This window comes from Streptomyces sp. NPDC014734 (assembly GCF_043083325.1).
Classification (GTDB): Bacteria; Actinomycetota; Actinomycetes; order Streptomycetales; family Streptomycetaceae; genus Streptomyces.
Genome location: NZ_JBIBYN010000015.1, coordinates 1 through 57,276 on the forward strand (window position 1 = coordinate 1; position 57,276 = coordinate 57,276).

The 57,276-nt window shown below is 72.7% G+C and carries 49 protein-coding genes (1 of these 49 only partly in view); 24 read left to right on the forward strand and 25 right to left on the reverse strand.

Going from position 1 to position 57,276, the window contains the following annotated elements:
- Positions 1-162: 162 nt before the first annotated feature.
- A complete protein-coding gene (locus ACF1CT_RS22810; RefSeq protein ID WP_391785754.1) occupies positions 163-1,635 on the reverse strand; it encodes an aminopeptidase P family protein in 1,473 nt (490 codons plus the stop codon).
- Between the two features lie 353 nt (positions 1,636-1,988).
- On the opposite strand from ACF1CT_RS22810, the gene ACF1CT_RS22815 reads away from it, so the two are divergent.
- Positions 1,989-4,385, forward strand: a complete 2,397-nt coding sequence (locus ACF1CT_RS22815; RefSeq protein ID WP_391785755.1) for a collagenase — start codon at positions 1,989-1,991, stop codon at positions 4,383-4,385.
- A gap of 107 nt (positions 4,386-4,492) precedes the next feature.
- Here ACF1CT_RS22815 and ACF1CT_RS22820 read toward each other — a convergent pair whose 3' ends face one another.
- Both ACF1CT_RS22820 and ACF1CT_RS22825 read right to left on the reverse strand, forming a co-directional pair.
- Positions 4,493-4,882 (reverse strand): barstar family protein, encoded by a 390-nt coding sequence (locus ACF1CT_RS22820; protein ID WP_391785756.1) that lies wholly within the window; start codon positions 4,880-4,882, stop codon positions 4,493-4,495.
- A gap of 127 nt (positions 4,883-5,009) precedes the next feature.
- A complete protein-coding gene (locus ACF1CT_RS22825) occupies positions 5,010-5,405 on the reverse strand; it encodes a ribonuclease domain-containing protein (protein ID WP_391785757.1) in 396 nt (131 codons plus the stop codon).
- A gap of 354 nt (positions 5,406-5,759) precedes the next feature.
- On the opposite strand from ACF1CT_RS22825, the gene ACF1CT_RS22830 reads away from it, so the two are divergent.
- Positions 5,760-6,122, forward strand: coding sequence for an ATP-binding protein (locus tag ACF1CT_RS22830; RefSeq protein ID WP_391785910.1), 363 nt, complete (start codon positions 5,760-5,762; stop codon positions 6,120-6,122).
- 42 nt (positions 6,123-6,164) lie between these two features.
- Here ACF1CT_RS22830 and ACF1CT_RS22835 read toward each other — a convergent pair whose 3' ends face one another.
- Complete coding sequence (locus ACF1CT_RS22835) at positions 6,165-7,244, reverse strand: DUF2637 domain-containing protein (protein ID WP_391785758.1); 1,080 nt, start codon at positions 7,242-7,244, stop codon at positions 6,165-6,167.
- 191 nt (positions 7,245-7,435) lie between these two features.
- Positions 7,436-8,284, reverse strand: coding sequence for a (2Fe-2S)-binding protein (locus tag ACF1CT_RS22840; RefSeq protein ID WP_391785759.1), 849 nt, complete (start codon positions 8,282-8,284; stop codon positions 7,436-7,438).
- A 147-nt stretch (positions 8,285-8,431) separates the two neighbouring features.
- Here ACF1CT_RS22840 and ACF1CT_RS22845 point away from each other — a divergent pair, with 147 nt between their 5' ends.
- A complete protein-coding gene (locus ACF1CT_RS22845; RefSeq protein WP_391785760.1) occupies positions 8,432-9,205 on the forward strand; it encodes a GntR family transcriptional regulator in 774 nt (257 codons plus the stop codon).
- A gap of 174 nt (positions 9,206-9,379) precedes the next feature.
- Here the strand turns inward: ACF1CT_RS22845 and ACF1CT_RS22850 are convergent, their stop codons facing one another.
- Positions 9,380-10,165 (reverse strand): hypothetical protein, encoded by a 786-nt coding sequence (locus ACF1CT_RS22850; RefSeq protein WP_391785761.1) that lies wholly within the window; start codon positions 10,163-10,165, stop codon positions 9,380-9,382.
- 201 nt (positions 10,166-10,366) lie between these two features.
- Entirely contained in the window at positions 10,367-12,070 is a 1,704-nt protein-coding gene (locus tag ACF1CT_RS22855) for a PucR family transcriptional regulator (protein ID WP_391785911.1), read from the reverse strand.
- A 252-nt stretch (positions 12,071-12,322) separates the two neighbouring features.
- On the opposite strand from ACF1CT_RS22855, the gene ACF1CT_RS22860 reads away from it, so the two are divergent.
- From ACF1CT_RS22860 to ACF1CT_RS22915, 12 genes are all read left to right on the forward strand, one after another.
- Entirely contained in the window at positions 12,323-13,213 is an 891-nt protein-coding gene (locus ACF1CT_RS22860; protein ID WP_391785762.1) for an FAD binding domain-containing protein, read from the forward strand.
- Positions 13,214-13,215: 2 nt separating this feature from the next.
- Positions 13,216-13,809: a (2Fe-2S)-binding protein gene (locus ACF1CT_RS22865; protein ID WP_391785763.1), complete on the forward strand. Its 594-nt coding sequence runs from the start codon at positions 13,216-13,218 to the stop codon at positions 13,807-13,809.
- 2 nt (positions 13,810-13,811) lie between these two features.
- Positions 13,812-16,196: a xanthine dehydrogenase subunit D gene (gene pucD, locus ACF1CT_RS22870; protein ID WP_391785764.1), complete on the forward strand. Its 2,385-nt coding sequence runs from the start codon at positions 13,812-13,814 to the stop codon at positions 16,194-16,196.
- 449 nt (positions 16,197-16,645) lie between these two features.
- Positions 16,646-18,097 carry an NCS2 family permease gene (locus tag ACF1CT_RS22875; RefSeq protein ID WP_391785765.1) on the forward strand — a complete coding sequence of 484 codons (1,452 nt, stop codon included), beginning with the start codon at positions 16,646-16,648 and terminating at the stop codon, positions 18,095-18,097.
- A gap of 108 nt (positions 18,098-18,205) precedes the next feature.
- On the forward strand, positions 18,206-19,357 hold the full coding sequence (locus ACF1CT_RS22880) for an XdhC family protein (RefSeq protein WP_391785766.1): 1,152 nt from the start codon (positions 18,206-18,208) through the stop codon (positions 19,355-19,357).
- A gap of 106 nt (positions 19,358-19,463) precedes the next feature.
- Positions 19,464-23,231, forward strand: coding sequence for a S8 family serine peptidase (locus ACF1CT_RS22885; RefSeq protein ID WP_391785767.1), 3,768 nt, complete (start codon positions 19,464-19,466; stop codon positions 23,229-23,231).
- A gap of 266 nt (positions 23,232-23,497) precedes the next feature.
- Positions 23,498-23,800, forward strand: a complete 303-nt coding sequence (locus tag ACF1CT_RS22890; protein WP_391785768.1) for an urease subunit gamma — start codon at positions 23,498-23,500, stop codon at positions 23,798-23,800.
- Positions 23,797-24,117: an urease subunit beta gene (gene ureB / locus ACF1CT_RS22895; RefSeq protein WP_391785769.1), complete on the forward strand. Its 321-nt coding sequence runs from the start codon at positions 23,797-23,799 to the stop codon at positions 24,115-24,117. Before ACF1CT_RS22890 ends, ureB begins: the two co-directional genes overlap by 4 nt.
- 1 nt (position 24,118) lies before the next feature.
- Positions 24,119-25,822, forward strand: coding sequence for an urease subunit alpha (locus ACF1CT_RS22900; RefSeq protein ID WP_391785770.1), 1,704 nt, complete (start codon positions 24,119-24,121; stop codon positions 25,820-25,822).
- The gene (locus tag ACF1CT_RS22905) at positions 25,822-26,487 is read left to right on the forward strand and encodes an urease accessory protein UreF (RefSeq protein WP_391785771.1); all 666 of its coding nucleotides are present in this window, start codon (positions 25,822-25,824) and stop codon (positions 26,485-26,487) included. Before ACF1CT_RS22900 ends, ACF1CT_RS22905 begins: the two co-directional genes overlap by 1 nt.
- On the forward strand, positions 26,480-27,223 hold the full coding sequence (gene ureG, locus ACF1CT_RS22910; RefSeq protein ID WP_391785772.1) for an urease accessory protein UreG: 744 nt from the start codon (positions 26,480-26,482) through the stop codon (positions 27,221-27,223). Before ACF1CT_RS22905 ends, ureG begins: the two co-directional genes overlap by 8 nt.
- Positions 27,220-27,966, forward strand: coding sequence for an urease accessory protein UreD (locus tag ACF1CT_RS22915; protein ID WP_391785773.1), 747 nt, complete (start codon positions 27,220-27,222; stop codon positions 27,964-27,966). Before ureG ends, ACF1CT_RS22915 begins: the two co-directional genes overlap by 4 nt.
- 185 nt (positions 27,967-28,151) lie before the next feature.
- Here ACF1CT_RS22915 and ACF1CT_RS22920 read toward each other — a convergent pair whose 3' ends face one another.
- A complete protein-coding gene (locus ACF1CT_RS22920) occupies positions 28,152-29,378 on the reverse strand; it encodes an MFS transporter (protein WP_391785774.1) in 1,227 nt (408 codons plus the stop codon).
- 221 nt (positions 29,379-29,599) lie between these two features.
- On the opposite strand from ACF1CT_RS22920, the gene ACF1CT_RS22925 reads away from it, so the two are divergent.
- Together ACF1CT_RS22925 and ACF1CT_RS22930 are read left to right on the forward strand one after the other, a co-directional pair.
- Entirely contained in the window at positions 29,600-30,313 is a 714-nt protein-coding gene (locus ACF1CT_RS22925) for a class I SAM-dependent methyltransferase (RefSeq protein WP_391785775.1), read from the forward strand.
- 158 nt (positions 30,314-30,471) lie between these two features.
- Entirely contained in the window at positions 30,472-30,888 is a 417-nt protein-coding gene (locus ACF1CT_RS22930; RefSeq protein WP_391785776.1) for a nuclear transport factor 2 family protein, read from the forward strand.
- A 69-nt stretch (positions 30,889-30,957) separates the two neighbouring features.
- Here ACF1CT_RS22930 and ACF1CT_RS22935 read toward each other — a convergent pair whose 3' ends face one another.
- The 9 genes from ACF1CT_RS22935 to ACF1CT_RS22975 all read right to left on the reverse strand — a co-directional run bounded on the left by ACF1CT_RS22935 (position 30,958) and on the right by ACF1CT_RS22975 (position 42,432).
- A complete protein-coding gene (locus ACF1CT_RS22935; RefSeq protein ID WP_391785777.1) occupies positions 30,958-32,097 on the reverse strand; it encodes a zinc-binding dehydrogenase in 1,140 nt (379 codons plus the stop codon).
- Positions 32,094-32,396, reverse strand: coding sequence for a putative quinol monooxygenase (locus ACF1CT_RS22940; protein WP_391785778.1), 303 nt, complete (start codon positions 32,394-32,396; stop codon positions 32,094-32,096). The genes ACF1CT_RS22935 and ACF1CT_RS22940 overlap by 4 nt, the downstream gene beginning before the upstream one ends.
- Before the next feature lie 6 nt (positions 32,397-32,402).
- Positions 32,403-33,065: a glycerol-3-phosphate responsive antiterminator gene (locus ACF1CT_RS22945; RefSeq protein ID WP_391785779.1), complete on the reverse strand. Its 663-nt coding sequence runs from the start codon at positions 33,063-33,065 to the stop codon at positions 32,403-32,405.
- Between the two features lie 47 nt (positions 33,066-33,112).
- Positions 33,113-34,666, reverse strand: coding sequence for an FAD-binding oxidoreductase (locus ACF1CT_RS22950; RefSeq protein ID WP_391785780.1), 1,554 nt, complete (start codon positions 34,664-34,666; stop codon positions 33,113-33,115).
- Entirely contained in the window at positions 34,663-36,336 is a 1,674-nt protein-coding gene (locus tag ACF1CT_RS22955) for an FAD-dependent oxidoreductase (protein WP_391785781.1), read from the reverse strand. The genes ACF1CT_RS22950 and ACF1CT_RS22955 overlap by 4 nt, the downstream gene beginning before the upstream one ends.
- Before the next feature lie 73 nt (positions 36,337-36,409).
- Positions 36,410-37,987: an FGGY family carbohydrate kinase gene (locus tag ACF1CT_RS22960; protein WP_391785782.1), complete on the reverse strand. Its 1,578-nt coding sequence runs from the start codon at positions 37,985-37,987 to the stop codon at positions 36,410-36,412.
- 84 nt (positions 37,988-38,071) lie between these two features.
- Positions 38,072-39,508 (reverse strand): MFS transporter, encoded by a 1,437-nt coding sequence (locus ACF1CT_RS22965; protein WP_391785783.1) that lies wholly within the window; start codon positions 39,506-39,508, stop codon positions 38,072-38,074.
- 359 nt (positions 39,509-39,867) lie between these two features.
- Complete coding sequence (locus ACF1CT_RS22970; RefSeq protein ID WP_391785784.1) at positions 39,868-41,421, reverse strand: peptidoglycan-binding protein; 1,554 nt, start codon at positions 41,419-41,421, stop codon at positions 39,868-39,870.
- Between the two features lie 282 nt (positions 41,422-41,703).
- Entirely contained in the window at positions 41,704-42,432 is a 729-nt protein-coding gene (locus ACF1CT_RS22975) for a nitroreductase family protein (RefSeq protein WP_391785785.1), read from the reverse strand.
- Between the two features lie 331 nt (positions 42,433-42,763).
- Between ACF1CT_RS22975 and ACF1CT_RS22980 the strand changes: the two genes are divergently transcribed.
- The 3 genes from ACF1CT_RS22980 to ACF1CT_RS22990 are packed head-to-tail and all read left to right on the forward strand — an operon-like array spanning position 42,764 to position 45,167.
- Positions 42,764-42,997, forward strand: a complete 234-nt coding sequence (locus tag ACF1CT_RS22980) for a phosphopantetheine-binding protein (protein ID WP_391785786.1) — start codon at positions 42,764-42,766, stop codon at positions 42,995-42,997.
- Positions 42,994-44,244: a beta-ketoacyl-[acyl-carrier-protein] synthase family protein gene (locus tag ACF1CT_RS22985; RefSeq protein WP_391785787.1), complete on the forward strand. Its 1,251-nt coding sequence runs from the start codon at positions 42,994-42,996 to the stop codon at positions 44,242-44,244. The genes ACF1CT_RS22980 and ACF1CT_RS22985 overlap by 4 nt, the downstream gene beginning before the upstream one ends.
- A 20-nt stretch (positions 44,245-44,264) precedes the next feature.
- Positions 44,265-45,167, forward strand: a complete 903-nt coding sequence (locus ACF1CT_RS22990) for an alpha/beta fold hydrolase (RefSeq protein ID WP_391785788.1) — start codon at positions 44,265-44,267, stop codon at positions 45,165-45,167.
- Positions 45,168-45,246: 79 nt separating this feature from the next.
- On the opposite strand, the gene ACF1CT_RS22995 is transcribed toward ACF1CT_RS22990, so the two are convergent.
- From ACF1CT_RS22995 to ACF1CT_RS23005, 3 genes are all read right to left on the reverse strand, one after another.
- Entirely contained in the window at positions 45,247-47,691 is a 2,445-nt protein-coding gene (locus tag ACF1CT_RS22995; protein WP_391785789.1) for an endonuclease/exonuclease/phosphatase family protein, read from the reverse strand.
- Positions 47,692-47,945: 254 nt separating this feature from the next.
- Positions 47,946-48,308 carry a nuclear transport factor 2 family protein gene (locus ACF1CT_RS23000; RefSeq protein ID WP_391785790.1) on the reverse strand — a complete coding sequence of 121 codons (363 nt, stop codon included), beginning with the start codon at positions 48,306-48,308 and terminating at the stop codon, positions 47,946-47,948.
- A gap of 243 nt (positions 48,309-48,551) precedes the next feature.
- Positions 48,552-49,004, reverse strand: a complete 453-nt coding sequence (locus tag ACF1CT_RS23005) for a DUF5709 domain-containing protein (RefSeq protein ID WP_391785791.1) — start codon at positions 49,002-49,004, stop codon at positions 48,552-48,554.
- Positions 49,005-49,270: 266 nt separating this feature from the next.
- Here ACF1CT_RS23005 and ACF1CT_RS23010 point away from each other — a divergent pair, with 266 nt between their 5' ends.
- Positions 49,271-49,501, forward strand: coding sequence for a DUF6296 family protein (locus tag ACF1CT_RS23010; RefSeq protein ID WP_376242373.1), 231 nt, complete (start codon positions 49,271-49,273; stop codon positions 49,499-49,501).
- A gap of 55 nt (positions 49,502-49,556) precedes the next feature.
- Here ACF1CT_RS23010 and ACF1CT_RS23015 read toward each other — a convergent pair whose 3' ends face one another.
- A complete protein-coding gene (locus ACF1CT_RS23015; protein WP_391785912.1) occupies positions 49,557-49,982 on the reverse strand; it encodes a cold-shock protein in 426 nt (141 codons plus the stop codon).
- A gap of 116 nt (positions 49,983-50,098) precedes the next feature.
- The gene (locus ACF1CT_RS23020) at positions 50,099-50,974 is read right to left on the reverse strand and encodes a DMT family transporter (protein WP_391785792.1); all 876 of its coding nucleotides are present in this window, start codon (positions 50,972-50,974) and stop codon (positions 50,099-50,101) included.
- Between the two features lie 257 nt (positions 50,975-51,231).
- Here ACF1CT_RS23020 and ACF1CT_RS23025 point away from each other — a divergent pair, with 257 nt between their 5' ends.
- Complete coding sequence (locus ACF1CT_RS23025) at positions 51,232-52,404, forward strand: winged helix DNA-binding domain-containing protein (RefSeq protein ID WP_391785793.1); 1,173 nt, start codon at positions 51,232-51,234, stop codon at positions 52,402-52,404.
- 51 nt (positions 52,405-52,455) lie between these two features.
- On the opposite strand, the gene ACF1CT_RS23030 is transcribed toward ACF1CT_RS23025, so the two are convergent.
- Positions 52,456-53,301 carry a response regulator transcription factor gene (locus ACF1CT_RS23030; RefSeq protein ID WP_391785794.1) on the reverse strand — a complete coding sequence of 282 codons (846 nt, stop codon included), beginning with the start codon at positions 53,299-53,301 and terminating at the stop codon, positions 52,456-52,458.
- A 132-nt stretch (positions 53,302-53,433) separates the two neighbouring features.
- Here ACF1CT_RS23030 and ACF1CT_RS23035 point away from each other — a divergent pair, with 132 nt between their 5' ends.
- Both ACF1CT_RS23035 and ACF1CT_RS23040 read left to right on the forward strand, forming a co-directional pair.
- The gene (locus ACF1CT_RS23035) at positions 53,434-55,110 is read left to right on the forward strand and encodes an AMP-binding protein (RefSeq protein WP_391785795.1); all 1,677 of its coding nucleotides are present in this window, start codon (positions 53,434-53,436) and stop codon (positions 55,108-55,110) included.
- Positions 55,107-56,714, forward strand: a complete 1,608-nt coding sequence (locus ACF1CT_RS23040; protein ID WP_391785796.1) for an AMP-binding protein — start codon at positions 55,107-55,109, stop codon at positions 56,712-56,714. Before ACF1CT_RS23035 ends, ACF1CT_RS23040 begins: the two co-directional genes overlap by 4 nt.
- A 25-nt stretch (positions 56,715-56,739) precedes the next feature.
- Here ACF1CT_RS23040 and ACF1CT_RS23045 read toward each other — a convergent pair whose 3' ends face one another.
- A complete protein-coding gene (locus ACF1CT_RS23045; protein ID WP_391785797.1) occupies positions 56,740-56,961 on the reverse strand; it encodes a hypothetical protein in 222 nt (73 codons plus the stop codon).
- 94 nt (positions 56,962-57,055) lie between these two features.
- Positions 57,056-57,276, reverse strand: the 3' portion of a protein-coding gene (locus ACF1CT_RS23050; RefSeq protein ID WP_391785798.1) for a GNAT family N-acetyltransferase. Its footprint extends 316 nt past the window's final position; the window shows 221 of its 537 coding nt (coding positions 317-537); its start codon lies beyond the right edge, outside the window; its stop codon occupies positions 57,056-57,058.

Consider the following 57,276-nt stretch of genomic DNA (forward strand, 5'->3'; position numbering starts at 1 on the left):
CCGGCGGCCCGCCCCCCCCCCCGCCCCCCCCGGGGGGGGGGGGGCGGGCGGCGGCGCGCGCCCCCCCCCCCCCCCCCCCCCCCCCCCCCCCCCCCCCCCGCCGCTCCGGCCCGGTGGCCGTCGGGGTGACCGGCTTCCGGGCGGAGATCGCCCGACGGGCCCTCACTCGTCCGACAGGGCGGCCATCCATTCCTCGATCCCGTCGGCGGTGCGGGGCAGTGCGGACGACATGAGCCGGGCCCCGTCGTCCGTGATCACGAGGTCGTCCTCGATCCGCACCCCTGTCCCGCGCAGCGCCGGAGGCAGGGTCTCGTCGTCCGGCTGGAGATAGAGACCCGGTTCCACCGTCAGGACCTGGCCGGCCTCCAGACGTCCGTCCAGATAGGCGTCCGCGCGCGCCCGGGCGCAGTCGTGCACGTCCATGCCGAGCATGTGGCCGCTGCTGCAGAGCGTGTAGCGGCGGTAGAAGCCGTTGTCGGCGTCGAGTGCCTCGTCCGCCGACATCCGCAACACGCCCCACCCGTGCAGTCCTTCGGCGATGACCCGCATGGCAGCCAGATGGAAATCGCGGAACCGCGCCCCGGGGCGCAGCGCCGCGATGCCCGCCTCCTGCGCGGCCAGCACCAGCTCGTAGACGTCGCGCTGCACGGGGGAGAAGCGGCCGGACAGCGGCAGGGTGCGGGTGATGTCGGCCGTGTACAGCGAATCCGTCTCCACCCCGGCGTCCAGCAGAAGCAGCTCGTCGCGGTCCAGGCGGCCGTCGTTGCGGATCCAGTGCAGAACACAGGCGTGCGCCCCGGCCGCGGCGATCGTGGAGTAGCCGGGGCCGTTGCCCTCCAGGCGGGCCCGCAGATCGAAGACGCCCTCGATCCAGCGCTCGCCGCGCGGATGCCGCAGCGCCCGGGGAAGGCACCGCACCACGTCCTCGAACCCGGTCACCGTCGCGTCGACGGCGTGCTGCAACTGCCCGATCTCCCAGGGTTCCTTGACGAGGCGGAGTTCGCCGAGCACGGTCTCGGGCGGGGCCGGTGCCCGGCGTGCGGGCGGGAACGGCCCGCGGGCGCGCAGGAGTTCGTCGACGGAGGGATCCACGCCGGCCAGCACCCGGGTCGGCGGCTGCGGCCCTGTGAGCAGCTTCTCCCAGGCGTCCAGGTGGGCGCAGCGGATGCCGGTCAGCCGGGCCGCCTCCGCCAGATCGGGCCGCCGCCCGACCCAGAACTCGCCGTACCTGCGGTCGCGGTAGAACTCGTGCCCGGTGCGGGGCGAGCGGGGACGCAGATACAGCACCGCCTCGTGCCGCTCGTCGCCGTCGGGTTCCAGGACCAGGACGTGACCGGCCTGGTCCTCGCCGGTGAGACCGGTGAGCCAGGCGTAGCCGGTGTGCGGCCGGAAGCGGTGGTCGGTGTCGTTGGACCGGGTGGCGAGCGCGCCGGCCGGGACGATCAGGCGCTCGCCCGGGAAGCGGGCGGCGAAGCGGGCGCGGCGGGCGGGTGTGGCGTCGTACGCGGGTACGCGGAGGTCCGGCGGGAGCGGGCTGTCCGCCCACGCCGTGCGCATGAAGGATTCCAGCGCGGGTGACACCGGCAGGTCGTGGCTGCTGGTGCGTGGTGCGGAAGAGTCGGGGGACACGGGCATTGCTCCTCGGCTGCGGGCAGGCCTGGGACCTGCGGTCTCTGACGGGTGATCGGACGTGCGGTCGGGGTCCTGTTCCGGTGGTCGTCCGGTGCCCGGGATTTCGCCGGTGCCGACCGGCGCGTACCGGGGCACAGCGGAAATCCGGTGTGGTGGCGGGGAGTTGTCGCGCAGATGAATGTGCGCGAGAGGGGTTCCGAAGAACATGTGACATGTGCCATTGTACAGCGCGCGGCGAGGGTGAGGTCGTGTCCATGTCACCCAATGAGTCGGCCGGGAACGGCCGGACCCGCCCCCGCGCATTCCCCCACAGCCGCGCATGGTCGCGCGGTCGACACACCGCTGGGAGGCGGCACGTGAAGAACCGAACGGTTCGACAGAGAATCACCGGACTGTCCACTGCAGTTCTGGCAGCATGCCTGGGTGTGGGCCTGCTCTCCGCCCCGAGCCAGGCCGCCGGGGAACGTCCCGCCGCCGTGGCGACGGCGGCGAGCGGCGACACCCTCACCGGTGCCACCGCGACGGCACGGGACGCGGACGGATCCCCCGAACCCGGCGGCCCCTCCGCCGGTTCGCCGACCGCACCCGCCGACGACCCCGCCCATGTCGGACGCAAGGCGCTCAAGGCGGACGACCGGCCGCCGCTGTCCGCGTCGAAGGACGCGCTGCGGCGGGACTACGACGACCCCGCCGCGACGGTCCCCAGCCACCCGGCACCTTCGATGAAGGCCGAGGCGCGGGCCCGCGCCTCGGCGACCGGTGGCGCCGCGGCGGCGTGCGACGTCGGCGACTTCACCGGCCGCACCGGCAGCGCTCTGGTCCAGCAGATCAAGTCATCGACCACCGACTGCGTCAACACCCTCTTCGCGGTCAAGGGCAACGACGGTTACCTGGCCTTCCGCGAGGAGCAGATGGCCACCGTCGCCGACGCCCTGCGGGACGGCTCGGCCGCCTACCCGGGCGACAGCAGCACCGGCATGCCCCAGCTTGTCCTCTACCTCCGCGCCGGGTACTACGTGCAGTACTACGACCCCGGCACCGTGGGCGACTACGGCCAGCGGCTGCGCACGGCCATCCAGGGGGCGCTCGACGCGTTCTTCGGCTCCGCGCACGCCTACGACGTCACCGACGCCAACGGCGAGACCCTGTCCGAGGCCGTCATCCTGATCGACAGCGCCGAGCAGAACGCCCGCTACCTGTCCGTCGTCAAGCATCTGCTCGCCGGCTACGACTCCTCGTACAACAGCTCCTGGTACATGCTCAACGCGGTGAACAACGTGTACACGGTGACCTTCCGGGGCCACCAACTGCCCGAGTTCGTCGCGGCGGTGGAGGCCGACCCGAGCGTGCTGAACGCGCTCCACGACTTCGCCGCGCGCCACCTGGACCTGCTGGGCACCGACCAGTCGTTCCTGACCTCCAACGCGGGCCGGGAGCTCGGCCGCTTCCTCCAGGAGGCGTCGCTGCGCCCCACGGTCAAGCCGCTGGCCGCCGCGCTGCTCGGCAAGAGCTCCCTCACCGGCCCCACCGCGCCGCTGTGGGTGGGTGTGGCGGAGATGACCGACGCCTACGACAGGGCGAACTGCTCGTACTACGGGACCTGTGATCTCGCGCAGCGCCTCAAGTCCGCCGTCCTGCCCGTCAGCCACACGTGCAGCGACAGCATCCGCATCCTCGCGCAGCAGATGACCGCGGCGGAACTCGACGCGAGCTGCACCAGCCTGCGCGACCAGGACGCCTACTTCCACGACGTGGCCAAGGACAAGGGGCCGGTCGCCGACGACCGCAACACCACCATCGAGGTCGTGGTCTTCGACTCCAGCACCGACTACCAGACCTACGCGGGCGTCATCTACGGCATCGACACCAACAACGGCGGCATGTACCTGGAGGGCGACCCCGCGACGGCCGGCAACCAGCCCCGGTTCATCGCGTACGAGGCCGAGTGGGTGCGCCCGGAGTTCCAGATCTGGAACCTCAACCACGAGTACACGCACTACCTCGACGGCCGCTTCAACATGTACGGCGACTTCGACGCCGGAATGGTCACCCCGACCGTCTGGTGGGTCGAGGGCTTCGCGGAGTACGTCTCCTACTCGTACCGCAAGGTCACCTACGACGACGCCGTCGCCCAGGCCGCGAACCACACCTACACCCTGCGGACCCTGTTCGACACCACCTATGACAACGCCGACCAGACCCGGGTCTACAACTGGGGCTACCTGGGCGTCCGTTACATGCTCCAGTCACACCGCTCGGACGTCGACACCCTGCTCGGCCTCTACCGCAAGGGCGACTGGCACGGCGCCCGCACCCTGCTCACGTCGACCATCGGGAGCCGCTACGACGCCGACTGGAACACCTGGCTGACCGCCTGCGCGTCCGGCAGCTGCGGCAACGGCACCACCCCGCCCGACCCCACGGCCGAGTGCACCGCGAGCGACACCAGGGAACTGGGCCAGGACTGCAGGCGCAGTGGGCTGGCGGCGGGCAAGGGCGACTACGCCTACCTCTACCTCTACGTCCCGGACGGCACCGCACAGCTGAAGATCTCCGCGTCCGGCGGCACCGGCGACGCCGACCTCTACTACAGCGCGGACGGCTGGGCGACCACCGACGGCTACACCGACCGGGCCGTCGGCGCGGGCAACGACCACACCCTGACCATCGACCACCCGGCGCCCGGCGCCCACTACATCAGCCTGCACGCCGCCGAGAGCTTCGACGGGGTGAGCGTCGCCACCCGGTTCTGAGCCCCGGCACCGCACGTCCTCGCACGCACGGGCGGCGGCCGGCCGGTGGAGCGGCATCCCCGCCCACCGGCCGGCCGCACGTTCCGGGGCCGCCGGTCCCGCCGTCCTCAGAGCAGTCGCAGAGCGCCCGGCCTCGTTCCCTCCGTCAGGATCTCCACCAGCAGGTCGAACAGGGTCGGTCCGCGTCCCGCCAGCGCGTCGTCGAGCCGGGCCCGGACGTCGGACCGGTGCGACGGGTGCACCCTGTCCAGGCTCTGCCGCAGATGGCGTGCCGTCTCCTCGTGCCCCAGGGCCCGCGCCGACCGGGCGTGGTCCCGCCATTCCAGGACGAAGTCCTCGTCGTCCGGGGTGCCCATCCCGCCGCTCAGACAGTCCGCCAGGGAGTCGAAGCCCCGGCCGAAGTATCCGCCGGGGCCGTTCACGGCCTCACCGATGACGGTCCAGAACTGCTCCAGGCCGGTGATCCGGGAGCCGTCGATCACGTAGGTCACGGTCATGGCCGGAGGGTAGCGCCCCGACCGGCACCCGTCCGGAACCGGTCGCAGCACCGGACGCCCGTACGCGTCCGTGATCCGCGCCGCGGGTGGGGGACCGCGGCGCGGATCAGCTCGGAGGGCCGGGGCTTCAGCAGCCGCGGTCGATCAGGTCGAACGTGACGTAGTGGTCGCCGGTGTAGTAGTCCTCACGCACCTTCTCGCCCGTGACGACGCGGCGTGCGCCGCGGGTGGGGGAGCCGGGGGTGACGACCGTGTACTCGTGGTAGTAGGTGGTGCCCTGCTTGGGCAGGACACCCTCCCGGTTCTGGAAGACGGAGCCGTCCTGCTTGTAGGGGAACGGGCCGCCGGCCTCGATCAGGTCGAGGGTGTCGTGGGCCTGGGAAGGCAGCGTCGAGTAGCAGACGCTGCCGACCGAGGCCGGGGTGGCCGCCGTGGCGGACACGGTGACGGGGCCGCCGACGACGAGTGCGGACAGAAGGGCGGCGGCGCCGCCGAGCGTGGTGATCCGTGGGGGGATTCGCATGGCCACCATGATGACGCGCGTAGACACGGATCCGTCAACGTCGAGCCATGTGAATTCTGTGGAAGTTGACCGGAGGGATGGAAAGGTGACGTTCATGTGTCCGATCCATCGTCAACAGGTTCGTGCCCACGTTCACATGGGGATGGGTCGACAAGCGTGGCGGCCCGCCGGTGGGGCATGCATCCCGGTGACGGTTTCCGGAGAGGGAGTTCGACCGGGACGACGAACAGGGGGCGATTCACTGTGCGTGCGGGGGAGATGATGGAACGTCGCAGAGATGTCGAATCGATGGCCGACACGACCGGGCGCAGGCCCGTCGCGTGGCGGCGGCAGCCGGCCCGGATGCGTCGCAGACTGGTCCGGGCCGACCTGGCGGGCGTGGGTGAGGTCCGCCACGCACTGCGCGAGTTCCTGCGCTACCGGTGTCGGGACGAGTCGGCAGGCGTGGCGGAGCTGCTGCTCAGCGAGCTGGTGACCAACGCGCTGATCCACACGGACGGCGGCGCCGTCCTCACGGTGAGCGTGACCGCCGCCCGACTTCGGGTGGAAGTACGGGACTTCGGTTCCGGACTCCCCGTGTCGCACGTACCGGACGCCGACGACGGTACGCACGGCAGGGGGCTCGTCCTGGTCCGGGGTCTCGCGGACGCCTGGGGAATCGGCGCACACGCGCTGGGCAAGGTCGTCTGGTTCGAACTGGACGGCGAAAGGCCCTGACGGCCCGGAACGAACCGGGACATCAGGGCCTTTCGCACAGGATCAGCCGAACTGCTGCTCAAGATCCTTCAGCTTGCGCTCCAGCGAGTCGAGCCGGGGCAGTGCCTGGGTGTCGTCCTCGGCCGTGAGGTCGACGGTGACGGGATCACCGGGGTTGCGGCCCGTGCCCCCGCCGTCAGGACCCGTCACGGCCTGCAGGGAGGGCCGAGGCCTCAGCGGCAGCTGTCCCGGTTCCGATATGGCGGGCTCCACGGTGGACTGCGTGGAGCCCGCCGAAGGGGGGATGGCGGCCGCCTGCACATCCACCTGGGTCCCGCCCCGGACCCGGCGCCAGGCCCGGTTCTGCCGGTTCAGTGCCTTGATGTGGGCCCGGTCCAGCTTGGCCTGCTCCTTGCGGCGCAGACGGTTCTGCTCCTTCTCCCGCCGGTCCTCACGGACGTCCTCGACCGCCTCGTCCAGGGTGCGGACACCCTCCAGAAGCATCAGCGACCAGGCGCCGAAGGTCTCCCGGGGAGCGCGCAGCCACCGCACGATGCGGATCTGCGGCAGCGGACGGGGCACCAGGCCCTGCTCGCGCAGGGCGGCCCGGCGGGTCTGCTTCAGCGCGCGGTCGAACAGCACGGCCGCCGAGAGCGACATCCCCGCGAAGAACTGCGGAGCGCCCGCGTGGTCGATGCCGCGCGGGGCGTGGACCCAGTTGAACCAGGCAGCGGCGCCGGCGAACAGCCAGACGAGCAGCCGCGAACCCAGCGCCGCGTCACCGTGGCTGGCCTCGCGCACCGCGAGGACGGAACAGAACATCGCGGCCCCGTCGAGCCCGAACGGAACGAGGTACTCCCAGCCCCCGGTGAGGCCGAGGTTCTGCTTGCCGAAGCCCACGAGCCCGTGGAAGGAGAGCGCGGCGGCGACCGCCGCACAGCAGAACAGGAGAACGTACGAGGCGGTGGCGTACAGCGCCTCCTTGCGTCTGCGGCGCTCCTCGCTGCGCTCCCAACTGTCGTCGGCAGCCGGTTTGTCGGCGGCGCGCTTGCCGCGTACGACCACCGCCACCGCCGCGAGGACTCCCACGAGCAGCACGGCGCCCGGAAGCAGCCAATTCAGCGATATGTCGGTAAGTCTCATGCGCGGTCCCTTGCGTCACGTAGGGCATTTCGGGCGCCATGATTGCCGAAACCCCGCCACGCACAGGGAGTTTCGGGACAAGAGAACGCCATTGGGTTGGCAGGGCATACGGATAACCGGGATCTGGTCGAATATCCGTACACGGCCAGTGATCTGCGTTCGAATACTACTACTCGTACGAGGGGTGTCGATCAGTGAGTCGGCGTCAGTTTCCGTACCCGGTCGGCATCGCAGGTGCGGGGGCAGGTGACGCAGGTGTCGTCGGGGCGCAGCGTGTAGAACAGACAGCAGCTCACCCGGTCGCGGGTCGGGAGCGATTCGCCGTTCGGCCCGGTCAGCTCGCGGAAGCCCGCCGTGCCCACGTACGGCTCGGTCGTGCCGGGCAGCAGCGCCTCCAGCTCGGCCATCGCCCGCCGCTCCTCACCGAGCAGGTGGGCGACGTACCAGAGGCCCTCGACGACCTCGTCCGTGGCCATGCCCCACATGGCCCGCCTGCCGCGCCGCATCCGCGGACGGAAGCCGCCCAGCACCGGGCCCATGTGGTCGGCGACGGCGGCGAGCACCTCGGCCCGCAGGGCCGCCTCGTCGGGGACCACCCGGGCACCCGGCAGTCCGGCCGCCGGATCGTCCGGCAGGCAGGCGAACTCCCCCACCCGGACGGCCATGCGCCCCAGGGCCCGCTGGAACGCCACGTCCTCGACGGGGATCCGGGGCACCCGCCGGTGCAGGAACCACGGCACCGTCACCAGCAGGCACACGGGCCAGGCGTACCGGTGCAGCCCGAAGCCGGCCACCACGTCGGGACGCGGCTGCTGCCCGTAGTCCCGCACCATCTGCGCGTGGTCCCGGGCGAGGAACGTGTCGAGCGCGGCGCCCCCCGCCGCGAGCTCGTCGGCGCGCACCCAGCCGGCGTCACCGGGCACCTCCGCGCCGTCCGGCAGCACGTCGGCGCGCAGCCCGGGGAAGACCTCGGCCAGGCGCGCGTACGCGCCCGACACGGCGGACGCGGTGGTGCCCGGCAGCAGGGCGGGAAGTGTCATACGGGACCGCCGAATCACGATACTTGCAGGTAAGCCTTACCTTACCCGAGTTGATCGAGGTTTGAACTGCGGCCCGCTCCGCCTATCGTGCACACGAGGACACGGCGCGCGCGAGCCGCGCGCCCGCGGCAGGCCGAGGAGGTCCGGGTGGAGCAGGGCACAGGGTGCGGGCGGGCACGGCCGACGCCCACGACCGCCCCCGAGCCCGTACGGGTGCCCGAACAGACGCGCGGCGACCAGACGCCGGAGCGCGTACGCGGCGAGCACACCCACGGCGAACCACGGGCCCCGCACGCACCGGTGCGACGGCACTCCGTGCGCGGCCAGATCCTGGACGCCCTGCGGACCGCCCTGGTCGAGGGCCACCTGGTGCCCGGGGAGGTCTACTCCGCACCGGCCCTCGGCGCCCGTTTCGGGGTGTCCGCGACGCCGGTGCGCGAGGCGATGCAGCAACTGGCCGTCGAGGGCGCCGTCGAAGTCGTGCCGAACCGCGGGTTCCGGGTGTCCCGGCGGGGGCCGCGCGAGCTGGCCGAGCTGGCCGAGGTGCGGGCCCTGATCGAGGTACCCGTCATGCTGCGGCTCGCCCGGACCGTCCCGCCGGCCCGCTGGCGTGCGCTGCGCCCGCTCGCCGAGGCCGCCGCGACCGCCGCCGCCGTCGGTGACCGGGCGGGCTACGCCGAGTGCGACCGGGCCTTCCACGGCGCGGTTCTCTCGCTCGGCGGCAACGAACAGCTGGTGGCGGTCGCCGCCGAACTTCACCGCCGCTCCCAGTGGCCGTCGGTGAACGATCCCGCCGTCCGCCGTGCCGACCTCCTCGCCGACGCCGCCGAGCACACGGCGCTGCTCGACGCGCTGATCTCCCAGGACCTCGCCGTCGTGCAGTCGCTGGTGCGCGAACACCTCGGCGGCGCCGGGGGCTGACGGGTTCTCCGGCCCGCGCCGCTCCGTCCGGCACCGGTCCGGAGCGCGACGACGCGGGGCGGGGCCCGGGGACCCGCCCGGGTCCGTACGTGACGCGCGCCGCCCCGGACGGACGGCGCGTCCGGCAGGTCACCGGACCCCACCGCCGACGGTCCCCGGGGCTGCCCGCCCGGCTCAGTTCGCCCCGGCGGCCCCGGGCGACGCAGGGTCCAGATGCGGTGCCAGCCAGGTCGGTACGCCGCCGAGCAGCCGGAACAGCCGCCCCGCCTCGGTGCGCAGCCGGGCCGCCGTCTCGGGTTCCGGCTCGGCGTCCGCGAGTGCGATCAGCGCCGGAGCCGTGCCGATCAGGTATCCCAGCTCCTCCCTTATCCGCAGGGACTCGGCGAAACCGTGCCGTGCCTCCGCCAGTTCGCCCTCGCGCAGGGCGAGCAGGGCGAGGTGGCGCCAGGTGGAGGAGAGCAGCAGCGCGTCGCCCCGGGCGGTGGCACCTGCGTGGGCCCTGCGGTAGGCGGCGCGTGCGGCCTGCGGGGAGTCGGCGATGTTCTGCGCGATCAGACCGCGGCGGAAGTCCAGCAGCGGACGGTTCGGTGCGGCCGGGGCGAGCAGCGCCGCGGCCCGGCTCAGGGCGACGCTCGCCTCGTCCGCCCGGTCCCGCACCCCCAGCAGGGTCGACGCGTACGCCAGATGGCCGCGTTCGCAGGCGGCGGCGCCGCGTTCGGCGTCGTCGTGGGCCAGCGCCTCGGCGGTGCGCAGGGCGTCCTCGGCGTCGGTCCAGCCCTGTCCGGTGTACAGGCAGCGTTCGATCAGCAGCGCGGTCCGCTGGAGTGCCGCGGCCGGATCGGTGGCGGCGTCGTGTTCGAGCAGCGCGGCGGCGTCCGTCCAGCAGGCGCGTGACCGCAGCCGCCATACCGCTGTCTGGAGCGGCGGATCGTCATCTGCTGTCGTTCCGGAACCAGACATGGCGGTATGCGCCACATTGCCCTCCCCTAGCGCGCCATTGAGCTGTCGAGAAGCCGTCGCCCAACGGGAGTTGGGCGACGGCGGTGGGTCTTGCGGCATCTCAGCACGGATCCGTGCGCCGGGCCAAGGGGTCGGGGCGATGTCAGGTGAAATATTTCACAAACGGCCGGGCCCGGCACGGACCGCCGCGGGGGCCCGGAATCAGCTCATACGCAGGGCGAGGAAGAAATCGAGCTTGTCCTCCAGGCGCGCGAGGTCACGTCCCGTCAACTGCTCGATTCGCCCGACCCGGTAGCGCAGCGTGTTGACGTGCAGGTGGAGCCGGGCCGCGCAGCGGGTCCAGGAACCGTCGCAGTCCAGGAACGCCTCCAGCGTCGGAATGAGTTCCGCGCGGTGGCGCCGGTCGTACTCGCGCAACGGGTCGAGCAGCCGTGCGGTGAACGCGCGGCGCACGTCGTCGGGGACGAACGGCAGCAGCAGGACGTGCGAGGCGAGCTCGTGGTGCCCGGCCGCGCAGACCCGGCCGGGGCGGGCCGCCGCCACCCGGCGGGCGTGCCGGGCCTCCTCCAGGGCGCCCCGCAGCCCCTCGGCCGAATGCACGGCCGCGCTGACCCCCAGCGTCAGCCGGCCGTCGTCGGCGAGACCCGCCGAGAGCGGATCGCGGACGGCGGCGAGCAGGGCCTCGGCGTGCAGCGAGGCGTCCTCCCCGGCGGACTCCGGGGCGTCGCCGGTGTCCCGGGTGGGGGCGGCAGGGGCGGGCAGCGGCACGAGGGCCACGGCCTCGTCACCCGTGTGCGCGACCGCGATCCGGTCCGCGGAGTCCGGGCCGACGACCGCCGGGTCGATCAGGATCTCCTCCAGCACCGCCTGGGCGACCGCTCCGGACGCCGCCGTTGCGCCCGCGCCGTTCCAGTCGACGCGTGCCACCACGACCTGCCACTGCGGCGCCGTCCCCAGCCCCGGCAGCAGCACCGGGGCGGCGACCCGCAGCCTTGCCGCGATCTCGGCGGGCGGCGCACCCGTCTGGACCAGCTCCAGGACCTCCTGGGCGAGCCTGCGGCGCACCGTACGGGCCGCGTCGCGCCGATCCCGTTCGACCGCGATCAGCTGGGTGACGCCCTGGAGCAGGTCCAGCCGGGCGGTCGGCCAGTCGCCCGGGTCCGCCTCCACCGCGAGCAGCCAGTCCGAGAGCACCGACTCCCGCACCTCCCCGGAGGCCGGGGCCGCGCCGCGCCCGGCGTTCCGGATCGGGAACAGCGCATACGTGACGCCGTCGACGACGGCCCGGTGCGGGGCCCGGCGTCCGCCGCGGACGGCGGCCAGATGATGCCCGGCGAGTGCCACGCCGACCGGCCCGGCCAACGGCACGTCACCGGCCCCCGCGACCTGCCGCCCGGTGGGGGAGAGCACCCAGGCCCGCAGGTCGAGATCGGAACCGAGCAGATCGAGGACCACCTCCGGGCCGCCACCGGCCGGGCCCGAGGTCATCAGCCGCCGGTGCCGGTCCACCACCGCGGCCAGATCCCCCGCACGCTCGCCGGACACCTGACGCACCACATGCTCGGTGATCGTCGCGAACGCAACCGTCTCGTGGACGGCGAAGAGCGGCAGCCGGTGGTGCGCGCACGCCTCCACCAGATCGTCCGGGACGTCCCCGAGCTCCGCCTCTCCGGCCGCGAGCCCGGCGACCCCGGAGCCCGCCAGAATGCGCACGAACGGCTCCGAGTCCGCCGGGCCGCGGCGCCAGGCCAGCCCCGTCAGGACCAGCTCGCCGCCCGACAGGTAGCGGCTGGGGTCGCGCAGGTCCGTGGTCATCACGCCTCGGACGGAGCGGTCCAGCTCCGCCTCGCCGCCGAGCAGCCGCAGGCCCAGCGCGTCGGTCTCCAGCAGTGCGCGCAGCCGCATCTCGTCGCCGCCGATCTCTTTCGTTGGTGCGGGGGGCTGGGTGATCCGGTGAGGCCACCGGTCCACGCCATTTGTTCGAATCTACAAGACGACGAGATCGGCCGGTCAACTCCTTCATGGGTTCGGTGACTGCACCGGGTGGAGCACGGCTTGTGTACTTGGCGCACATCCCGTGAACAACACATGAACCACCAGCCGAGGGCCGGCCGTCCCCCGCCCCAGCGAACGACCCGACCGAGAAGAGAGCCACGCATGGACTTCCTTCGTCCCGCCAGCTGGGAGGAGGCGCTCGCCGCCAAGGCCGAGCATCCGACGGCCGTGCCCATCGCGGGTGGCACCGATGTGATGGTGGAGATCAACTTCGACCACCGGCGGCCCGAGTACCTCCTGGACCTGAACCGCATCGGCGAATTGTCCGCATGGGAGGTCGGCCGGGAGAGCGTACGGCTCGGCGCCTGTGTGCCCTACAGCCACATCATGGAACACCTCCGCGCCGAGCTGCCCGGACTGGCGCTCGCCTCGCACACCGTCGCCTCGCCGCAGATCCGCAACCGCGGCGGCGTCGGCGGCAACCTGGGCACCGCCTCGCCCGCCGGCGACGCCCATCCCGCGCTCCTCGCCGCCGGGGCCGAGGTCGAGGCCGTGTCCGTGCGCGGCACCCGGATGATCCCCATCGACGCCTTCTACACGGGCGTCAAGCGCAACGCCCTCGCACCGGACGAACTGATCCGGGCCGTGCACATCAAGAAGGCCGACGGACCGCAGCAGTACTCCAAGGTCGGCACCCGCAACGCCATGGTCATCGCCGTCTGCGCCTTCGGCCTGGCCCTGCACCCCGGGACCCGCACCGTCCGCACCGGCATCGGCTCGGCCGCCCCCACCCCCGTACGGGCCAAGGAGGCCGAGGAGTTCCTGAACGCCGCGCTGGAGGAGGGAGGGTTCTGGGACAGCCGGGCGACCCTCACCCCGTCCGTCGCCGCACGGTTCGCCGCGCTCGCCGCCGGCGCCTGCAACCCGATCGACGACGTGCGCGGCACCGCGGGCTACCGCCGCCACGCGGTCGGGATCATGGCCCGCCGCACACTCGGCTGGACCTGGGAGTCGTACCGCGGCAACGGCCGCAGCACCGAAGGAGCCGCCTGATCATGCGCGTCAACCTCACCGTCAACGGCCGCCGCCACGAGGCGGACGACGTCTGGGAGGGCGAGTCCCTGCTCTACGTGCTGCGCGAGCGGATGGGCCTGCCCGGTTCGAAGAACGCCTGCGAGCAGGGCGAGTGCGGATCGTGCACGGTCCGCCTGGACGGCGTCCCGGTCTGCTCCTGCCTGGTCGCCGCCGGACAGGCGGAGGGCCGGGAGGTCGTCACCGTGGAGGGCCTCGCCGACTTCGCCGCCCACCGGTCCCGGGCGCACCCGGGCAGCGGCTGCCCGGAGGGCGCCTGCGGCACGGCGCTCGACACGGCCCGCCGATGGCAGGCCCGGCCCGCCGGACCGGAGACCCGCGAGGGCGGCGAACTCGCCCCGATCCAGCAGGCGTTCATCGACGCCGGGGCCGTCCAGTGCGGATTCTGCACCCCCGGCCTGCTGGTCGCCGCCGACGAACTGCTGGAACGCAACCCGGAGCCGTCCGACGCGGACATCCGCGAGGCACTCTCCGGCAACCTCTGCCGGTGCACCGGCTACGAGAAGATCCTCGACGCGGTCCGCCTCGCGGCCGCCCGGGCGGAAGGGGCGGTCTGACCATGGGCGTCACCGGCAACCCCACCAGCATCCACCAGGGCACCCGCACCAGGGGCGGCATCGGCGAGTCCACCCTGCGGCCCGACGGCATCCTGAAGGTCACCGGGGAGTTCGCCTACTCCTCCGACATGTGGCACGAGGACATGCTCTGGGGCCACACCCTGCGCTCCACCGTCGCGCACGCCGAGATCCTCTCCATCGACACCGCGCAGGCCCTCGCCACCCCCGGCGTCCACGCCGTGCTCACCTACGACGACCTGCCCACCTCGGTGAAGCACTACGGCCTGGAGATCCAGGACACCCCCGTCCTCGCCCACGGCAAGGTCCGCCACCACGGCGAACCCGTGGCGCTGGTCGCCGCCGACCACCCGGAGACGGCTCGCCGCGCCGCCGCGAAGATCGTGATCGACTACCGCGAACTGCCCGTCGTCACCGACGAGACGTCCGCGCTCGCCCCCGGCGCACCCCTCGTCCACGAGGGCCGCACCGACCACCACGCGGGGCATGTCCCGCACCCCAACATCGTCCACCGCCAGCCCGTCGTCCGCGGCGACGCGGACGCGGCGGCGGCCCGCGCCGACGTGGTGGTCAGCGGGGAGTACGTCTTCGGCATGCAGGACCAGGCGTTCCTCGGACCCGAGTCCGGGCTCGCCGTGCCCGCCGAGGACGGCGGCGTCGACCTGTACGTCGCCACCCAGTGGCTCCATTCCGACCTGCGGCAGATCGCCCCCGTCCTCGGCCTGCCCGAGGACAAGATCCGGATGACGCTCTCCGGCGTCGGCGGCGCCTTCGGCGGACGCGAGGACCTGTCGATGCAGATCCACGGCTGCCTGCTCGCCCTGCGCACCGGCCGTCCCGTCAAGATCGTCTACAACCGGTTCGAGTCCTTCTTCGGACACGTCCACCGCCACCCCGCCACACTCTGGTACGAGCACGGCGCCACCCGCGACGGCAAACTGACCCACCTGAAGTGCCGCATCGTGCTCGACGGCGGGGCCTACGCCTCCGCGTCCCCGGCCGTCGTCGGCAACGCCTCCTCGCTCGGAGTCGGCCCGTACGTCGTCGACGACGTCGACATCGAGGCCGTCGCGCTCTACACCAACAACCCGCCGTGCGGGGCCATGCGCGGCTTCGGCGCCGTCCAGGCGTGCTTCGCCTACGAGGCCCAGATGGACAGGCTCGCCGCCGAACTCGGCATGGACCCGGTCGAGTTCAGGCAGCTCAACGCCATGGAACAGGGCTCCGTCCTGCCGACCGGGCAGGTCGTCGACTCACCCGCGCCGGTCGCCGAACTGCTGCGCCGGGTGAAGGCCAGACCGCTGCCGCCGGAACGCCAGTGGGAGACGGCGGGAGAACAGCCCGACGTACGGGCCCTGCCCGGCGGACTTTCCAACACCACCCACGGCGAGGGCGTCGTCCGCGGCATCGGCTACGCCGTCGGCCTCAAGAACGTCGGCTTCTCCGAGGGGTTCGACGACTACTCCACCGCCCGGGTGCGCATCGAGGTCATCGGCGGCGACCCCGTCGTGACCGTGCACACCGCCATGGCGGAGGTCGGCCAGGGCGGCGTCACCGTCCACGCCCAGATCGCCCGCACCGAACTGGGCGTCGCCCGGGTCACCATCCACCCCGCCGACACCCGCGTCGGCTCGGCCGGCTCCACGTCCGCCTCCCGGCAGACCTACGTCACCGGCGGAGCCGTGAAGCACTCCTGCGAGGCCGTCCGCGAGAAGGTCCTGGAGATGGGCCGCCGGAAGTTCGGCACCCACCACCCGGCCTGGGCCACCGCCGAACTGCTCCTGGAGGACGGCAAGGTCGTCACCGACGGGGGCGAGGTGCTGGCCGACCTCGCCGACGTGCTGGAGGACGAGGCGGTCGACCTCGAACTGGAGTGGCGCCACCGGCCCACCGAGGCGTTCGACCTGCGTACCGGACAGGGCAACGGCCACGTCCAGTACTCCTTCGCCGCGCACCGCGCGGTCGTCGAGGTCGACACCGAACTCGGCCTGGTCAAGGTCATCGAACTCGCCTGCGCGCAGGACGTCGGCAAGGCCCTCAACCCGCTGTCCGTCGAAGGACAGATCCAGGGCGGCACCACCCAGGGCCTGGGGGTCGCCGTCATGGAGGAGATCATCGTCGACCCGAGGACCGCGAAGGTGCGCAACCCGTCCTTCACGGACTACCTCATCCCCACCATCCTCGACACCCCGACCATCCCCGTCGACGTGCTCGAACTCGCCGACGACCACGCCCCGTACGGGCTGCGCGGCATCGGCGAGGCCCCCACCCTGTCGTCCACCCCGGCCGTCCTCGCGGCGATCCGGAACGCGACCGGCCTGGAGCTCAACAGGACTCCGGTACGACCCGAACACCTCACGGGCACCTGAGAAGCCTGTCGGGTGACCTTCGGCCGGAAGGCGGACGCGGCACGGTGCGTGCGGTTCCCCGGCGCCGGGACGGCCCAGTAGCGGAGCTGCTCGGCCGTGCCGGCAACGCCGGAGGCGTGCGTGCCAGGACGTGGCCGCCCGGTCGGAGGCCGCCCGACAGGCTCTGAGTCACCGCTCCGCCCCGTACCCTCCGGGCGGTGCGCGCCGGGAACGTCACACCTTCCGCCGCCCGCACCGCCCGGAGCGCCCCCGTGCCCGCCGCACCCGGCATCCGGCACGGCAGGCAGTACCGCAGCACCGGTGCCGGTCACGGCACCGGCACGTCCCACGCTGCACGAACAGTTCGCCTCGGGCCGTCCCCCGGGTCGTGCCGCCCACGCAGTGATCCCAAATCCCGTATGCCGGTCCGGCATCACGGGTGCCCCTGTGAACCTTGGGAGTCAGGCACCATGACCCAGCATTCAGTGGAACCCGGAACCGGAGCGCAGGACGCGGGCCGCGGCTCGCGCGTCCCCGCCGGAAGATCCTGGCTCGACCGCTACTTCCACATCTCCGAACGAGGCTCCACCGTCGCCCGCGAAGTGCGCGGCGGCATCACCACGTTCATGGCGATGTGCTACATCCTCCTGCTCAACCCGCTCCTGCTGTCCGGTCCGGACGTGGCCGAACACCAGCTCGGCCATGCCGAGCTGGTCACCGCGACCGCGCTCGCCGCCGCGGTCTCCACCCTGCTGATGGGCTTCATCGGCAAGGTGCCGCTCGCGCTCGCCGCCGGGCTGTCCGTCTCCGGCGTGCTCGCCACCCAGGTGGCCCCGCACATGACCTGGCCGCAGGCCATGGGCATGTGCGTGATGTACGGCGTGGTGATCGTGCTGCTGGTGGTCACCGGTTTGCGCGAGATCATCATGAACGCGATACCACTGGCCCTGAAACACGGCATCACCATCGGCATCGGCATGTTCATCGCGCTGATCGGCCTGGTCAACGCGGGCTTCGTGGGCAAGGGGGCCCCGGTCACCCTCGGCACGGACGGACAGCTCAGCGGCTGGCCGGTCCTGCTCTTCTGCGTCACGCTGCTGCTCATCTTCATGCTCCAGGCCCGCAACGTGCCCGGCGCGATCCTCATCGGGATCGTCGTCGGCACCGTCCTCGCCGTCGTCGTCAACGCGGTCGGCGACATCAGCCCGAAGGCATGGGGCGGCAGCGCACCCGAACTCCGGGGCAGCGCCGTCTCGATGCCGGACTTCGGACTGTTCGGGCACGTCGAGTTCGGCGGCTGGGGCGACATCGGCGTCATGACCGTCGGCATGATCGTCTTCACCCTGGTGCTCGCCGGTTTCTTCGACGCGATGGCCACCATCATCGGTGTCGGCACGGAGGCCGGGCTCGCCGACGACAGGGGCCGGATGCCGGGCCTGTCCAAGGCGCTGTTCGTCGACGGCGCGGGCGGGGCGATCGGCGGCGTGGCCGGGGCCTCCGGTCAGACCGTCTTCATCGAATCGGCCACCGGCGTCGGCGAGGGCGCCCGTACCGGTCTGTCCTCCGTCGTCACCGGTCTGCTCTTCGCCGCCGGACTGTTCTTCACCCCGCTCGCCCAGATCGTTCCGGGGCCGATCGCCGCAGCCGCGCTCGTCGTGATCGGCGCGATGATGATGCAGAACGCCCGGCACGTCGACTGGGGCGACAGGTCCGTCGCGGTGCCGGTCTTCCTGACCGTGGCACTGATGCCGTTCACGTACTCCATCACCGCAGGAGTCGGCGCCGGGGTGATCTCCTATGTCGCGATCAGGGCGGCGCGGGGCAGATTCCGGGAGGTCGGCGCGTTCATGTGGGTACTGACCGGAGTGTTCGTCGTGTACTTCGCGCTCAGCCCGATCGAGAGTTGGCTCGGCGCCAAGTAGGCCCGGCCGCACCGGAGCGGTCCGGGACCGGCACGGCGCCGGAACCCGGCCGTCCCGCACACCCGCCGTCCGCCCGCACATCCGACAGCCGCAGAAGGAGTGAGGCCCATGCTGGACATCGCCGAGGAGCTCAGCCGTTGGGTCGAGCAGGGACGCGACGTCGCCGTGGCCACCGTCGTGGCGGTCGGCGGCAGCGCGCCCCGCCAGCCCGGCGCCGCTCTCGCCGTCGACCGCGAGGGAACGGTGATCGGCTCCGTCTCCGGCGGGTGTGTGGAGGGCGCGGTCTACGAACTGTGCGAGCGGGCGCTGGACGACGGCGCGAGCGTGCGCGAACAGTTCGGCTACAGCGACGACGACGCCTTCGCGGTCGGCCTGACCTGCGGTGGCGTCATCGACATCCTGGTGACACCGGTCCGTGCGGACGATCCCGCGCGGCCGGTGTACGCCGCGGCCCTCGCCGCCGCCGCACGGGGGGAGGCGGCGGCGCTGGCCCGGATCACCGACGGGCCGGCGGAACTCCTCGGCCGGCCCCTGCTGGTACGGCCCGACGGCTCGTACGAGGGAGGTCTCGGCGGGCACCCGGAACTGGACGGCACGGCGTCGGCCGAGGCCCGCGCCCTGCTGGACACCGGCCGCACCGGGCCGGTCACCATCGGCGCCGAGGGCTCGCGCTGCGGACAACCGCTCACCCTGCTCGTCGAATCGAGCGTCCCGCCGCCCCGGATGATCGTCTTCGGGGCCATCGACTTCGCCGCCGCGCTGGTCCGCGCAGGCAAGTTCCTCGGCTACCACGTCACCCTCTGCGACGCCCGCCCCGTCTTCGCCACGGAGGCCCGTTTCCCGGAGGCCGACGAACTCGTCGTCGACTGGCCGCACCGCTATCTCGCGACGACCTCCGTCGACGCGCGCACCGTCCTGTGCGTGCTCACCCATGACCCGAAGTTCGATGTCCCGTTGCTCGAACTGGCGCTGCGGCTGCCGGTGGCGTACGTCGGGGCGATGGGCTCGCGCCGCACCCACCTGGAGCGCAACGACCGGCTGCGCGACGCCGGGCTCACGGAGCGGGAACTGGCCGGGCTGCACTCGCCGATCGGCCTCGACCTCGGCGCCCGCACCCCCGAGGAGACCGCGCTGTCGATCGCCGCAGAGATCGTCGCCGACCTGCGCGGCGGCAGCGGCGTCCCGCTCAAGGGGGCGCACACCCCGATCCACCACGAGGCGGGACCGCCGGCGGAGCGGGTGATCACCTCCGTGGCCTGATCGGCCTTCGGGCGGCCTTCGCGCGGAGGGCGGGTTGCCGCCACGGCGCATTCACGCCAGGGCCGTACCGGACCGTAGCCGCGCTTTTGGGTATTGGGTCTGGTGCATGACAATCACCCCCTTCTCCGCCTCCGGCCGTGCGGGCCGGGCGAGACCCGCTCACGCGGGTCGCCGGGCCCTGGTCATAGCGACTTCGGTCGCCCTGCTGGGCGGCGCGCTGCTCCCCGCGGCCGGTGCCGCCTCCGGCCCGTCCGACCGCCGGGCCCCCGCCGGCCACGAGGCCGCGGCCCCCGTCAAGGAGTACGACATCACCCTGCTCACGGGCGATGTCGTGCACTACACCGACGGCGTCGGCAAGCAGGACACCGTCACCGTGGACCGCCCCGACGGCGCGGTCGGCGGCGTCCACGTCCAGCAGGCCGGGGACGACCTCTACGTCCTGCCCGACGAGGCGCAGTCCCTGCTCGCGGCGGGGAAGCTGGACCGGAGGCTGTTCAACGTCTCCGCCCTCGTCCGGATGGGATACGACGACAAGCGCTCGGGCGGCATCCCACTGATCGCCACCTATCCGGGCGACCGGGCCCGTTCGCTGCCCGCCGTGCCGCGCGGTGCCAGGAAGACCCGCACCCTGGAGAGCATCCACGGCGCCGCGCTCAAGGCCGACAAGGGCACCGCCCGGACGTTCTGGAACGGCATCGCCCGCGCCCCCGAGGCCCGTTCGCTGGACGCCGGCCTCGGCAAGCTCTGGCTCGACGGCCGGGTGGAGGCCGCGCTCAAGGACTCCGTCCCGCAGGTCAACGCCCCGCAGGCGTGGGCCGAGGGCTACGACGGCAAGGGCGCCAAGGTCGCCGTCCTGGACACCGGCATCGACGCCGACCATCCGGACGTCAAGGACCGCGTCCTCGAATCGAAGAGCTTCGTGCCCGGCGAGGAGGTCGACGACAAGAACGGCCACGGCACCCACGTCGCCTCCACGATCGCGGGATCCGGCGCCGCCTCGCAGGGCACCAACAAGGGTGTCGCGCCGGGCGCGGACCTGATCGTCGGCAAGGTGCTCGGCGACGAGGGCTCCGGCGCCGACTCCGGCATCATCGAGGCGATGGAGTGGGCGAGGGCCGAGGGCGCCGACGTCGTCTCCATGAGCCTCGGCTCCCCCGTCCCGGACGACGGCTCCGACCCGATGTCGCAGGCCGTCGACGCCCTGTCCGCCGACGGCGGCCCGCTGTTCGTGATCGCCGCGGGCAACGCCTACGGCGCGGGCACCATCGGCTCGCCCGGCTCGGCGGAGAAGGCACTCACGGTCGCCGCCGTCGACAAGCGGGACAACCGCGCCGACTTCTCCTCCATGGGCCCCCTCGTCCGCTCCTACGGACTGAAGCCCGACCTGTCCGCCCCGGGTGTGGACATCAACGCGGCGGCCTCCCAGTCGGTCCCGGGCATCGAGGGCATGTACCAGTCGATGTCCGGCACCTCGATGGCGACGCCGCACGTCGCGGGCGCGGCGGCCATCCTCAAGCAGCGCCACCCCGACTGGTCCGGGCAGCGGATCAAGGACGCGCTGATGAGCTCGTCCAAGAGACTGCCGGACTACACCCCGTACCAGCAGGGCACCGGCCGGCTCGACGTGAAGGCCGCGATCGACACCACCGTCGAGGCCACCGGATCCGTCCCGGTCGCCTCCTACGACTGGCCGCACTCCGCGTCCGACCCGGTCGCCGAACGGACCCTCACCTACCGCAACACCGGCACGAAGGACATCGCGCTCGACCTGGCGACCGACACCGACGCCGACGCCTACCGCCTGTCCACGAAGCGGCTGACCGTCCCGGCCGGATCCACCGCCGAGGCCGTCCTCTCGCTGGACCCGTCGAAGGTCGCGAGCGGCAGCCAGTTCTCGGGCCAGGTCCTCGCCACGGACGCGGCGGGCACCGTCGTCGCGCACACCGGCTTCGCCCTGAACAAGGAACGCGAACTGTACGACCTGACGCTCAGGCTCAAGGACCGTGCGGGCAAGCCGATGGACGGCACGGTCGTCCTCGGCGCGCTCGGCGACCCGGAGCCGATGCCGGTCCAGGTCTCCGGCGAGACCACGCTGAGGCTCCCGCCGGGCAACTACACCGCCTGGACGGCCGCCGAGGTCACCGGTGACCGCGCCGACTCGAAGGCGCTGGCCTTCCTCGCCGCTCCCGAGATCATTCTCGGCAAGGCCGCCACGGTCACCCTCGACGCCTCCAGGGCCCGCAAGGTCGCCGTGCGGACGCCGAAGGAGACCGAGACCCGGCAACTGCGCTACGACATGGCGCGCACCGCGCCGGACGGCACCGTCCAGCGCGACGCCTACCAGATCCCGCTGATCTACGACCAGCTGTGGGCGAGCCCCACCAAGAAGGTCACCCAGGGCTCCTTCTCCTTCCTGACCCGCTGGCGTCAGGGCGAGAAGCTCCTCGCCCTGACGGCCGACGGCCGTGATGTGCCGGCCGCCGTCCAGGGCGGTTCGCCCGTCGCCGGGAGCAGCCGGAAGAAGCTCACCGGCGTCTTCGCGGGCAACGGCGCCGCGGCCGACTACAAGGGCCTGAACGTCCGGGGCAAGGCCGTCGTGATCCGCCGCAGCGACGCGGTCGCGCCCGAGGACCGGGCCGCGAACGCGGTGGCCGCGGGCGCCGACGCGCTGTTCGTCGTCAACGACGGCGACGGCGTCCTGCTGGAGGGCTACGCCCCGTACGGCACCGAGACCGCCATCCCGGTCGCCTCGGTCCAGCGCCTGGCGGGCGAGGAGCTCATCCGGACCGCCCGGCGCGGCAAGAAGCTGACGGTCGAGCAGCGCAAGTTCGCCCGTTACGTCTACGACCTGGTGGACCGCCACGACGGCACGATCCCGGACCGCTCGCTGGAGTTCGCCCCGAAGGCCCGCGCGCTGGCGAAGGTGGAGAACACCTTCTACGGCCACCGGGACGTCCTCGGCGGCGGATACCGCTACGACATCCCGGACTACGGCCCGGGCATCGGCTTCGAGGAGTACGAGAAGTTCCCCGGCACCCGCGACGAGTGGGTCACCCCGCTCCCGGGCGCCTCGTTCTGGTACGAGAACCACTCGGTCCTCGGCGCGGACGGCGGGGAGGCCGTGCTGGAGATGCGCAGCGGTGAGCTGGACTACACGGCGGGCCGCACCTACCGCACCGACTGGTTCGCACCGGTCGCCCGCCCGCGCCTGGGCACCGGCTACTGGGGTCCGTTCCGGTCCGTGTACGACGACGTCCAGTTCAACTTCACCCCGTGGACGGACGCGGGCGCGGGGAACTCCGGCGCCATGCCGCAGGGCGAGTACGACACCACCTCCACCGCCTTCTACCAGGGCGACACCCTGATCAAGAAGGTCGCGGGCCGGGCCGGATACGCCTGGGACCTCTCGCCGGAGAGGCTGCCGTACCGCTTCGTGCTCGACGCCACCCGGGACGGCGACGTGTGGAAGACCTCCACCCGTACCCACACCGAGTGGAACTTCGTCTCGGGCGCCATGGACGAGAACGGACCGTCCCAGGCGGACATCCCGCTGCTCCAGCTCGACTACCGGGTCGACACCGACCTCGCCGGTGACGTGAAGGCCGGCAGGCCGGCCGAGATCGGGCTCTCTGCCGGCACGCAGGAATGGCTGGACGGTGCGGTGAAGGCGAAGAAGGCGTCGCTGTCGGTCAGCTACGACGACGGGAAGACCTGGAGCGCCGTACCGCTGCGTCAGGACGGGGCCGGTTCCTGGACCGCCCGGTTCACCACTCCGAAGAGGGCGGGTTCGTCCGTGTCGCTGAAGGCGCACGCCGAGGCGGCCGGCGGGCTCGGCGTCGACCAGGAGATCATTCGGGCATTCGGCCTGAAGTGACCTGCTGAGGTGTGCCCTTGAGGTGGCCCCGTGCCCTCCGTCGGTAGGGGGCGGGGCCACCTCTCCGTCCTGCTCACCGCCGTTCCGCACTGTCTCCCGATGACCAAAATTTGTCTGCTTTGCCCGTATATGGTGGGCGATAAGGAGAGAAAGGGACTTATCGCGGTGCGGTGCGAGTTGCCACGGCGGCACCCGGAGGCTTATAAGAGGAACGTGGCCGAAGCGATTCCGGGAATTCCGGGGACTGCCGGCCGCGGAGGTTTCCCATGTTTCTCACTCCGTCCGACACGGAGAAATTGCTGCTGAGCGTCGCCGGAATGGTCGCCCGCGACCGCCGCGGGCGCGGCGTGCTGCTCAATTACCCGGAGGCCGTCGCGCTGCTTTCCTGCTGGGCGATGGAACGCGCCCGCGAGGGCGCCCTCGTCAGTGACCTGATGACTGAGGGCCGTACTGTCCTCACCCGCGCTGACGTGCTGGAAGGTGTCCCCGAGATGCTTCATGACGTCCAGGTCGAGGCGACCTTCCCGGACGGGCGCAAGCTCGTCACGATCACCTCGCCGATCCCGTGATCCCGGGTGAGATCCGGACCGGTTCCGGCGTACTGAAAATCAACGACACGCGTGCCCGGATTCAGGTGACGGTGGTGAATGAGGGCGACCGTCCCATTCAGATCGGATCGCATCTGCATTTTCCCGACGCGAATCCGGCACTTTCTTTCGAGAGGTCCCTGACCGAGGGATTCCGGCTCGATATTCCCTCCGGGACGTCCCTGCGCTTCGAGCCCGGGGTGGGCGCCGAGGTCTTCCTCGTCGAACTGGGCGGCCGTCGGGAGGTGCCCGGCATCGTGGTGCCCGGCACTCGGACCGCACGAATGGATGACATGTGACATGGCAGAAATAACCCGGGCGGCCTACGCGTCGCTCTACGGGCCCACCACCGGTGACCGGGTCCGCCTCGCCGACACCGACCTGTGGATCGAGGTCGAGGAGGACCGCTGCTTCGGCGGCGACGAGTCAGTCTTCGGCGGCGGCAAGTCCATCCGCGAATCCATGGGCCAGGCCACCACCTCGCGCGCCGACGGCGCCCTCGACCTCGTCATCACCAACGTCGTGGTCCTCGACCACTGGGGCATCGTCAAGACCGACGTCGGCGTACGGGACGGCCGCATCGTGGCCCTCGGACGATCCGGCAACCCCGACATCAGCGACGGCGTCCACCCCGACCTGGTGATCGGGCCCGGCACCGACGTGGTCTCCGGCGAGGGCCGGATCCTCACCGCCGGGGCCATCGACACCCACGTCCACTTCCTGATGCCGGAGACACTGCACGAGGCCCTCGCCACCGGCACCACCACCGTCATCGGCGGCGGCACCGGCGCCACCGAGGGATCCAAGGCCACCACCGTCACCCCCGGTGCCCGGCACCTCGCGATGATGCACCGCTCCCTGGACCGCGTCCCGCTCAACATCATGCTGTTCGGCAAGGGCTCCACCGTCGGCGAGGAGGCGCTGCGCGAGGCGGCGCTCGCCGGCGCCGGGGGCTACAAGGTCCACGAGGACTGGGGCGCCACCCCCGCCGCCATCGACGCCGCGCTGAAGGCGGCCGACGCCTACGGCCTCCAGGTCGCCCTGCACGCCGACAGCCTCAACGAGGTCGGCTACGTCGAGGGCACCCTCGACGCCATCGCCGGACGCGGCATCCACGTCTTCCACGCGGAGGGCGCGGGCGGCGGCCACGCACCCGACATCATCACGGTCGCCTCCCACCCCCACATCCTCCCGGCGTCGACCAACCCCACCCTCCCGCACACCGTCAACACCGTCGCCGAACACCTCGACATGCTGATGGTCTGCCACCACCTCAACCCGCGCGTCCCCGAGGACCTCGCCTTCGCCGAGTCCCGCATCCGCGCCACCACCATCGCCGCCGAGGACGTCCTGCACGACATCGGCGCCCTCTCCATCACCTCCTCCGACGCCCAGGCCATGGGCCGCATCGGCGAGGTGATCTGCCGCACCTGGCAGGTCGCCCACACCATGAAGCAGCGCTTCGGCGACCGCGGCGGCGAACTGCCCGCCGACAACGAACGCGCCCGCCGCTACGTCGCCAAGTACACGATCTGCCCCGCCGTCGCGCACGGCATCGACCACGTCGTCGGCTCCGTCGAACCCGGCAAGCTCGCCGACCTGGTGCTGTGGGACCCCGCCTTCTTCGGCATCCGTCCCGCCGCCGTGATCAAGGGCGGCATGGTGGTGTACGCACCCCTCGGCGACGCCAACGCCGCGATCCCCACCACCCAGCCCGTGCTGCTGCGTCCCACCGCCGCCGCGGGCGCCGCCCCGCACCTCTCCGTCAGCTTCGTCGCCCCGGCCGCCCTGGAGGACGGACTCGCCGAACGACTCGGACTGGAAAGGGAGTTGGTGGCGGTACGGCCCACCCGCCACCTCACCAAGGCGGATCTGCCGAACAACACGGCGCTGCCGGAGATCGACGTCGACCCGGAGACCTTCGCCATCCGGATCGACGGGGAACTCGTCGAACCCGCGCCCGCCACCGAACTGCCGCTGGCCCAGCGGTACGCCATGTTCTGATGGCCGGACTCGCACCTCTGCTGCTCGGCGACGGACGCCTCCCGGTCGGCGCGTACACCTACAGCGCCGGACTCGAACCGGCCGTCGCCGCGGGCCTCACCCGCGACCACGTCCCCGCCCTGCTGAGGGCCCGGCTGAGCACCGCCGCCGTCACCGAGGCCGCAGCCGCCGTGCTCGCCCTGCGGGCCGCCGGAGGGGACCCGGTGGACTACGGACCGGTGCAACGCGCCCTCGCCGCCCGGACCCCCGCCGCACCCCTGCGCGAGGCGTCGGCGACCCTCGGCCGCGGCGTGCACCGCCTCGCGCGACGGCTCGCCCCGGACCACCCGGCGGTCACGGCCCTGGCCGTGATGCGCCCGCGCCCGCTGCGGCCGGTCACGCTCGGCGCGCTCGGAGCCGTGATGCGGGTGTCCGAGGAGGACCTCGCCCGCGGTGTCGTCTACGACGAACTCCAGACCATCACCTCGGCGGCACTCAAACTGCTGCCCGGTGACCCCCTCGACACCGTCGCCTGGATCCTGGCCGCCGAGCCGGACGCCGCGGCCGCGGTGGACGAGGCCCTCGCCGTACGGAGCCCGGACGAACTGCCCGCCCGTACACCCCCGCTCACCGAACAGTGGGCCCTCGAACACGCACGACGAGAACGGAGACTCTTCCTTGCCTGACCAGCGGCACACCCACCAGCACCCCCACCACGACCACGACCGGCGCTCCCCGTACCCGTCCGGTGCGCCGCGCGCCCTGAGGCTCGGGGTCGCCGGGCCCGTCGGCACCGGCAAGAGCTCGATCCTCGCCACCCTGTGCCGGGAACTCGCCGGTGAACTCGCCATGGCCGTCGTCACCAACGACATCTACACCGACGAGGACGCCCGCTTCCTCCGTTCGGCCGGTGTCCTGCCGACCGCACGCATCCGCGCGGTGGAGACCGGTGCCTGCCCGCACACCGCGATCCGTGACGACGTCAGCGCCAACCTCGACGCCGTCGAGGACCTGGAGGAGGAGTTCGGCCCGCTCGACCTGGTGCTCGTGGAGAGCGGCGGCGACAACCTCACCGCGACGTTCAGCCCCGCGCTCGCCGATGCCCAGCTGTTCTGCATCGACGTGGCGGGCGGCGGCGACGTCGCGCGCAAGGGCGGCCCCGGCATCACCGGCGCCGACCTCCTGATCGTCAACAAGACCGACCTGGCGCCCCACGTCGAGGTCGACGTGGAGGCCATGGTCGCCGACGCCCGCGGCGCCCGGGGCGGCCTGCCGGTCCTCGCGCTCTCCAAGCACGACCCGGCGTCGATCGCCGAACTCGCCGACTGGGTACGGTCCGTGCTGGCCCGTCACCGTGCCGGCACCCTCGTGCCCACCGACCCGGGACCGATGGCACCGCACAGCCACAGCCACGACTCGTGACCGGCGTCACGACGACCGCGACCGAACCGGCCGACCCCACGGTCGTCGCCGTGGAACGGGATCCCACGGGCCGTCACCTCGTCCGTGACCTGAGCCCCGGAGCCTTCCTCGCGCCCCGCCCACTGGTGCCCGCCCCCGACCGGGTGCGGATCGCCCTGGTCGGGACCCGGGCCGGGCTCCTCGCGGGCGACGAACTGCGGCTGCGGGTCTCGGTCGGGCCGGGGGCGCGCCTGGAACTCGTCGAACCGTCAGGCCTCGTCGCCTACCACCACCGCGGCGGCGCGTCGACGTGGCGGGCCCGGGTCGACATCGCCGAGGGCGGTGAACTGCACTGGGACGGGAAGCCGTTCGTGGTCTGCGACGGTGCCCGGGTGGTCCGTTCCATGGACGTGGTCCTGGCGGCGGGTGCGCGCATGCTGTGGCGGGACACCCTGGTCCTGGGGCGCTCGGGCGAGCGCGGCGGCAGCGTGCGGGCCACCACCCGGGTCACGTACGACGGGCGCGAGCTGCTGGTCGAGGACCTGGACCTGACGGACCCGGAGGTCCGTGAGCTCCCCGGCGTCCTGGGGCCCCACCGGATCATCGGCGCTGTCACCTCGCTCGGCTCCGCCCCCGCGGGCCCGTCACATCCGTACCGCACCGAACTGGCCGGACCGGGAGCCCAGGTCCGGCTGCTGGACACCGTGGCTCCGGCGGTCGAGGCGGAACTCACGGCCGTCTGGGACGACTGGGCGGCGGCCTGAGGGCCTGCCGGCCCGGTCCGGGCCCGTGGCCCGCGCGTTCCGTCCCCGCCCCGGGCGGCGATTTGGTCCGGGGACACGGGAAGCGCGGGACGCCCGGCGGCCGACCGGCCCCGGGTGCCCCGCACGGTGTGCTGCCGGAGCCCGGGAGGAAGACCGGGCCCCGACAGCACACCGCGGGACAGCCCTTAGCGCCGTGACCGCTCGACCGCACCGCGCGCCACCACGGCCGCGCACAGCAGCGCCGGCACCGCCGCGAGCGCGAAGCAGACGGCGGGTGACAACCGGTCCACCAGCAGTCCCACCACCGCGGTGCCGACGGACGTACCCGCGTTGACGGCCGTGTTGACCCACGCACCGGCCTGCGTGCGCACGGCGGGGTCCACCGACTCGTCGGCGACGAGATACGCCGTGGTCAGCGCCGGGGCGACGAAGACCCCCGCGACCGCGACCACCGCGACCAGCGCGTACACCCCGGGCGACAGCCCCGCCAGGACCATCGCCGCCCCCAGCCCGACGGCCGGGACCGGCAGCCGCGAGCGGTTCGACCCGCGCCAGCGGACGGCACCGTACGCCAGCCCGCCGACCGCGCTGCCCGCGGAGAGCGCGGCCAGCACCCAGGCCACCGCACCGCCCCGCCCGTGCTGCTCGGTGAACGCCACCACCAGCAGATCCAGCGCCCCCAGGCACAGCCCGACGGCCGCGGCAACCAGCGCGGCGTGCCGCAGCCCCGCCACCCCCAGCAGCCGCCATCCGGTGGTCTTCCCCGACGACGAGGACCGGGCGGGCGTGCCGATGGCCCGCAGCGCGGGGGAGGACACCAGGGCGAGGACGCCCACCAGCACGAGCCCGGCGCCGACCGCCACACCCGCCGCCGGAACGGTGTACCGGATCAACACCCCGACCAGCAACGGGCCGGTGACGAACATGAGTTCCTCGGCGACGCCGTCCAGACTGTAGGCGCGCCGCAACAGCTCCCGGTCCGGGAGCAGTTCGCTCCACAGGGTCCGCATCACCGGCCCCAGCGGCGGAGTGCAGGCGCCCGCCGCCACGGCGAGTGCCCCCAGCAGCGACGAAGAGGCCCCCGGCCCCCAGGTGGCGTACGTGAGGGCGGTGAGCAGTGCCGCGTACGCGGCCGCCATCGGCGGCAGCGCCCGGCGCGGTCCGTACCGGTCGATCAGCGCGGCACGGGCGGGGGAGAGGAAGACACTGGTCGCCCCGAACAGGGCCATGACCGCGCCGGCCGCGGAGTAGGAGCCGGTGGTGTCCTTCACCGCCAGCATCAGGGCGAGCGGAGCCGTACCGTACGACAGCCGCCCCAGCAGGACGGCACCGAAGGCGCGGGCGGCCTGCGGGGTGCGCAGGACCGCGACGTAGGAAGGGGCGCGCGAAGGCGCCGGAGTGGGCGAAAGCATGAGGACGTTCCTCGTGAGGGCAGCGCGAAGTGCGGCGCTGCGGGCATGCGGGGACACCGGAGCGACGCACCCGGCTCGGCGGGGGTGCGTCCGTCACGGGGTCCTACACACAGGGGAGGAACATGCCTGGAAATCTAGCAGGGCCCCGAACCGGCATCGACCCGGGGGACGTGCCCGGTCCGCCGGAGGCCGCGGCCGGGCCTCCGATAGGGTCTGCGCCCATGTCGTCCTCCCCCGGTACGCCCGGCCCCCACGACCGCCCCGGGCCCGCGCACCGGCTCCTTCGGGCACTCGACCGTTTCAACGCGGCCCATCCCTGGGACCACAACGCCCACTTCCACCGGTGGATCCTGCGGCAGCTCCCCGCCCGCTGCGACCGGGCCCTGGACGTCGGGTCCGGCAGCGGGGACCTGGCCCGGCTCCTGGCCACCCGGGCGAGGGCGGTGGACGGCATCGACGCCGACCCGGAGATCGTGGCCCGGGCCCGTGAACTCACCGGCCCCGACGGCCCGGTGACATTCGCCGTCGCCGAGGCACCGGACGGGGCGCCGTACGGCCCGTACGACGCGATCACCTGCGTCGCCGTCCTCCACCACCTGCCGCTCACCGACGCGCTCACCGCCTTCCGGGAGCGGCTGGCACCCGGCGGGACCCTCGTGGTGGTGGGCCTCGCCCGGGAGTCGACCCGGGTGGACTTCCTGCTGGCCCTCGTCTCCGTACCGCTGAACGCGGCAACGGGCTGGATCAGGAACAAGGGGCGCCCCTCGCCCCGCCCGGCTTCGATGACGGCCCGCACCCGCCCGGCCTCGACGACGTTCCCGGAGACCGTCCGCGAGGCGCGCCGGGTGCTGCCGGGGGCCCGTCTCCGGCGCCGGCTGTTCTGGCGATACACACTGGTGTGGCGCGACCGCCGCGATCCGCACCCGGCGGGCTGAGCGGAACCGCCGGGAACCGGCGGCCGACTGCTCCGTCGGACTGAACTCCACCTGCCGCGACCGCGCGTCCCCGCCGTCCCGGCGGTGCCTTCGGGGGACGCGCGCCGTATAACTGCCGGACTGTCGCGAGAGCCGACGAACCGACGAAAGGGCCGGCGATGATGCTTGCAGCCGAGGACCGGATGGCCATCACCGAACTGATCGGCCTGCACGGGCACCTGCTCGACGACGGCGAACCCGGCCGTCTGGACGAGGTGTTCACCGCCGATGTCGTCTACGACGCCTCGGCCCTGGGCCATGGCGAGATGCGGGGGGTCGAGGCCGTGCGGGACGCGGCGGGGGCGATGGGCGGGCGCGGTCCGATCGGCCACCACGTCACCAACATCGTCCTCACCGGCCTGGACGACGGACGGGTGCTGGCCCGGTCCAAGGGGATCGGCGTGCGGGCCGACGGCAGTTGCGGCAGCGTGACCTACGACGACGTGGTCGTGCGCGGCGAACGGGGATGGCGCATCGCCCGCCGCGAGGCGGCCCCGCGGCGCGTGGCTCCCGGCACCGACGGCCGGGACGGCTGAACCGGTGCGCGAACGGCGCGGCCCGACGGCCCCCTCCGCGCACGGACGGGGGCCGTCGGGCCGTCCGGGTCAGACGTCCAGCATCCCCGAGGTGTCGATGACCTGACGGATCGCCCGGCCCGAGGCCAGCTCCTCCATCGCCGCGTTGATGCCGGTCAGCGGCAGGGTGCCGGTGTGCATCCGCTCCACCGGCATCAGACCGGCCCGCCACAGGTCCAGGAACCGGGGGATGTCGCGGCGCGGGACCGCGTCGCCCATGTACGAGCCCAGCAGGGACTTGCCCTCGCCCGCGAACGCCAGCGCCGGGACCTCCAGCACCCGGTCGGGTGCGGGCAGACCCACCGAGACGACCTTGCCGCCCCGGGCGACGGCCGTCAGGCATTCGGCCATCACCTTCGGGCTGCCCACCGCCTCGACCGCCACCTCGGCGCCGCCGGAGGTGAGCTCGCGGACCGCCCCGACCGCCTCGCCGGGGGCGAAGGCATGGGTCGCGCCCAGCCGCAGGGCCAGCTCCCGCTTCTCCGCGACCGGGTCGACGGCGACGACCGGGTACGCCCCGGCCGCGCGGGCGCCCAGCACCGCGGAGAGTCCCACCCCGCCCAGGCCGTAGACCACGGCCGACTGGCCGGGGCGCAGGGCCGCCGTGTTGATGACGGCCCCGGCACCGGTGAGGACCGCGCAGCCGAACATCGACGCCACCGCGAACGGGATGTCCTTCGGGATCGGCACCACCGACTCCTGGGCGAGCACCGCGTGCTCGGAGAACGCGGAGACGCCCAGCTGGTGGTGGACCGGCTCGCCGGAGGCGTCGGTCAGCAGCGACGGGCCGTGCAGCAGACCGCCCGAGCCGTTCGCCGCGGCGGCCTGCGCGCACAGCGCGGGCCTGCCTGCCGCGCAGTCGGCGCAGAAGCCGCAGCTCGGCACGAAGACCAGGGCCACGTGGTCACCGGGACGCACCCGGCCGACGCCCGGCCCGGTCTCCCGCACGACCCCGACGGCCTCGTGGCCCAGTGCCATCGGCAGCGGACGGACCCGGTCGCCGTTGACCACCGACAGGTCCGAGTGGCAGAGCGAGGCCGCCGCGATCCGGACCAGCACCTCGCCCTCGCGCGGTGCGCCGAGCTCCAGCTCCTCCACCTCGACCGGGCGGGTCGCGGAGTAGGGGCGGGCGGTCGACACTCCGCGCAGCACCACCGCACGGGTCCTCATGCCCGCGCCTCGGGACGCGGGGCGCAGCGCAGCACGTCACGGCTCTCCAGCAGCGGGACGACCTTGCCGAGCACGATCTCCTGGAAGTGGGGCGTGGCGCAGTGCGCGGTGAAGTCGGCCTCGCAGGTGTACTCCTCGTAGAGCACGATCGCCCGCGGGTCCTCGACGCCCTGGTGGACGCGGTAGGCGAGGTTGCCCGGCTCCTGGCGGGAGGCGGCGGCCATGGTGTCGAGCAGGGGGAGGACGGTGTTCTCCTCGCCCTCCCTGGTGCGGTAGCGGGCGACGACGACGTAGGACATGGGGACTTACTCCTGGGGTGGTGCGGCGGGCCTCTTGAGCGCGGCGGGCGGGACCGGCGGAAGCTGGTCGCGGCGCAGGCTCCAGAGGCGGGGGTCGGACGTGGCGGCGGCGACGGACCCGAGGGCCAGGGCCAGCGCCACGTCCGCGGGGGTCTCCACGAAGCCCGCGGCGACCGACGGGGACATCGCGCGCTGTGCCTGCGCGCTCATCCGGGCGACGATCGGGGCGGGCATGACTTCGACCAGGTCCGGCGCCCCGCGCGAGATCGCGTCCGTGGAGCGGCGCAGATTGGACCGGTCGGTGACGAACACCTTCATCATCGTCAGCAGGCCGAGCGGCCTGCCCTTCTCTATGAGGGAGAGCCGGGTGCTGACCACGCCGTGGGCGCCCATGTTCTTGATGAACTCCAGCGCGCCCCGGTCCTGGGCCAGACCGGGGCTGCTGTCCACGTTCACGAACACGGTCTTCCCCGCCCGGCCCAGCGCCGGCACGACCTGGGGCAGTTGCCCCACCGCGAGCGACGCGACGATGCACACCCTGGCCGGTGCGGTGAGGAACTGCCGCAGCGGCTGGGTGCCGACGACCGACGCGACCACCGGGACCTCGGCGAGCGCGGAGGCGAGCCGGGGGTCGAGCGGGGCGACGGACCGGGACGGGGAAGGGGTCATGGCAAGGGCCTGCCTGGGAAGGAGGGGTTCGTGGCGCCGAGGCCGGGTCAGCTCAGCGGGGACGTACCGAATCGGCTGGGAAGGCCCAGTTTGCCAGGGTTGAGGATGCCCGCCGGGTCCAGGGCCTTCTTCACCGCGACGAACGTCGCGAAGCCGGCCCCGAGGGCTTCCTCCAGGTAGGGGCCGCGCAGCAGACCGCAGCCGTGGTGGTGGCTGAGCGCCGCCGCGTGCTTGATGAGCACGGCGTTGGCGGCGTCCCACACCGCGCGGTACCAGTCGCGGCGCGCCTCGGGCGCCACGTTCCCGCGCAGCGAGAAGTAGACGCAGGCGCCGTCGGTGTAGGCGTGCGACTGGTGGGCCGAGGCGGCCAGGGTGCCGTCCACCGCCTGGATCGCGGCGACCACCTCGTTGTAGATCACCGGGAGGTCGGTCCAGGACGCAGCCATCTCCAGGGTGTCGGCGACGAAGCCCGGGCCGGGCTTGAAGCCGTCGGCGGACTTGCCGACCAGCATCCGCTCGTCCAGCCAGCGCTCGAAGACGGCCCGGCTGTCCAGCTCGGGGCCGTACTCCTCGCAGACCTCCCTGGCGACCGCGATCGAGGCGTCCACGATCGCCGGGTCGCCCTCGTCCGCGATCAGCAGGAGGTTGGTCTCCGGGTGGCCGAAGTGGGTGCCCGACTCCAGGGCGTCGTACAGGCGCAGGACGGCCGGGGTGGCGCCGCGCTGCATGATCCGGCGGCAGGCCTCCAGGCCCTGGGCGAAGGTCGCGAAGCCGTACGCGGCGGCGGAGGCGTACTCCGGCAGCGGGTGGACCCGCAGCCGGGCCGAGACGATGACGCCGAGGGTGCCCTCGGAGCCGACGAACAACTGGCGCAGGTCCGGGCCGACCGCGGCGCGGGCGTAGTCGCCGTAGGTGGCGCGGGTGCCGTCCGCGTGCACGACGTCAACGCCGACGACCATGTCCTCGATCTTGCCGTACCGGGTGGAGAGCTGGCCGGCGCCCCGGCAGGCGATCCAGCCGCCGACGGTGGAGACGGCGAACGCGGACGGCCAGTGGCCGGTGGTGACGCCGTACTCCTCCTGGAGCTGCTTCTCGAAGAGGTCGCCGAACATGCCGGCCTGGACGTCCACGAGGTTCGACTCGGCGTCGAAGCCGGTGATCTCGTTCAGTCCGCACACGTCCAGGACGACGCCGCCGAAGACGGGCAGCGCCGCGCCGGTGACGTTGGAGCGGCCGGCGGACGGGGTGACCGGGACACCGGCCTCGTGGCAGATCCGCAGCACGGCGGCGACCTGGTCGGCGTCGGCGGCCTCGACGACCACGGCGTCCGGGGTCGCGGGACGGCCCTCGGTCTCGCCGATCATCGAACCGGCCCACCAGTCGCGGGTCCGGGTGACGACCTCGTCGCGGGAGGTGTGGACCGCGTGAGCGACCTCGCGCAGCGCCTCCACCACGGACTCCGGGACCTCGACCGGGTCCACCTGGAGCGCGGCCTCGCCGTCGCCGATCGGGGTGTTCTGCGCCCACTTGGCGAAGCTGGGGGCGCCGACGGTGTAGTTGCCCCGGTTGAACGGGTGGGTGATGGTCTGACGGCTGATCATGCTGCTGCCCCTTCGAGGAGTACGGACTTTTCGTGACGGACGGCTGCGAGGTACTCGGCGACCGAGCGTTCGACCTGCGTCTGAGTGAGGTTCAGTTCCCGGCCGAGGATCGCGCCGACGGCCTCGGCCGCCTCCACGGACGCGTCCCGGGCGAACAGCCGGGCACGGGTGCGGCGGGAGAGGACGTCGTCGACCGAACGGGCGAGCTCGGCGCGGGCCGCGTACACGACCTCCGCCCCGGTGTAGGGGAGTCCCGCGACGACCGGAGCGGCGAGCGACGGGTCCTCCTGGATGAGGTCGCCGACGAACCGGGCCTCGGTGCCGAAGCGCTCGCCGAGGTGCGCGGCGATGCCGCCGGACGCGGCGACGGCCTCGGAGTCGTAACCGGCGCCGCCCAGCAGCGGGAGGTCGCCGGTACGGCTCTTCCCCTTGCGGCCGAGGACCGTCATCACCTTGTCGATGACGAGTTCGCCCATGTGCCGGCTGGTGGTGAGCTTGCCGCCGGTCACCGTCACCATGCCGGTGCGGCCGATGGTGATGTGGTGGTCGCGGCGCATGTCGAGGGTGGCGCCCTCCTTGCCGCCGACCAGCGGGCGCAGGCCGCCGATGGAGCCGACCACGTCGTCCGGGGTGAGCTTCCCCTCGAAGGCGGTGTTGGCGCCCTCCAGCAGGAAGTCCATCTCCTCGCGGGTGCAGTGCACGTCGTCCGGGGAGCCCTGGTAGTCCTCGTCGGTGGTGCCCAGCACGACGCTGTTGCCCCAGCGGGTGCAGGTCGCGCGGCGGGCCCGGCCGGGGATCGGCACGGTGACCGTGCAGTTGATCCGGACCTTGTCCCACGGCACCACGATGTGGACGCCCTTGGCGGGCCGCACCTGCGGCTTGTGGCCGTCGTCGGCCTTCGCGTCCAGCTCGTCGGTCCACACGCCGGTGGCGTTGACGACGGCGCGGGCGCGGATGTCGATGGTGTCGCCGTCCGCCGAGACCCGGGCGCCGGACACCTTGCCCATCTGCATCAGCAGGCCCTCGGCCTTCGCCCCGTTGAGAACCGTCGCGCCGAGCGCGGCGGCGGTACGGACGATGGTGAGGACGAGACGGGCGTCGTCGGTGCGGGCGTCGAAGTACATCAGCCCGCCCTTGAGGTTCTCGGCGCGCAGCGTCGGCGCCTGGGCGAGGACCTCGGGAACGGTGAGCCGCTGGTGCAGCTTGCCGATCCGCCAGCCGCCGACCAGGTCGTACGTCCACAGCAGGCCCTCGAAGCCCTTGGCGAGGCGGGCGTCGAAGACGCCCTCCTTCTCCAGGATCGGGAAGAGGAACGGCAGCCGGTGCACCAGGTGCGGGGCGTTCTTCCGGAAGCGGTGGCGTTCCAGGAGCGAGTGGCGGACCAGGTTGACGTTGCCCTGCTCGATGTAGCGCAGGCCGCCGTGGACCATCTTCGACGACTTCGACGAGGTGCCGGAGGCGAAGTCGTCCTTCTCGATCAGGGCCGCGCGCAGACCGCGCGAGGCGGCGTCGAGCACGGCGTACGCCCCGGTGATGCCACCACCGATGACGAGCACGTCGTACGTGTCGTCGGCCAGCCGGCGCTTGAGGGCCGCCCGGTCGAGCAGCAGGGGCGTCCGGCGGGTCGCCGCGGCGTTGCGCCGCGGTTTCCGGGCGGGCATGGTGATCACAACATCAACTCCTGGTGTTTCGGTTGGCGGCCGCGTCATCGTGTGCGGGCCGCCGGTGCGACGGCCGGGGCCGTCAGTGGGGGGTGTGAGGTTCGGGGGCGCCCTCCCGCAGGGGGAGCAGCGCGGGATCGTTCAGGTGGGCGATCAGCACGTCGCGCCAGGCGGCGCGCTGTCCGGTGCGTTCGGCGGCCGTGATCGACGGTTCGAAGACCTGGCCGTGCGGCTGCGCCTCGACGACCTCCTCCAGCGAGGACCACAGGCCCTGCGCGACCCCGGCCAGGTAGGCGGTACCGCGCAGGCTCGCGGTGGCGGAGTCGGAGACCCGTTCCAGCGGCAGGCCGGTCAGGTCGGCCTGGATCCGCATCAGCGGGTCGCTGCCGGAGACGCCGCCGCCGACCCGGAGCCGGGTGAACGGGGTGCCCATGGTGTCGGCGACGCCGTCGATCAGGTCGCACACCGAGTGCGCGATCCCGTCGAGCACGGCGCGGGCGAGGTCGGCGCGGGTGGTGGCGAGGGTGAGCCCGGTGAGGGAGGCGGTGGCCTCCGGGTGCCAGACCGGCGTACGGACCCCGGCGAGCGCCGGGACGAAACGCGGGGTGCGGCCCGGCCGGGTGGGGACCCGGCCCGCCTCCTCACCGAGCTCCTTCGGCGATGCGAACAGACCCAGGTCGTCGCAGAGCCAGCGCAGCGCCGAACCCGCGGTGGAGGTGTACGCCTCCAGGCTGTAGTGGCTGGTGTCGCCCTGCCGCCGGCCGGGCTGGGCGAGCACCCCGGAGATGTCCGGCCGGGGCAGGGCGGGCGTGGTGCCGGTCGCCGCGTCGACGAAGGCGCCGGTGCCGTACACGCACATGCCCTGCCCGGCGGCGAGACCGCCGAGCGCGACGAGCGCGGCGTGCTGGTCGCCCATGGAGGCGGCCAACGGGACGGCGATACCGAGGGCGGCCGGGTCGGTGGTGCCGAACCCGGCGTCGTCGGAACGGAGCTCGGGCAGCAGGTCGAGGGGGAAGCCGAGGTGGCCGATCCACTCCTCGTCCCAGGCGTGCCGCTCCAGCAGGTAGCCCCCGCTGGAGGCGGCGTTGGTCGGGGTGGTGGCGTGTACGGCGCCGCCGGTCAGGCGCCAGATCAGCCAGGTGTCGACGGTGCCGAAGAGGAGCCGTCCGGCCCGGTGCGCCGCGGCCACCTCCGGGTGCGCGGCGATCTGCCGGGCGGCCCAGAGGAACGGGGCGCGGGCGCCGACCGGCCGGCCCTGCCGGGACAGCAGGGCGGCGTCCCACTCCTCCTCGTACGCGGTGAGCTCGTGCGCGTACCGCCGGTCCTGCCACACCACCGCGGGCAGCAGCGGCCGCCCGGTGACCCGGTCCCACAGCATCGCCGTGGCCCGCTGTGTGGACAGCGCGACCGCGGTGATCTCGATGCCCTCCTCGCGGGCCCGGCCGACGGCCCGGCGCGCCACCTCGACGGTGGCGGTCCAGATCTCCATCGGGTCCTGCTCGACCGAGAGGTCGTCCGGATGGCTGACCTTGATCGAGCGGTAGAACACCTCGTGGGCGGCGCCCGAGTCGAGGACGACTCCGGCCCGGGTGCCCGTGGTGCCCTCGTCGATGGACAGCACACCGCGCCGTGGGGCGGCGCCGGGGAACGTCTGCGTCATTGCAGCCCTTTCAATGCGAGCCCTCGCGAGCGAGGCCGTACGGAGGGACGGGGGTGGGTGGGGTGCGGCAGGCCGGACGGCGGGTCAGCGCGCGGTCGCGGACGACGCGGACGGCGTGGCGGCGTCGTGGTCCTGCCCGGCGACCTCGTCGGGCGAGGCGGCCTTCGTCGGGTCCCACTTGATCACCAGACAGGTGAGGAGACCGAGCAGCGGCACGACGGAGAGCACCAGGAAGGTGTCGGCGAGTCCGAGCGAGTCCTTGATCTGCGGGAACACATACAGTCCGACGACACTGCCGAAGCTGCCGACCATCCCGGTGACACCGGTGCCGAGCGCGCGGACATCACTGCTGTAGGAGAGCGCGGCGATCGACTTGCCGTTGGCGCCGGGGCCCGCCGAGTGGCAGAGGATGAACAGCACCGGCAGCAGGAACGCCACCGCGGTGGGAACCTTCTCGAAGGTGAGTCCCATCGCCACCAGGGCGACGAAGACCCCGGCGAAACCGGCCGCGGAGCTGAGCCGCAGTCCGAGGCGGCGGCCGAAGTACGCGGACAGCAGCCCGCCGGCGATACCGAAGGCGTTGAACACCATCGAGCCGATGGTGGCCTTCTCGAAGCTCTCGCCGAAGATCGTCAGGCTGATCAGCGGCAGGTACCAGCCGACCGCGAAGTACTGCATCGACTGTCCGAGCGAGATCACCGAGGAGAGGATGGTGCGCGGCAGGTACTCGCCCTTGAACAGGAGCCCGGCCTGGCGGAACCCGATGGCGGGAGCCTCGGTGGCGGCGCGGGTCGCCTCGTCGGGCCTGCCGGCGACGGCCTTGATCCCGTAGATCCGGTCCAGGTTGGCCACCGACTCGTCGAGCCGTCCCTTGCTGGCCAGCCAGGTGGGGCTCTCCTTGAGCATCAGCGCCTGGCCGATCAGCAGCGCGACGGCGACGACCGAGGCCGAGCCGACCGACCAGCGCCAGATGTCGGCGCCGACGTCCAGGTTGAAGAAGACCAGGGCCAGCGCGAGGTTGCTGGTGGTGGCGACGTACCAGACCGCCTGCCACAGGTTCAGCCGGCCGCCCAGCTTCGCGGGCGTGTACTCGGCGAGCAGCGCCATGGCGACCGCGAAGTCGATGCCGTACGCGACGCCCACCAGGACCCGGCCGAGCCAGACGACGGTGAAGTCACCGGCGAACGCGGCGAGCAGGGCGCCCGCGATCGCGAACACCTTGGCGATGAGCAGCGGGGGAACACGGCCGATGCGGGTGGCGAGCCAGCCGCCGACGGGGTTGAAGATGATCGCCAGGGCCGGAGCGGTGGCCGTGAGGATCGAGACCTGGGTGCTGGTGAGCTCCATCTGGGTCGTCATCGGCCCCAGACCGGCGCTCAGCGCCGCGTTCGAGTAGGCGTCGAGGAACAGCCCGCCGAACACGAGGAACCAGATGATCCGAGCCCGGCCGGTGATCTTTCCCAGCCCATCGATGAGCGCAACGACGTCGCCGACGCCTTTGACGCTCGGACGTTGTGCCATGAATCCGCCTTCGAGGAAGACCCATCGGTGGCACGGGGAGCACGAAAAAACAGGCATGACGAAACCACCGACAGGTGGTCTGTGTCTATGCCTGCCAAAACACTGCGGAAAGCGCCGCAGCACGTGAATTGCCGGAACTGCCAACTACGCAGTTCAGTGAGGTTAAGAACGAGCCGGGAGAAACGTCAAGGGTTTCGGCCAGGTTACCGAAAAGTGACGGTGCCGGGCGGCGCCCGTCGTACCGGCCGAGGGGTGTGCCGGCCGGTACGACGGCGGAGGCGGTGCGGCGGGGGCGGGGCGGGGCGGCGCGTGATCGGCGCCGTCCCCCACCGGCCCGTCCCGGCGAGGCGGCCCCGCCGTCAGCGGCCGGCCTGGAGCGCGGCCCAGGTGGCGGGCCCCACGACGCCGTCGGGGTCCAGTCCGCGGTTCGTCTGGTAGCCGCGCACCGCCGTCACCGTCGCCGGGCCGAAACTCCCGTCGACGGCGACCGTCGATCCGAGGGCCGCGGTCAGCGCGCGCTGGAGCCGCTTCACCCCGTCGCCCGAGGCGCCCTGCTCCAGCGGCGGCGTCGCACCGGCCGACAGCAGCGCGGTCCAGGTCCTCGCCCCCACGACGCCGTCCGCCTCCAGCCCGTGGGCCGCCTGGTACGCGGTGACCGCCTGCTGCGTGGCCGGGCCGAAATCGCCGTCCACCGCGCCCGCGGAATGCCCCTGCTCGCCCAGCAGCCGCTGCACCGCCGACACCTGCGGTCCGGCGGAGCCGCTGCGCTGGGTGGCGTACGCGGCGAAACTCAGCCCGTCGGCCGGGGTGCCGCCGCCGTCGGTCCCGCCGACCAGCTCCATGTAGCGCGCCCAGTCCCAGTGCGGGCCGGGGTCGGTGTGGTCGTTGCCGGGGGCCTCGCTGTGCCCGATGATGTGTGCCCGGTCCTTCGGGATGCCGTACCGGTCGCACAGATAGCGGGTCAGCGCCGCCGACGAGCGGTACATCGCGTCGGTGAACCACGACGGGTCGTCGACGAACCCCTCGTGCTCGATGCCGAGAGCCGAGGCGTTGGCGCTGCGCGCGTGGTATGCCGTATCGCTGTCGCGCACCGTCTGGGTGATCTCGCCGTCCGACGAGCGCACCACGTAGTGCGCGCTGACCTCCGAGGCGGGGTTCTGGAACCAGTTGATCGAGCCCGCGTACGAGCCCTGCGTGACGTGCACGATCACCTTGTCGATCTTCGCCGAACGGCCGACGGCGTAGTTGTTCGTGTGGGCCGGGACCCACAGCGCCGACGGGTAGTCGGGGCTCTGGGCACGCACCTCGGCCGAGGCGGTCGCGCCTTTCTGCGGCGCGACCGGACGACCGGTCACCGAGACCTTCTCCCCGCCGGGGACGACGGCGTCCAGGCCGTCGGCGAGGAAGGTGTAGACCGTGTCGGCGTAGAGGGCGGCGGTCGCCCCCCGGGCTCCGCTGTACCGGGCGACGACCGGGTACCAGGCGTCGAGGTCGTCGCGGTCCCGGGCGTCCAGACCGAGTTTGTCCGCGTAGCCGCGCAGCACGGCCGCGCCGCCCATGATGTTGGCCGCGGTGTCGGTGCGCAGGCCCGCGGGGGACGCGCCGGTGAGCGCGGCGGCCCGCTCCAGCGTCCGGTTCACGGGATTGCTGACGAGGTGCATCACCCCGTACCCGTTCGCCTGGCTGGGACGCCCCGCGTGGCCGTCGAGGTGGGTCTCGCCGTAGCCGACGGCGGCGAGCAGATCACGCGGCACGTCGAACCGTTCGGCCGCCCGCGCGAACGCCCGGTTCATCGGACGGTCGTCGTCGGGGGCGGCGAGGGCCGGGGTGCCGGTCGCGGCGAGGACGGTGGCGGTGAGGGCCGCCAGGGCGGACGCGCGGGCCCTGGTGCGGACGGCTGCTCGTCGGGGCATGCCTGCTCCTGCTCTGTGTGGGGGAGAGGTGAACGGCCCCGGGGCCCGAGTGGGGTGGGCCGAGGGGCCGGAGCGCGTTCAGCGTATCGATGTGTTCAGGCCATGACAATCTTGTGGCCGCGTCCCAACGCTCCTTCACCCGAATGCCATTGACGGACCGTCGGATTGCGCGCGGGGCGGCGCCGGGCGCTCGTGCGCCCCCCCCCGGTGAACCGGGGGCGCGGCCGTCGCCCCGTACCCGGTCCCCGGCCCCGGTGGGCGACCGGGGCCGGGCGGGTGCCGCTACCAGCGGTCGCGGTGGATGACGTCCGCCACCGGGCGGCGCCGCACCGGGCCGAAGTTGCCCTGCGGCCGGCCGACCGGAATCGCCGCGAAGGTGTGCATGTCCTCGGGGATGCCGAGCGCCTCCTTCCACTCCTGCTCCAGCATCAGGTGCCAGATGGTGATGTTCGCGGCGAGCCCCAGCGCCCGCGCGGCCAGCAGGATGTTCTGCACGCCGGGGTAGACGCACGACCCCTCCGCGAGGGCCTGGAACCGGGTCTGGGTGTTCATCATGTGCTCGGTCCCGGCCGGGCCGAGTGCCCGCGCGGACGCCTGCATCCCCTCCTCGTCCAGCCGGGGCTCCGGGAACCGGTAACACGGGATGATCAGTGCCGGGGTGTCGGCGAAATGGTCGCGCTGGTACTCGATCGCGGCGACCATCCGCCCGTACGCCGCGTCGTCCATGCCCTCGGGCGCGTACTTCCCGGTGGTCGCCAGGTACGCGTCCACGCACCGCTTCCACAGGGGCGCGAGACGGGCCATCACCTCACGGTCCGTCACCAGCACGTACTCGTAACACTGCATGTTGCCGCCGCTCGGCCCCCACACCGCGGCCTGCACGAGTCGTTCCAGCGTCTCGTCGGGCACCGGATCCGGCTTCAGGCGGCGCATGGCGCGCATGGTGGACATGGTCGGAAAGAGCGCGGGTTCACCGGTTCCGGCGGCATCCGTCGGTATATGTGTCGTCATGATCGCGGAGTCTACGGGCGAAATCCGGCCGATGGCAGGGGGGAGTCCGGCCATCGGGACGGACGGGCGGGTGCGCGCGGGACGGCCTGGGGAAAGGGGCCGGTCGGCCTTCGACGGTGACCCGTACGCCCCTGTTCCCTCCTGCGTGTCGCCCCTCCGGGGCCGCAGGAATCGCACGCCTGGACGACAGCCCTCCGCACGGGGGAACGCGGAACGGAACCTCCTTCACGAAGGCGTATAAAGGGTTCCTCCGGACCGGCCGGCGTCCCCGAATGGCACTCACCCCTCACGCGGCAGGGCGTCACCGCGTACGAGAGCGCAGGAGTGCCGTATGAGCACCGCGGAAGAGATCAACACCTTGCTGGTCGCCAACTTCGGAACCGACCCCCGGGCCATCCGTCCCGAGATGGCGCTCCGTCAACTCAGCCTGGACTCCCTGGCGCTGGAGGAACTACGGCTCCTCATCGAGGAACGACTGGGCATCGACCTGGACGACGTACCGCTCACCTCGCGCGACACCGTCGCCGAACTCGTGGCCGTCGTGCACCGGAAGGCCGCCGCGTGACGGCCCGTCCGGGGCCCCCCGCCCCGTTCGCCGCCGCCGTCACCGGGATCGGCCTGGTCACCGCGGCGGGCACCGGGGCCGACGCCACCTGGCGCACGGTCACCGGGGCCGACACCGCGCCGAATGTCCTGCGCAGGCCCGAACTCGAAGGCCTGCCCTGCGACTTCATGTACACCATCAGCGGTCTCGACACCCGGGCCGGGCTCGGGATCGCCGTCGTCCGGCTGATGGACCGCTTCTCCCAACTCGCCGTCCTCGCCGCCCGCGAGGCCGTCGCGGACGCCGGTCTCGACCCCTCGGCCTGGGACGGCGCACGGGTCGCCGTGATCATCGGTTCCGCGCACGGCGGGCTTCCGTTCTACGACGAACAGCACACCCTCCTCACCGAGCGCGGGGCGCGCCGCGTCTCCCCGAAGCTCGCCCCGCTCACCGTCGTCAACGGCGCGGCCAGCAGCGTCGCCACCGACCTCGGCGCCCTCGGCCCGAGCCAGGCCGTCTCCACCGCGTGCTCCTCCGGCACGGTCGCCATCGGCACCGCCCACCAGATGCTCCGCTCCGGCGCCTGCGACATCGCCGTCGCGGGCGGCGCGGAATCGGTCTGCTCCCGTCTGCTGTTCGCCAGCGCCTGCCAGTTGAAGGCGGTCTCCACCCGGCGCGACGACCCCGGGGCCGCCTGCCGCCCGTTCGACACCCACCGGGACGGCTTCGTCATCGGCGAGGGCGCCGGACTCCTCGTACTGGAACGCCCGGAGCACGCCCGGGCCCGCGGCGCCACCGTCCGCGCGCACGTCGCCGGATACGGGGCCTCCAGCGACGCCCACTCCGCCGTCGCCCCGGACCCCGAGGGGCGCGGCATCGAACGCGCGCTGCGCACCGCCCTCGCGGACGCGGGAGTCGACGCCACCGACATCGGCCATGTCAACGCCCACGGCACCTCGACCGTCTCCAACGACCTCATCGAGGGGACCATGCTGCGCCGGGTCCTCGGCGAGCACCCCCTGATCACCTCCACGAAGGCGATGACCGGACACACCCTCGGCGCCGCCGGGGGGATCGAGACCGCGCTCACCGTGCTGGCGCTGGAGCGGCAGCTCGTGCCCCCCACCGCGAACCTCGACGCCCCCGACCCCGGCATCCCGGTCGACGTGGTGCGCAAGGAGGCCCGGGCCGCGGCGTTCGACGCGGCGGTCAAGACCTCGCTCGGATTCGGCGGTCACAACGCCGCACTCGTCCTCACCAGGGCCTGACCCGGAAACGAGGAGCCGTCATGGCCGAGGAGATCATCCGGACCCTGTCGGTGCGCGGGTTGCGCTACCGCTACCGCGTCCTCGCGCAGCCCGCCCCGTGCACCGAGCCGGTCGTCGTCCTCGGCGGCGCGCTCCAGGGCATCCACGGCTGGCCCCAGATGGACGACCACCTGGGTCCGTTCGCCTCCGTCGTCACCGCCGACCTGCCCGGCATGGGCGACGCGGATCCGCTCCCGGCGGGGTCGGACGACGGTCTCCTGCGCGAGGCCGTCACCGGGATCATCGACGACCTCGGCGTACCGAGGGTCAACCTGTTCGGGTTCTCCTACGGCACCTCGATCGCCTTCGGCTGCGCCCGGCACCGACCCGGCCGGGTCGCCCGGCTGATCCTCGGCGGGGTGCCCTCGCACATCAGCGACGGCCAGCGGGACGACTGGCGCCGGGCCGTGGACCGGCTCGCGGCCGACGACATGGCGGGGCTCGCCGCACTGGCCGCCGCGGCACTGATGTGTCAGGACCGGGAACGGCGGGTCCACCGGCGGGACTTGGCCCAGCGCTACGTGCGGCGTTCCTTCCTGCACGCCCTGACCCACTCGCCGCACGCCGCCCGGTCGCTGCTGCGTCCGCTGGAGCACCGGCCGGACTTCTCGGGCGGTCTGACCGGCGTGCCCGCCCTCGTCTTCGCGGGCGAGCACGACACGGTCACGTCGCCCGAGCGGCAGCGCGCCTTCGCCGCCACGATCGAGGGCAGCAGGTTCGTCACGATCGGGGAGTCCGACCACTGGGTGGTCCTGGAACGCCCGGACGACGTCGCCGATCTCGTCGCCCGCTTCTTCACCGACCGGCCGCTGGAACAGGCGCCGGGACTGGCGGCCCTCCCGCACCAGCCGGTACGCGGCTCCAGTCCGGTGGGGCGGGCGTGACCGCCGGGCCATGAGGGGCGGGGGCACCCGGCGGCCGGCCGCCCCCGCCATGACAGGGGACGTTCACACGTCCCCGGGATCAGTGCCGCCCGTGTCCGGGCCGGCCGTGGCCGTGATCGGGATGCCGGGGGCCGACGTCCACGCGCACGATCTGCGGGTCGTGGTCGCTCGCCTGATCGGCGAACTCGGCGTTGATGTGCACGACGTCGTAGTCGAAGCGGCGGATTCCGGGGCTCGTCAGGATGTGGTCCAGCGTCTGCGAGTTGCCGTCGTACACATAGCTGTACCGCTCGTTCGCCGGCAGCGTGCCGATCAGCGGCTTGAGCACCTTGCCGCTGGTCAGCGCGTTCACCGTCGGGGAGAACGCGAAGTCGTTCAGGTCGCCGAGCGTGATGACGCGGGCCGAGTCGTCCGCCGCCAGCAGCGACTTGACGAAGGTGTTGACCTCCGTCGCCTGCTGCACCCGCTTGGTCTCCGAGCTCCGCCGCGGCTCCTGGTAGCGGCCGTGCAGGGGCTGGTCGCCGCCCTTGGACGCGAAGTGGTTGCCGATCACGAAGACCGGCTTGCCGCGGAAGCGGAACTCACCGACGAGCGGCTTGCGGCTGTCGGCCCAGGCATCGCTGTTCGGGGCGATCCGGCCGGGCGACACCGAGAGGGTGACGCCCTTCTTCGTCCGCACCGCGGAGACGGCCGTCGTCGCGTCGCCGCCCGCGCGGTCCACGAAGTCGACCCTCTTGGGATTGAAGAGGAAGACGTTGCGGATGTTGCCGCCGGGCTCGCCGCCGTCCTTGTTGTTCTCGGGGGCGATGTACCGCCACGCGTACCGGGGGCCGCCCGCGGCCACGATCGCGTCGGTGAACCGCTTCAGCGTGGCCTCGGAACCGACCGTGCCGTCGTTCACCGCGCCGTTGTCGTCCTGGATCTCCTCCAGCGACACGACGTCCGGGGAGGAGAGGTTGACGGCGACGCCCTGTGCGAGCGTGTCGAACTTCGCCTGCTCGTCCAGCGCGTCGAGGTTCTCCACGTTGTACGTGGCGACCGCGAGTTCGCCGCCCTTCTGCTTCCGGGTGACCTCGCGCCGCAGGTGCTTGTCGGTGCGGGTGCCGAGCTCGGTGGCCTGGAGGCTGTAGCCGCCGTACGACGCGTAGTCCATGACGCCGGTGGTGGTGCCGGACAGCACGTCGCCGACGTTCGCGGTCGGGACCGGCCGGTTCGCGTCGAGCGACATCACCTTGATGCGGCCGGTGTTCTGGTCGTCGTACGAGGCGTACAGCGTGCCGCCGCGCCGGGTCCGGTTCTCGTCCGGCTTGACGGTCACCCAGATCTCGCCGTACGTGTTCGTGGCGCCCGTCACCCGGGTGTCGGTGACGCGGACGCGGGTGCCTTCGAGCGACTCGTACAGGTCGAGGGCGTACACCGACGGCTGGAGCGGGAGCGTGTCGATCGAGCCGCCGTCCGCCGAGGGCACGTAGGCGTCCGGCACCGAGGCCGCGTCGAGCACCACCGCCTCGGGCAGCGGGTTGCCCGACGACAGGACCGTCGTCCTCGGGGCGGTGATCTCCGTGACCGACTGGCTGGTCGTCGACGGGTAGTACTCGTCCACCTTGCCGCTGACCAGTACCGAGTCGCCCACGGCGACCTGGGGCGCGGTGGAGCCGGTGAAGACGAACACCGCCTCGCTGGTGCGGGGGTCCGCGTCCGGCGAGGGATCCTGGATCCAGAAGCCGCGCGAACCGGTGGACCGGACGCCGGTGACGATGCCCGGAACTCCGGTCACCTGGCGGCCGTCCAGCGGCGACACCCGGGTGGTGCCCTGGATGTCGTGGATGCGGACGGTGCCGGGCTCGGTCGGGCCGCCGGGGTCCGGCGGCCCCTCGCCGCCCGAGGTCTCACCGGCCGAATTGACCGGCGTCGGCGCGCCCGCGGCGAAGTCCGCGGCGTTGTCGTCGGTGTCGGCGAGGGACGCCGCGCGCGCCACCGAGGCGGTGTTCGACGCCCCGGCGGCCGGGCCGCCGCCCTCGCGGACGACGGCGGAGCCGTAGCCGACGAGGTCCACGATCCGGGTGTCGGCCGCGCAGTCGGCGGCCGTCTTGCAGGTCAGCGGGGTGGTGCCGGAGACCAGCGCGACGGTGCCGCCGGTGGCCGACATCGCGACCGTGCCGGTGGCGTCCGGGGTCGGCAGGGCGGCGGCGGTGCCGGTACCCGCGGCCTGGGCGACCAGGTAACGGCCACCGGGGGCGAGCGAGCCGGTCAGCGCGGACACCTGCCACAGCGATCCGGCCGAGGGGGCGGCGGGCAGGTACTGCACGCTGAAGCCCGACAGGTCGTACGCGGCGGTACCGGCGTTGGCGAGTTCGACGAAGTCACGGGTGAGCGGGGCACCCGAGTTGCCTCCGCCGCCGTACACCTCGGAGATCACGGCGGTCGAGGACGGAGCCGCGAAGGCGGCGGGCAGCGCGGTGGCCGACAGCGTCACGGCGACGGCGCCGGCCAGCAGGACGGAACGGGGTCTGGATATGTGCACGGTGGACTGCTCCCGAAGTCTGGTGAGGGCAAAAGCTATGCGCGTAGAACCAGCCTTGACAAGACATCAGAAGTGAATTCCGTACATCGCGACGGAGTACGGCCGCCGCCGGGAGCGCGGGAGCGGAGCGGGGGAGCGCCGTCCGGGAGGAGCGAGGCCGCCCGGGTCGTCGGGCCGGCCGCTCCGGGCGCTGCGCCGGGCCGTCGGTCACCACGTGGGTTTCGACGGCCCGGACGCCCGGCCCGGGCCACCGGTCAGACGGTGGGAACCCGGTCGAGGAAGCCGCTGACGGTGGCGATGCGTCCGTCGGCGGCGAGGGCGATCACATCCGACCCGGCGACGGGCGCCGAGCCGTCGGGGGAGACGAGTTCCCAGCCGAAGCGCACCAGGTCGTGATGCCCGTCGGGGGCGCCGAGCGGCCGGAACACGAAGCCGGGGAACTGCTGGTGGGCCCCGGTGATCGCGGCCGCGAGCTCCCGGTGACCGCGCACGTCGGCCAACGGGTCGGTGTACGCGGCGGTCTCGGTGAAGGCGGCCGCCACCGCCTTCTCCAGGTCCTCGGGGGCCGCGTTCCAGGCGTCGAAGTAACGGCTGACGGCGTCCTTGTGTGCGGTCATCGTGTTGTCCTCTCGTGGCGTCCCGGCCTTCGGGCCGGGATTCGTGTGCGCCGGTGGGAAACACGATCTCCCGCGGTGGGCGGTGCGTCGATTACCTGTGAGGTCATGGGCGGAGCTGCTGCCCGGAAGGCCCCGGTGCCGGGGCCGCTGCTGCCCGTGAGCCCGGGGGTGTGGCCCGCGGCCCGTGGCCCGTGGGATCAGGGGTGCGCGGCCCGTGGGATCGAGGGTGCCGGGGCCGGTCCGTCACACCTCGTTGTCGGGGACCACGTGCACGGCCGCCTCCTCGGCCGACGCGGCCGCTCCGTCGATGCCGACGTCCTCGGCCGCCAGCGTGTCCGGCTCGTCGATGTCGAGCTGCCGGGTGAGACGGCCGGCACGCACCGTACCCACCTCCGCGTCCCGGAGCTCGCCGTCACCGTCGGAAAGGTCGCCCAGGGCGTCGCCGTCGGCCGCGGTGACATCGGGGAGCTCCCGCGCCAGCCGGCCCTCCAACGGCTCGCCGCGGTGCTGCTCGGCCGCCGTGGTGCCCCGGTCCTCCACCGCCCACGGCCGCTCGGGCGGCGAATAGCCCTCGTCGAGCAGGTCGGTCAGCCCGCGGTTGTCGAGGATGTCCTCGATGCCGAGCTGCTCGGTGAGGTCGGATGCCTCCGGCTGCTGGGGCTGGTAGACGTCATCCCCCATCTCGGCATCCTTCATGGTCTGTCCCTTCCCGGTTCCGGGGATCCCGGCCGTGCGTGCCGGGCACGCGACTCGGGTGAAACGGGTCGTACATGCGGTTTACCTGCGATAGGTGCGCCGAAGTGATCGAAGCGCCTGTATGGGTTCAGGATAACGGCCTGAAGTGGACCGGGCGCGAGTCCGCAGCGGTGGAACGTCCCCCGGGCGCGGACGGCCGGACCGAGGGACGATGGAAGCGGCGGGTGAACGACGCCCTGCCGCCATCGGCACTCGGGAGAACCGCCATGGACTACCCGGAGAGCTACGAGCTGGTGTTTCAGGCGTTCGCCGTGGAGGACGACACGGTGACCGTCCGGCGCACGACGCAGTCGGGCGCGGGCGGATACCCCATCTACGAGGACGAGACCGGCATCGTCCGCGCCGAGATCAGTGACCGGGGAGAGGTGCGCATGCTGGCCAGCGGTGGCCATCAGGTACTCGGAACGCCACTGGTGGTGCGCGAACCGAGCGGCTGACATGCCGAGAGCCCGCCCGGAAGGTCCTTCTCCGGACGGGCCCGTGTCGTGCCTGTCAGCCCTCGGTCCACCCGTGGTTCTTCGCGAACTGCAGCAACGCGCCCCGGACCTGCAGGATCTGCGTACCCGTCAGCGACGGGGCGGAGTCCAGCAGGATCTCGGTCACCTCCTTGGTGTACGCGGCCGCGCTGAGCACGTCGCACAGGGTGTCGTCATCCGTCGAACCGGAGGCGTGTCCGGCCGCGGACCGCGGCGGGGTCAGCGGCTTGCCGTCGGCCCCTTCGGCGAGTCTGACGGACGACGCCTTGAGTCCGCGGTCACCGTCCTCGATCTCGAACTCCACCGCCGTGCCCGCATGCACGTAGGACTCCGGGATCAACATGTCGTTCACGTGGAGAAAGACGTCCTCACCGCCATGATCCGGCGCGATGAAACCGTATCCTCGTGTGCTGTCGAAGCGCACCACGCGACCAGAAACCACACCAACCCCCAAGAAAAAGAAACCGGGCCCCTTGCCCGTCGCCACACATGGCTCGACCGGAGAATAGCCTGTGCGGTTGTGGGGGCGCGACCCGGTCCGCGAGTCGCCCGGCCGGTTCAACGGAGCCCGCGCGGGGGCGGCGGCGCGGTTCCGGAGGCCAGCGGGGAGCGGGCCAGATGGACGGTGCCCAGCGCGATCAGGGCGATCGCGACCAGTTCCGGCACCAGCCACCACCCGGTGCGCAGGTGCTCGCCGAAGAGCGTCACCCCGTACAGGACGCTGATCAGCGCGTCCCCCAGTGTCAACGGTGGCTGGACCGCGACCAGCATGCCCGCCTGCAGGGCGTTCTGGAGCAGGAACAGAGCCCCCACCCCGGCCGCGGCGGTGGCGTACAACTGCCAGGACGTCAGCAGCGCCACCGCTCCGCCGCCCCCCTCCAGCCGCGCCATCGCGTCCTTCATGAGCGCGGCCGTCAGGGCGTACCCGCACGCGGCGGCGAGACCGAGCAGCGCGCCCCGGGCATTGCCCCGGGTGCCGAGGGCCGCGCCGATCAGCACGGCCTCGAAGACTCCGGTGAGGATCAGCGTCGGCACCCAGACGGCGCCCCGCACGGAGGTGCCGCCGCCGCCCGGCGCCGCCGACGCCATGCCCAGGGCCAGCCCCAGCGTCATGGCCGCCACCGCGTACCAGAGCGACCTGGGCAGCCGCACCCGCATGGCGAACCCCGCCAGCAGCAGTGTGATCGGCAGTTCGATCACGAAGATCGGCTGGACCACGGCGATCGGCCCGGTGGCCAGTGCCACTGCCTGGCAGACGGCCGCGACGATCACCATGCAGATCCCGGCCAGCCACACCCGCTGGCGCAACAGGTGCCCGATCAGCGAGAGGCGCATCGCCTCGCTGGCGGGGGCGTCACGGGCGGCGCGGCGCTGCAGCACGGAGGCCGCGCCGTTGCTGAACGCGGTCAGGACGGCGAACAGGACACTGATCACCCGCCCATGATGAGGGTCGCGGGGCCGCGATCCCGGGTCCTGCGGCCCGGGGGCACGGCGGGTCGTGCGGATTCACGCGATCCGCGGCCGTACCGGACCGGACCCGGGAGCCGCCCGGCGGCCGGGCCCCAGGGGCCGGGAGGAGGGAACCGGGCACCGCCGGGCCGGAGGCCCCGGGGCCGCACGGTGGGCCGGGGCACGGGTGCGACCGTCCTCGCGGACCGAAGCTGTCCGCGAGTCCCCGTAGCGTGCCGTCCATGACCACGACGAAGACCACTGCCGCACCCCGGGTTCTCGGCCCGCGGGAACTCGGTCGCGCCACGCTGGCACGCCAGCTGCTGCTGCGCCGCAGCCGGATGTCCGCGCAGGCCGCGGTCGAGCACCTGGTCGGCCTCCAGGCGCAGAACACCAAACCGCCGTACTACCAGCTCCGCGCCCGCCTGGACGGTTTCGACCCCGCCGGGCTCGCCGCACTGATGGAGTCCCGCGACGTGGTCCGGATCGTCACCCTGCGTTCCACCATTCACCTGCACACCGCGGCCGACGCGCTCTGTCTGCGCCCGCTCGTCCAGGCCGCCCGCGACCGCGAGCTCAGGACGTTCCGCAAGGGGCTCGTCGGGGTGGACACGACCCGGCTCGCCGCCGTGGCCAGGGAACTCGTCGAGGAGCGGCCCCGTACCCCGAAGGAGATCCGCGAGGCACTGCTCGCCGAGTGGCCCTCCGCCGACCCGCAGGCGCTGGGCGTGGCCGCCCGCTGTCTGCTGCCGCTGGTCCAGGTCACCCCGCGCGGAGTGTGGGGGAGGAGCGGCCGGGTCGCGCTCACCACCGTCGAGCACTGGCTGGGCAGACCGGCGGAGCCGGTTCCCGCGCCCGACGCCGCGGTGCTGCGCTACCTCGGAGCCTTCGGACCCGCCTCCGTGCAGGACATGCAGGCCTGGGCCGGACTCACCAGGTTGCGGGAGGTCTTCGAACGGCTGAGGCCGCGCCTCATGACCTTCCGCGACGAGAACGGTGTCGAACTCTTCGACCTGCCGGACGCCCCGCGCCCCGGCCCGGACGTCCCCGCCCCGCCGCGCTTCCTCCCCGAGTTCGACAACGTGCTGCTGGGCCACGCCGACCGCACGCGAGTCATCCCGCCCCGGTACCGGGGCCGCAACGGGAACGGCAACCAGTCCTACGGAACGGTCCTTGTCGACGGGTTCCTCGCGGCGATCTGGCGGTTCGGCGGTCCCGGAACCGTAGCGGACGGCGTCGGCGCGGGGCCGACGGCGACGACGCTCACCGTGCAGCCGCTCGGCGCGCTGAGCCCGGCCGACCGCGACGCCGTGACGGAGGAGGCCCGGCGGATGCTCGCCACGATGACGACGGGGAGCGGCGCGGCGGGCGGACACGACATCCGGTTCGCGGAGTTCATCGACTTCGACCGGTGAGCGAAGCGCCACGGCGGGCGCCCTTCCCCGGGCGGGCCCCGGCGGGCTCGTTCAGGGCAGCAGCCCCGCACGCCGCGCCGCCACCACCGCCTCCAGCCGGGTGTGCGCCCCCAGTTTGCGCATCGCCGCGCGCAGGTACCCCTTCACCGTCTCCGGCCTCAGCCCCAGCCGTTCCGCCGCCACCGCGTTGGTCGTGCCCGCCGCCACACAGGCCAGCACGTCGAGTTCGCGCGGGGCCAGGCGTATCCCGCCGGGCACCGGCCCCCGGCCGCCGGCCGCCGCGGCGAGCCGCCCGCACACCGCGAGCAACTCCTCGCGCAGCGCCGGATCGACGACCTTCGGGACCAGGGTGCGCAGCTCCCGATGGGCCTCCCGGACGTCCTCCCACGCCTCCGGCGCGGTGGCCCCGGGGTCCGTCGCCCGTTCCCGGGTGACCGCGAGGAGCTGCTGCACCTCGTCCCGGACGACCAGCGCCTGTTCCACGTCACGGGCCGCCGCGACCGCGGCGTCGAACATGCGGTCCCCGAGCGCGAGCGGTTCGCGCAGGGCCCCGTACAGCAGACCGCGCACCTTGCGCCGCACGACGACGGGCACCGCGACCACCGAGCGCAGCCCCTCCGCCGCGACCGCCATGTCGTACTCGTGGCTGATGTGGCGCGAGGAACGGTAGTCGGTCACGGCGCACGGGCGGGACAGCGCGATCGACTTCCCGCCCAGGCCGCTGCCCGCCGAGATGACGAGCCCGCGCAGAACAGCGGTCTGCGCACCGTTCAGTTCGGCGATCCGGGCATGGCGGGCGTCCGAGAGGAGCCCGCCGAAGGCCACGGGCAGTCCACTGGTCCGGCGCAGCCGCAACAGGGCTGACTGCATCTCGACCGCATCGACGGGTTCCGGCACGCTGACGCCTCTCTGCCCGGCCCCAAGGGCTCGGCGGCCCCGCTCGGCGCACCCCCGTTCGGGGGTGGTGAGACCTGGGTCACTGTTTACATGATGTTAAGCGACCGGTCCGGTCCGCAATGAGGAGGGCACATGTCGGCAACCAACGCGACGGAAACGTTCCGGGCCGCCCGGGACTTTCTGCTGCGGCACCGCGAGGACTACCAAGCGGCCTACGAGGGCTTTCGCTGGCCCCGGACCGACCACTTCAACTGGGCGCTCGACTGGTTCGACGTCATCGCGGAGAACAACGACCGCACCGCCCTGCACATCGTGGAGGAGGACGGGACCCGCACCGAGGTGTCCTTCGCCCGGATGTCCGCGCGCTCCAACCAGGCAGCGAACTGGCTGCGCGCACAGGGCGTGCGGGCCGGCGACCGGATCCTCGTCATGCTCGGCAACCAGGTCGAGCTGTGGGAGACCGCGCTCGCCGCGATGAAGCTGCGCGCCGTCGTCATCCCAGCCACCCCGCTCCTCGGCCCGGTCGACCTGCGGGACCGGGTGGAGCGCGGCCGGGTCCGGCACATCCTGGTGCGCGACGCCGACACCGCCAAGTTCGCCGAGGTGCCCGGCGCCTACACCCGGATCGCCGTCGGCGCGGACGTGCCCGGCTGGCGGTCGTACACCGGCGCCGACGACCAGCCGCAGACCTTCGAGGCGGACCGGGAGACGGACGCCGACGAGCCGTTGATGCTCTACTTCACCTCCGGCACGACCGCCAGCCCCAAGCTCGTCGAGCACACCCACGTCTCCTACCCGGTGGGCCACCTGTCGACGATGTACTGGATCGGCCTCAAGCCCGGGGACGTGCATCTCAACATCTCCTCGCCCGGCTGGGCCAAGCACGCCTGGTCGAACCTCTTCGCGCCCTGGAGCGCCGAGGCGACCGTCTTCATCTTCAACTACACCCGTTTCGACGCCGCCCGGCTGATGGCCGAGATGGACCGTTCCGGGGTCACCAGCTTCTGCGCCCCGCCCACCGTCTGGCGGATGCTCATCCAGGCCGACCTCTCCCAGCTGAAGAACCCGCCGCGCGAGGTCGTGGCGGCCGGGGAACCGCTGAACCCGGAGGTCATCGAGACGGTGCGGCGCGTCTGGGGCGTCACCATCCGCGACGGCTTCGGCCAGACCGAGACCGCCGTCCAGGTCGCCAACACACCGGGCCAGCTCCTGAAGGCCGGGTCGATGGGGCGGCCCAGTCCGGGCTTCAGGATCGAGCTCCTCGACCCGGTGACCGGCGAGCCCGGCGCCGCCGAGGGCGAGATCTCCCTCGACCTGTCCGACCGCCCGGTGGGCCTGATGACCGCCTACCACGGAGACCCGGACCGCACCGCGGAGGCGATGGCGGGCGGCTACTACCGCACCGGCGACATCGGCTCCCGCGACGCGGACGGCTACATCACCTACGTCGGCCGGGCCGACGACGTCTTCAAGGCGTCCGACTACAAGATCTCCCCGTTCGAGCTGGAGAGCGCCCTGCTGGAGCACGAGGCGGTCGCCGAGGCCGCGGTCGTCCCGGCCCCCGATCCGGTGCGGCTCGCGGTGCCGAAGGCGTACGTCGTGCTCGCGGAGGGCTGGGAGCCCGGCCCCGACACCGCGAAGGTGCTGTTCGACCACTCCCGGTCGGTCCTCGCCCCGTACAAGCGGGTCCGCAAGCTGGAGTTCGCCGACCTGCCCAAGACCGTCTCCGGCAAGATCCGCCGCATCGAGCTGCGCGAGCACACCGCCCGGGGCGCCGGCACCGAGTACGACGAGGGGGACCTGCGATGACCGAACTCTCCTACGCCCACGGCACCGGCACCACGCCGCTGCTCGGCGACACGATCGGACGCAACCTCGACCGCGCCGTCGAGGCGTTCGGCGACCGCGAGGCGCTCGTCGACGTCGCCTCGGGACGGCGCTGGACGTACGCCGAGTTCGGCGCCGCCGTCGACGAACTGGCCCGTGCGCTGATGGGGTCCGGTATCGCCAAGGGCGACCGGGTCGGGATCTGGGCGGTCAACTGCCCCGAGTGGGTGCTCACGCAGTACGCCACCGCCCGGATCGGCGCCGTCATGGTCAACATCAACCCCGCCTACCGGGCGCACGAGCTGGGGTACGTGCTCCAGCAGGCCGGGATCTCGCTCCTGATCTCCTCGCTCTCGCACCGGACCAGCGACTACCGGGCTCTGGTCGGTGCGGTCCGCGCCGACTGCCCCGCGCTGCGCGCCGTGCACTACATCGGCGACCCGTCCTGGGACGAACTGCTGTCCGTGGCACCCTCCGTGACGTCGGCCCAGCTCGCCGACCGGGAGGCCGGGCTGTCCTGCGACGACCCGATCAACATCCAGTACACCTCCGGTACCACCGGCTTCCCCAAGGGCGCCACGCTCTCCCACCACAGCATTCTCAACAACGGCTACTTCGTGGGGGAGCTGATCGCCTACACCGAGCAGGACCGGGTCTGTCTGCCGGTGCCCTTCTACCACTGTTTCGGTATGGTCATGGGCAATCTCGGGATCACCTCGCACGGTGCCTGCATCGTCATCCCTGCGCCCGCCTTCGAACCGGCGGCCGTGCTCGCCGCCGTCCAGCAGGAGCGGTGCACCTCGCTCTACGGCGTCCCCACGATGTTCATCGCGGAGCTGAACCTCCCCGACTTCGCCGCGTACGACCTGTCCTCGCTGCGCACCGGCATCATGGCCGGATCGCCCTGCCCGGTCGAGGTGATGAAGCGGGTCGTCGCCGAGATGCACATGGACGAGGTCTCCATCTGCTACGGCATGACGGAGACCTCACCGGTCTCCACCCAGACCCGCCGCGACGACGACCTGGAACGCCGCACCGGCACGGTCGGCCGCGTGATGCCGCACCTGGAGGTCAAGGTCGTCGACCCGGTCACCGGGGTGACCCTGGAGCGCGGCGCCGCGGGCGAACTCTGCACCCGCGGCTACAGCGTGATGCTCGGCTACTGGGAGGATCCCGAGCGCACCGCGCAGGTGATAGACGCCGGCCGGTGGATGCACACCGGGGACCTCGCGGTGATGCGCGCGGACGGCTACGTGGAGATCGTCGGCCGGATCAAGGACGTGATCATCCGGGGCGGCGAGAACGTCTATCCGCGCGAGGTCGAGGAATTCCTGCACGGCCACCCGAAGATCGCGGACGTGCAGGTGGTGGGGGTGCCGGACGACACCTACGGCGAGGAGGTCCTGGCCTGTGTCATCCCCAGGGACCCGGCCGCCCCGCCGACCCTGGACGAGGTGACGGACCACTGCCGGGAGCAGTTGGCGCACTACAAGATCCCGCGCCGGCTCCGGATCCTGGAGGCCTTCCCGATGACGGTCAGCGGGAAGGTCCGGAAGATCGAACTGCGGGAGGGCTACGGCGCGTAGCGCGGGGCCCGCGGCCCGGGTGCGGTCAGGCGGCCTCGATGATGTCGCCCGCCCTGCCCCGGGTCGCCGCCGCCCACTCGATCAGGAGTACCTCGTAGGCGGCGGACTCCACGGAGGACCAGTCCTGCCCGGCCCGCGCGTCGACCAGGGCCCGTATCGCCTCGTTCGCCGCGGCGGCGGACGGGCGGGCCGACCGGGGCGGGCGCGCGGCGACGGTGGGTGGCGTGTGCCGTGGAGTTAAGACCATGTGCACCACTTTAGGGCCCGCCACCGACAATGCACCGAACATATGCGCTCCCATGGCCTGAACGTGACCGATCGCACTCGGTGCGACCGGCCGGTTACGCCGGGGCGCGGTCCTCCCGGGTGTGCGGGAGTTCGCGTCGCATGCAGACCCTCGGCCAGCGGTCCAGGCCGTGTTCCGCCTCCTCCGCCCTGATCTTCCGCAGGCCGTCGGTGAGTTCCGCGTCGTCGAGCGCGCGGAAGCCGAGCCGGGCGTAGTACGGGGCGTTCCAGGGGACGTGGCGAAATGTCGTCAGGGTGAGCGCCGTCAGCTCCTGAC

Excerpts from the sequence above, each read along its gene's own strand:
- ACF1CT_RS22880 (WP_391785766.1), top strand. The coding sequence starts at position 18,206 with ATGCTGGACATCGCCGAGGAGCTCAGCCGTTGGGTCGAGCAGGGACGC.
- ACF1CT_RS22950 (WP_391785780.1), bottom strand. The coding sequence starts at position 34,666 with ATGATCAGCCGTCAGACCATCACCCACCCGTTCAACCGGGGCAACTAC.
- ACF1CT_RS22990 (WP_391785788.1), top strand. The coding sequence starts at position 44,265 with ATGGCCGAGGAGATCATCCGGACCCTGTCGGTGCGCGGGTTGCGCTAC.
- pucD (WP_391785764.1), top strand. The coding sequence starts at position 13,812 with ATGGGCGTCACCGGCAACCCCACCAGCATCCACCAGGGCACCCGCACC.
- ACF1CT_RS22980 (WP_391785786.1), top strand. The coding sequence starts at position 42,764 with ATGAGCACCGCGGAAGAGATCAACACCTTGCTGGTCGCCAACTTCGGA.
- ACF1CT_RS22945 (WP_391785779.1), bottom strand. The coding sequence starts at position 33,065 with ATGACCCCTTCCCCGTCCCGGTCCGTCGCCCCGCTCGACCCCCGGCTC.
- ACF1CT_RS22975 (WP_391785785.1), bottom strand. The coding sequence starts at position 42,432 with ATGACGACACATATACCGACGGATGCCGCCGGAACCGGTGAACCCGCG.
- ACF1CT_RS22900 (WP_391785770.1), top strand. The coding sequence starts at position 24,119 with ATGGCAGAAATAACCCGGGCGGCCTACGCGTCGCTCTACGGGCCCACC.
- ACF1CT_RS22865 (WP_391785763.1), top strand. The coding sequence starts at position 13,216 with ATGCGCGTCAACCTCACCGTCAACGGCCGCCGCCACGAGGCGGACGAC.
- ACF1CT_RS22965 (WP_391785783.1), bottom strand. The coding sequence starts at position 39,508 with ATGGCACAACGTCCGAGCGTCAAAGGCGTCGGCGACGTCGTTGCGCTC.
- ACF1CT_RS22835 (WP_391785758.1), bottom strand. The coding sequence starts at position 7,244 with ATGAGACTTACCGACATATCGCTGAATTGGCTGCTTCCGGGCGCCGTG.
- ACF1CT_RS22850 (WP_391785761.1), bottom strand. The coding sequence starts at position 10,165 with ATGTCTGGTTCCGGAACGACAGCAGATGACGATCCGCCGCTCCAGACA.
- ACF1CT_RS22825 (WP_391785757.1), bottom strand. The coding sequence starts at position 5,405 with ATGCGAATCCCCCCACGGATCACCACGCTCGGCGGCGCCGCCGCCCTT.
- ACF1CT_RS22935 (WP_391785777.1), bottom strand. The coding sequence starts at position 32,097 with ATGAGGACCCGTGCGGTGGTGCTGCGCGGAGTGTCGACCGCCCGCCCC.
- ACF1CT_RS23010 (WP_376242373.1), top strand. The coding sequence starts at position 49,271 with ATGGACTACCCGGAGAGCTACGAGCTGGTGTTTCAGGCGTTCGCCGTG.
- ACF1CT_RS23035 (WP_391785795.1), top strand. The coding sequence starts at position 53,434 with ATGTCGGCAACCAACGCGACGGAAACGTTCCGGGCCGCCCGGGACTTT.
- ACF1CT_RS22925 (WP_391785775.1), top strand. The coding sequence starts at position 29,600 with ATGTCGTCCTCCCCCGGTACGCCCGGCCCCCACGACCGCCCCGGGCCC.
- ACF1CT_RS22810 (WP_391785754.1), bottom strand. The coding sequence starts at position 1,635 with ATGCCCGTGTCCCCCGACTCTTCCGCACCACGCACCAGCAGCCACGAC.
- ACF1CT_RS22960 (WP_391785782.1), bottom strand. The coding sequence starts at position 37,987 with ATGACGCAGACGTTCCCCGGCGCCGCCCCACGGCGCGGTGTGCTGTCC.
- ACF1CT_RS22840 (WP_391785759.1), bottom strand. The coding sequence starts at position 8,284 with ATGACACTTCCCGCCCTGCTGCCGGGCACCACCGCGTCCGCCGTGTCG.
- ACF1CT_RS22920 (WP_391785774.1), bottom strand. The coding sequence starts at position 29,378 with ATGCTTTCGCCCACTCCGGCGCCTTCGCGCGCCCCTTCCTACGTCGCG.
- ACF1CT_RS23040 (WP_391785796.1), top strand. The coding sequence starts at position 55,107 with ATGACCGAACTCTCCTACGCCCACGGCACCGGCACCACGCCGCTGCTC.
- ACF1CT_RS22875 (WP_391785765.1), top strand. The coding sequence starts at position 16,646 with ATGACCCAGCATTCAGTGGAACCCGGAACCGGAGCGCAGGACGCGGGC.
- ACF1CT_RS23025 (WP_391785793.1), top strand. The coding sequence starts at position 51,232 with ATGACCACGACGAAGACCACTGCCGCACCCCGGGTTCTCGGCCCGCGG.
- ACF1CT_RS22905 (WP_391785771.1), top strand. The coding sequence starts at position 25,822 with ATGGCCGGACTCGCACCTCTGCTGCTCGGCGACGGACGCCTCCCGGTC.
- ACF1CT_RS22970 (WP_391785784.1), bottom strand. The coding sequence starts at position 41,421 with ATGCCCCGACGAGCAGCCGTCCGCACCAGGGCCCGCGCGTCCGCCCTG.
- ACF1CT_RS22855 (WP_391785911.1), bottom strand. The coding sequence starts at position 12,070 with ATGCGGCTGCGCGCACTGCTGGAGACCGACGCGCTGGGCCTGCGGCTG.
- ACF1CT_RS22890 (WP_391785768.1), top strand. The coding sequence starts at position 23,498 with ATGTTTCTCACTCCGTCCGACACGGAGAAATTGCTGCTGAGCGTCGCC.
- ACF1CT_RS22885 (WP_391785767.1), top strand. The coding sequence starts at position 19,464 with ATGACAATCACCCCCTTCTCCGCCTCCGGCCGTGCGGGCCGGGCGAGA.
- ACF1CT_RS23045 (WP_391785797.1), bottom strand. The coding sequence starts at position 56,961 with ATGGTCTTAACTCCACGGCACACGCCACCCACCGTCGCCGCGCGCCCG.
- ACF1CT_RS22940 (WP_391785778.1), bottom strand. The coding sequence starts at position 32,396 with ATGTCCTACGTCGTCGTCGCCCGCTACCGCACCAGGGAGGGCGAGGAG.
- ACF1CT_RS22820 (WP_391785756.1), bottom strand. The coding sequence starts at position 4,882 with ATGACCGTGACCTACGTGATCGACGGCTCCCGGATCACCGGCCTGGAG.
- ACF1CT_RS23005 (WP_391785791.1), bottom strand. The coding sequence starts at position 49,004 with ATGAAGGATGCCGAGATGGGGGATGACGTCTACCAGCCCCAGCAGCCG.
- ACF1CT_RS23000 (WP_391785790.1), bottom strand. The coding sequence starts at position 48,308 with ATGACCGCACACAAGGACGCCGTCAGCCGTTACTTCGACGCCTGGAAC.
- ACF1CT_RS22930 (WP_391785776.1), top strand. The coding sequence starts at position 30,472 with ATGATGCTTGCAGCCGAGGACCGGATGGCCATCACCGAACTGATCGGC.
- ACF1CT_RS22860 (WP_391785762.1), top strand. The coding sequence starts at position 12,323 with ATGGACTTCCTTCGTCCCGCCAGCTGGGAGGAGGCGCTCGCCGCCAAG.